General features: G+C 72.7%; 45 protein-coding genes (1 of these 45 running past the window's edge). 26 read left to right on the forward strand and 19 right to left on the reverse strand.

Annotated elements, in window-relative coordinates; translation table 11 throughout:
* Positions 1–49: 49 nt before the first annotated feature.
* Both greA and ABD54_RS02755 read right to left on the reverse strand, forming a co-directional pair.
* Entirely contained in the window at positions 50–550 is a 501-nt protein-coding gene (gene greA, locus ABD54_RS02750; protein WP_047867852.1) for a transcription elongation factor GreA, read from the reverse strand.
* A 137-nt stretch (positions 551–687) separates the two neighbouring features.
* Positions 688–1140: a DUF4307 domain-containing protein gene (locus ABD54_RS02755; protein ID WP_047867853.1), complete on the reverse strand. Its 453-nt coding sequence runs from the start codon at positions 1138–1140 to the stop codon at positions 688–690.
* Positions 1141–1295: 155 nt separating this feature from the next.
* Here ABD54_RS02755 and mca point away from each other — a divergent pair, with 155 nt between their 5' ends.
* From mca to ABD54_RS02770, 3 genes are all read left to right on the forward strand, one after another.
* Positions 1296–2174 carry a mycothiol conjugate amidase Mca gene (mca, locus tag ABD54_RS02760; RefSeq protein WP_047867854.1) on the forward strand — a complete coding sequence of 293 codons (879 nt, stop codon included), beginning with the start codon at positions 1296–1298 and terminating at the stop codon, positions 2172–2174.
* A gap of 5 nt (positions 2175–2179) precedes the next feature.
* Positions 2180–2440 (forward strand): hypothetical protein, encoded by a 261-nt coding sequence (locus ABD54_RS02765; RefSeq protein WP_047867855.1) that lies wholly within the window; start codon positions 2180–2182, stop codon positions 2438–2440.
* 259 nt (positions 2441–2699) lie between these two features.
* Entirely contained in the window at positions 2700–4733 is a 2034-nt protein-coding gene (locus tag ABD54_RS02770; protein WP_047867856.1) for a thioredoxin domain-containing protein, read from the forward strand.
* Positions 4734–4865: 132 nt separating this feature from the next.
* Here ABD54_RS02770 and ABD54_RS02775 read toward each other — a convergent pair whose 3' ends face one another.
* Positions 4866–6236, reverse strand: a complete 1371-nt coding sequence (locus ABD54_RS02775) for a serine/threonine-protein kinase (RefSeq protein WP_047867857.1) — start codon at positions 6234–6236, stop codon at positions 4866–4868.
* Between the two features lie 308 nt (positions 6237–6544).
* On the opposite strand from ABD54_RS02775, the gene ABD54_RS02780 reads away from it, so the two are divergent.
* From ABD54_RS02780 to ABD54_RS02790, 3 genes are all read left to right on the forward strand, one after another.
* A complete protein-coding gene (locus ABD54_RS02780; RefSeq protein WP_047867858.1) occupies positions 6545–7156 on the forward strand; it encodes an RNA polymerase sigma factor in 612 nt (203 codons plus the stop codon).
* A gap of 93 nt (positions 7157–7249) precedes the next feature.
* Complete coding sequence (locus ABD54_RS02785) at positions 7250–8011, forward strand: isoprenyl transferase (RefSeq protein WP_013151159.1); 762 nt, start codon at positions 7250–7252, stop codon at positions 8009–8011.
* 258 nt (positions 8012–8269) lie between these two features.
* Positions 8270–9616, forward strand: coding sequence for a PhoH family protein (locus ABD54_RS02790; RefSeq protein ID WP_047867859.1), 1347 nt, complete (start codon positions 8270–8272; stop codon positions 9614–9616).
* Between the two features lie 100 nt (positions 9617–9716).
* On the opposite strand, the gene ABD54_RS02795 is transcribed toward ABD54_RS02790, so the two are convergent.
* Positions 9717–13091: an SCO7613 C-terminal domain-containing membrane protein gene (locus tag ABD54_RS02795; RefSeq protein WP_047867860.1), complete on the reverse strand. Its 3375-nt coding sequence runs from the start codon at positions 13089–13091 to the stop codon at positions 9717–9719.
* A 413-nt stretch (positions 13092–13504) separates the two neighbouring features.
* On the opposite strand from ABD54_RS02795, the gene ABD54_RS02800 reads away from it, so the two are divergent.
* Positions 13505–14218, forward strand: a complete 714-nt coding sequence (locus tag ABD54_RS02800) for a transglycosylase SLT domain-containing protein (protein ID WP_047867861.1) — start codon at positions 13505–13507, stop codon at positions 14216–14218.
* 58 nt (positions 14219–14276) lie between these two features.
* A complete protein-coding gene (locus ABD54_RS02805; protein ID WP_200904030.1) occupies positions 14277–14912 on the forward strand; it encodes a transglycosylase SLT domain-containing protein in 636 nt (211 codons plus the stop codon).
* A 115-nt stretch (positions 14913–15027) separates the two neighbouring features.
* Here the strand turns inward: ABD54_RS02805 and ABD54_RS02810 are convergent, their stop codons facing one another.
* The 5 genes from ABD54_RS02810 to ABD54_RS02830 all read right to left on the reverse strand — a co-directional run bounded on the left by ABD54_RS02810 (position 15028) and on the right by ABD54_RS02830 (position 20392).
* On the reverse strand, positions 15028–17028 hold the full coding sequence (locus ABD54_RS02810; RefSeq protein WP_047867863.1) for a serine/threonine-protein kinase: 2001 nt from the start codon (positions 17026–17028) through the stop codon (positions 15028–15030).
* A 201-nt stretch (positions 17029–17229) separates the two neighbouring features.
* Positions 17230–18618, reverse strand: coding sequence for an aspartate ammonia-lyase (locus ABD54_RS02815; protein WP_047867864.1), 1389 nt, complete (start codon positions 18616–18618; stop codon positions 17230–17232).
* 158 nt (positions 18619–18776) lie between these two features.
* Positions 18777–19367, reverse strand: a complete 591-nt coding sequence (locus ABD54_RS02820) for a DUF1707 domain-containing protein (protein WP_047867865.1) — start codon at positions 19365–19367, stop codon at positions 18777–18779.
* A gap of 216 nt (positions 19368–19583) precedes the next feature.
* Positions 19584–20012 carry an RNHCP domain-containing protein gene (locus ABD54_RS02825; RefSeq protein WP_017566378.1) on the reverse strand — a complete coding sequence of 143 codons (429 nt, stop codon included), beginning with the start codon at positions 20010–20012 and terminating at the stop codon, positions 19584–19586.
* Complete coding sequence (locus ABD54_RS02830) at positions 20009–20392, reverse strand: RNHCP domain-containing protein (RefSeq protein ID WP_047867866.1); 384 nt, start codon at positions 20390–20392, stop codon at positions 20009–20011. Before ABD54_RS02830 ends, ABD54_RS02825 begins: the two co-directional genes overlap by 4 nt.
* 431 nt (positions 20393–20823) lie before the next feature.
* Here ABD54_RS02830 and ABD54_RS02835 point away from each other — a divergent pair, with 431 nt between their 5' ends.
* Both ABD54_RS02835 and ABD54_RS02840 read left to right on the forward strand, forming a co-directional pair.
* Complete coding sequence (locus ABD54_RS02835; protein WP_047867867.1) at positions 20824–21750, forward strand: ABC transporter ATP-binding protein; 927 nt, start codon at positions 20824–20826, stop codon at positions 21748–21750.
* Positions 21747–22574, forward strand: a complete 828-nt coding sequence (locus ABD54_RS02840) for an ABC transporter permease (protein ID WP_047867868.1) — start codon at positions 21747–21749, stop codon at positions 22572–22574. The genes ABD54_RS02835 and ABD54_RS02840 overlap by 4 nt, the downstream gene beginning before the upstream one ends.
* A 74-nt stretch (positions 22575–22648) precedes the next feature.
* Here the strand turns inward: ABD54_RS02840 and ABD54_RS02845 are convergent, their stop codons facing one another.
* A complete protein-coding gene (locus ABD54_RS02845) occupies positions 22649–24307 on the reverse strand; it encodes a hypothetical protein (protein WP_047867869.1) in 1659 nt (552 codons plus the stop codon).
* A gap of 186 nt (positions 24308–24493) precedes the next feature.
* Positions 24494–25534 carry a class II fructose-bisphosphatase gene (gene glpX / locus ABD54_RS02850; RefSeq protein WP_047867870.1) on the reverse strand — a complete coding sequence of 347 codons (1041 nt, stop codon included), beginning with the start codon at positions 25532–25534 and terminating at the stop codon, positions 24494–24496.
* A gap of 154 nt (positions 25535–25688) precedes the next feature.
* Between glpX and ABD54_RS02855 the strand changes: the two genes are divergently transcribed.
* Positions 25689–26288, forward strand: a complete 600-nt coding sequence (locus ABD54_RS02855; RefSeq protein ID WP_047867871.1) for a TetR/AcrR family transcriptional regulator — start codon at positions 25689–25691, stop codon at positions 26286–26288.
* 50 nt (positions 26289–26338) lie between these two features.
* Positions 26339–26893, forward strand: coding sequence for a DUF4245 domain-containing protein (locus tag ABD54_RS02860; protein ID WP_047867872.1), 555 nt, complete (start codon positions 26339–26341; stop codon positions 26891–26893).
* Between the two features lie 167 nt (positions 26894–27060).
* Here the strand turns inward: ABD54_RS02860 and ABD54_RS02865 are convergent, their stop codons facing one another.
* Positions 27061–28032, reverse strand: coding sequence for a 4-hydroxy-3-methylbut-2-enyl diphosphate reductase (locus ABD54_RS02865; protein WP_200904031.1), 972 nt, complete (start codon positions 28030–28032; stop codon positions 27061–27063).
* Between the two features lie 296 nt (positions 28033–28328).
* On the opposite strand from ABD54_RS02865, the gene ABD54_RS02870 reads away from it, so the two are divergent.
* The 4 genes from ABD54_RS02870 (at position 28329) to ABD54_RS02885 (ending at position 31416) form a co-directional block, all read left to right on the forward strand.
* Positions 28329–29147 (forward strand): hypothetical protein, encoded by an 819-nt coding sequence (locus ABD54_RS02870; protein ID WP_047867874.1) that lies wholly within the window; start codon positions 28329–28331, stop codon positions 29145–29147.
* A gap of 136 nt (positions 29148–29283) precedes the next feature.
* Entirely contained in the window at positions 29284–29796 is a 513-nt protein-coding gene (locus ABD54_RS02875) for a DUF3060 domain-containing protein (RefSeq protein ID WP_047867875.1), read from the forward strand.
* 117 nt (positions 29797–29913) lie between these two features.
* Positions 29914–31146 carry an exodeoxyribonuclease VII large subunit gene (gene xseA, locus ABD54_RS02880; protein WP_047867876.1) on the forward strand — a complete coding sequence of 411 codons (1233 nt, stop codon included), beginning with the start codon at positions 29914–29916 and terminating at the stop codon, positions 31144–31146.
* 3 nt (positions 31147–31149) lie between these two features.
* The gene (locus ABD54_RS02885; protein ID WP_047867877.1) at positions 31150–31416 is read left to right on the forward strand and encodes an exodeoxyribonuclease VII small subunit; all 267 of its coding nucleotides are present in this window, start codon (positions 31150–31152) and stop codon (positions 31414–31416) included.
* A 36-nt stretch (positions 31417–31452) separates the two neighbouring features.
* Here ABD54_RS02885 and ABD54_RS02890 read toward each other — a convergent pair whose 3' ends face one another.
* On the reverse strand, positions 31453–31992 hold the full coding sequence (locus tag ABD54_RS02890; RefSeq protein ID WP_047867878.1) for a DUF6542 domain-containing protein: 540 nt from the start codon (positions 31990–31992) through the stop codon (positions 31453–31455).
* A 35-nt stretch (positions 31993–32027) separates the two neighbouring features.
* Positions 32028–33452 carry a DNA recombination protein RmuC gene (gene rmuC / locus ABD54_RS02895; protein ID WP_047867879.1) on the reverse strand — a complete coding sequence of 475 codons (1425 nt, stop codon included), beginning with the start codon at positions 33450–33452 and terminating at the stop codon, positions 32028–32030.
* Between the two features lie 304 nt (positions 33453–33756).
* On the opposite strand from rmuC, the gene ABD54_RS02900 reads away from it, so the two are divergent.
* Positions 33757–34455 carry an alpha/beta fold hydrolase gene (locus tag ABD54_RS02900; RefSeq protein WP_047867880.1) on the forward strand — a complete coding sequence of 233 codons (699 nt, stop codon included), beginning with the start codon at positions 33757–33759 and terminating at the stop codon, positions 34453–34455.
* On the opposite strand, the gene ABD54_RS02905 is transcribed toward ABD54_RS02900, so the two are convergent.
* The gene (locus ABD54_RS02905; protein WP_047867881.1) at positions 34452–35432 is read right to left on the reverse strand and encodes an FkbM family methyltransferase; all 981 of its coding nucleotides are present in this window, start codon (positions 35430–35432) and stop codon (positions 34452–34454) included. The genes ABD54_RS02900 and ABD54_RS02905 overlap by 4 nt on opposite strands.
* A gap of 473 nt (positions 35433–35905) precedes the next feature.
* On the opposite strand from ABD54_RS02905, the gene ychF reads away from it, so the two are divergent.
* Complete coding sequence (ychF, locus tag ABD54_RS02910) at positions 35906–36991, forward strand: redox-regulated ATPase YchF (protein ID WP_047867882.1); 1086 nt, start codon at positions 35906–35908, stop codon at positions 36989–36991.
* A 349-nt stretch (positions 36992–37340) separates the two neighbouring features.
* Here the strand turns inward: ychF and ABD54_RS02915 are convergent, their stop codons facing one another.
* Positions 37341–37916, reverse strand: coding sequence for a 1-acyl-sn-glycerol-3-phosphate acyltransferase (locus tag ABD54_RS02915; protein ID WP_047867883.1), 576 nt, complete (start codon positions 37914–37916; stop codon positions 37341–37343).
* Between the two features lie 439 nt (positions 37917–38355).
* Between ABD54_RS02915 and ABD54_RS02920 the strand changes: the two genes are divergently transcribed.
* From ABD54_RS02920 to ABD54_RS02930, 3 genes are all read left to right on the forward strand, one after another.
* Entirely contained in the window at positions 38356–39303 is a 948-nt protein-coding gene (locus ABD54_RS02920; RefSeq protein ID WP_047867884.1) for a conjugal transfer protein, read from the forward strand.
* Between the two features lie 72 nt (positions 39304–39375).
* Positions 39376–39693: a hypothetical protein gene (locus ABD54_RS02925; RefSeq protein WP_017566349.1), complete on the forward strand. Its 318-nt coding sequence runs from the start codon at positions 39376–39378 to the stop codon at positions 39691–39693.
* Between the two features lie 18 nt (positions 39694–39711).
* Entirely contained in the window at positions 39712–44091 is a 4380-nt protein-coding gene (locus tag ABD54_RS02930; protein WP_047867885.1) for a TcpE family conjugal transfer membrane protein, read from the forward strand.
* A 134-nt stretch (positions 44092–44225) separates the two neighbouring features.
* On the opposite strand, the gene thpD is transcribed toward ABD54_RS02930, so the two are convergent.
* Positions 44226–45134: an ectoine hydroxylase gene (gene thpD / locus ABD54_RS02935; protein WP_047867886.1), complete on the reverse strand. Its 909-nt coding sequence runs from the start codon at positions 45132–45134 to the stop codon at positions 44226–44228.
* Between the two features lie 511 nt (positions 45135–45645).
* Here thpD and ABD54_RS02940 point away from each other — a divergent pair.
* The 4 genes from ABD54_RS02940 (at position 45646) to ABD54_RS02955 (ending at position 51913) form a co-directional block, all read left to right on the forward strand.
* Positions 45646–46308, forward strand: coding sequence for an HNH endonuclease family protein (locus ABD54_RS02940; protein ID WP_047867887.1), 663 nt, complete (start codon positions 45646–45648; stop codon positions 46306–46308).
* 378 nt (positions 46309–46686) lie between these two features.
* Positions 46687–49161 (forward strand): ATP-binding protein, encoded by a 2475-nt coding sequence (locus ABD54_RS02945; RefSeq protein ID WP_047867888.1) that lies wholly within the window; start codon positions 46687–46689, stop codon positions 49159–49161.
* Positions 49162–49435: 274 nt separating this feature from the next.
* The gene (locus tag ABD54_RS02950; protein WP_047867889.1) at positions 49436–50467 is read left to right on the forward strand and encodes a hypothetical protein; all 1032 of its coding nucleotides are present in this window, start codon (positions 49436–49438) and stop codon (positions 50465–50467) included.
* A 153-nt stretch (positions 50468–50620) separates the two neighbouring features.
* Positions 50621–51913 (forward strand): DUF6891 domain-containing protein, encoded by a 1293-nt coding sequence (locus ABD54_RS02955; RefSeq protein WP_047867890.1) that lies wholly within the window; start codon positions 50621–50623, stop codon positions 51911–51913.
* Between the two features lie 95 nt (positions 51914–52008).
* On the opposite strand, the gene ABD54_RS02960 is transcribed toward ABD54_RS02955, so the two are convergent.
* Together ABD54_RS02960 and ABD54_RS29320 are read right to left on the reverse strand one after the other, a co-directional pair.
* Entirely contained in the window at positions 52009–52512 is a 504-nt protein-coding gene (locus ABD54_RS02960) for a DUF3995 domain-containing protein (RefSeq protein ID WP_082166660.1), read from the reverse strand.
* A 101-nt stretch (positions 52513–52613) separates the two neighbouring features.
* The gene (locus ABD54_RS29320; RefSeq protein ID WP_082166656.1) at positions 52614–54584 is read right to left on the reverse strand and encodes a serine/threonine protein kinase; all 1971 of its coding nucleotides are present in this window, start codon (positions 54582–54584) and stop codon (positions 52614–52616) included.
* A gap of 825 nt (positions 54585–55409) precedes the next feature.
* On the opposite strand from ABD54_RS29320, the gene ABD54_RS02980 reads away from it, so the two are divergent.
* Positions 55410–57671, forward strand: partial view of a type IV secretion system protein gene (locus tag ABD54_RS02980; protein WP_082166657.1) — the 5' portion only. It continues 84 nt past the right edge of the window; only the first 2262 of its 2346 coding nucleotides appear in the window; its start codon is at positions 55410–55412; its stop codon lies beyond the right edge, outside the window.

A 57671-nucleotide genomic window follows, 5' to 3' on the forward strand; every position in this document is an offset into this window, starting at 1 on the left:
GATCACGGGGGCGGTGTCGGACACCGCCCCCGTGATCGCCGAACCGCCGCTACATGCCGGTGTAGGGCACGGCGTCGATGATCTCGACGCCCAGGCTCTTGCCGTTGGGCAGTGTGTAGCTGACGTTCTCCCCCACGCGCTTGCCGTTGATGGCGGAGCCCAGCGGTGACTTGGGCGAGTACACGTCGATGGGAGATCCGCTCTCCTCGCGGGAGGCGAGCAGGAAGGTGACCTCGTCGTCGTCCCCGTCGAACTTGACGGTGACGGTCATGCCGGGGCCGACCACGCCCTCGGTGTGGGGCGCCTCGCCGACCCGCGCGGTGCGCAGGATCTCGGTGAGCTGGAGGATGCGGGCCTCCATCTTGCCCTGTTCCTCCTTGGCGGCGTGGTAGCCGCCGTTCTCCTTGAGGTCGCCCTCTTCCCGGGCCGCCTCGATCTTCTCCGCGATCTCGATGCGCCCACTCCCCGACAGGTGGTCCAGCTCGGACTTGAGCCGGTCGTACGCCTCCTGGGTGAGCCAGGTGACGTTGTCATCGCGGGTCTGGGTCACGGGAACTCCTTGTGTACTAGTAGCAAAGGCCACCAGGCGGCCAGAGCTGAACTTACGAGAATATCACCGTGCGTCGTGGCACACGGGTTCCCACGGTTCGGCGGTGCCTCCGGAGCCGGGCTAAGGGGCTCGGTGGATCAGTCCTGCGAACCTTGTTCCCTGCACGAGGCCACTTCTACCGTGGCGGCCTGACGAACCGTCTCAACGGTCGTGGTGACCATCCGGTTCCCGGCCTCGGCCTCGGAACGCGTCTGGCCCACCTCGACGAGCTGTTCGTCCAGCGCCACGATCAGGCACTCGGCGCCGCTCCTGCTGTTCACCTCGTAACTGATGGTGGCCTCCTCGGGCGTGGGCGCCGAGAAGGTGATGACCTGGTGGTACACGCCGCCGCCCAGACCGCTGAAGTTCATCACGGAGTAGCCCCAGCCGACCGCGCACGTCACCGCGAAGAGGGTGGCGATGACGAAGAAGACCGGTCCGTTCCCGTGGCGCTTGCGCAGCGCGGGAGCGGTACTGGCCGAGGAGTCGGCCGCTGTGTCGGCCGTGGCTTCGGCGCTCTTCACGGCGTCTTCCTCCGGGGTCGGCTGCATCGGGAATCTCCGAACAAGGGGACGGTGTTGTCTAAGATATCCCCGACCTGACAGCCTCCCCACGCGCCCCGCGCGGAAGTCGTCCGAGCCCGTGTACCGGGGGAGCCGGACGGCCGCGCCCCCGCGTCCGTCCACCTAGTCAAGGAGACCCTTCGTTGTCCGAGCGCCTGCGGCTCATGGCCGTTCATGCCCACCCCGATGACGAGTCCAGCAAGGGCGCGGCCACCATGGCCCGCTACGTGGAGGAGGGCGTCGACGTGCTCGTTGTCACCATGACCGGTGGCGAGCGCGGCGACATCCTCAACCCCGCGATGGAGCGTCCCGACATCCGCGAGAACATCGCGCAGGTGCGCCGAGAGGAGATGGAGCGGGCCAGGGAGATCCTCGGCGTCCAGCAGGAGTTCGCCGGTTTCGTCGACTCCGGCCTGCCCGAGGGAGACCCGCTGCCGCCACTGCCCGAGGGCTGTTTCGCCACCCTCCCGGTGGAGGAGGGCGCCGCGCCCCTCGTGGAGTCCATCCGCAGGTTCCGGCCGCACGTCATCCTCACCTACGACGAGAACGGCGGTTACCCGCACCCCGACCACATCATGACCCACAAGGTGTCGATGCACGCCTTCGACACCGCGGGCGACCCCGACGCCTACCCGGACGCGGGCGACCCCTGGCAGCCGCTCAAGCTGTACTACTTCGTCTCCTTCCCGCCCGAGCGGTTCGAGGCCCTGGCCGACGTGCTGGCCGCGCGCGGCCTGGAGAACCCCTTCGAGGAGTGGATGAAGCGGATCGCGGACCGCGACCGCCCCCGCTGGGAGATCACCACGCGCGTGCACTGCAGCGAGTACTTCGACGTCGCCGACGAGGCGCTCAAGGCGCACGCCACCCAGGTGGACCCCGACGGGTTCTGGTTCGCCGTGCCCAACGAGGTCGTCGCGGAGGCCTGGCCGAGTGAGGACTACCACCTGGTGCGCTCGCTGGTGGACACCGAGGTCCCGGAGAAGGACCTCTTCGCGGGTGTCCGGGAAGCAGTGAGAGTATGAGTGGTATGAACACCCTTCTCGCGTCCGCGACGGTGCTGGCGGGCGACTTCCAGCTCGACAGGGACACCGTGACCCCCGGTGTGCTCGGCTTCCTCGTCATCTTCGTGATCGGCGTCGGGCTGTACTTCCTCATGCGCAGTCTCATGGGCAAGCTCCGCGCACTGCCCAAGGACGACGACTTCGGTGCGGGGACCGCGGCCTCCGACGACGGCGGGTCGGCCGACGCGGCGCGGGCCTCCACCGAGGAAACCGCCCCGCGGACCTGAGGAGACGCCCCCGCCCCGCCCCGGCGGGACGGCGTGTCCGGGCCCACCGCCCGGACCGGACGCCTCGGGGCGCTCCCGCGTCCGCCGGGCGGGCGCGGGACCTCCTCCCGGGCGGTGGCCCGCGTCCCGCTCCGGCGGGTGCGCGGCATTCCACCGCCCCGGGTGGCGGAGTTCACGGGCACCCGGCCGACCTCCGTGTCGCGGACCCCGCTCCGGCGGGTGCGCGACGCCCCTCGGCCCCGGATGGCAGAGTTGGGGCATGCCCAACCGCCTGAGCGACGCGACCAGTCCCTACCTGTTGCAGCACGCCGACAACCCCGTTGAGTGGTGGCCCTGGGGTGAGGAGGCGCTGGCCGAGGCGCGTCGGCGCGACGTGCCCCTCCTCGTCTCCGTCGGCTACGCCGCCTGCCACTGGTGCCACGTGATGGCCCACGAGTCCTTCGAGGACGAGGCGACCGCGGCCGTGATGAACAGCCTCTTCGTCAACGTCAAGGTGGACCGCGAGGAGCGCCCCGACGTCGACGCCGTCTACATGGAGGCGACCCAGGCCATGACCGGCCAGGGAGGCTGGCCCATGACCGTGTTCGCCACCCCCGACGGGGCCCCGTTCTACTGCGGCACCTACTTCCCGCGCGAGCACTTCCAGCGCCTGCTGCGGGGCGTGGTCGACGCCTGGCGGGACCAGCGCTCCGAACTGGTCGGCCAGGGCGCGCGCGTGGTGGAGGCGCTCAGCGGCCCGCGCACCCTGGCCGCCGCGCCGCCGCCCTCCGCGGACCGGCTCGACCTGGCCGTTCGCGCGCTGGTGCGCGACTACGACAGCGCTCACGGCGGTTTCGGCACCGCGCCCAAGTTCCCGCCGTCGATGCTGCTCTCCTTCCTCACCGCGCAGGACGAGCGCACCCGGCCCCTGCGGAGCGCGGACGAGTCCACACCCGCCTGGCTCATGGCCAGCGGCACCGCCCTTGCCATGGCGCAGGGCGGCATGTACGACCAGCTCGGCGGCGGTTTCGCCCGTTACTCGGTGGACCGCGAGTGGACCGTGCCGCACTTCGAGAAGATGCTGTACGACAACGCACTGCTGTTGCGCGCCTACGCCCGGATGGGCCGCCGCCCCTCGGGGCCGGGGGTCTCCGACGCCGCCACCCACGCCCTGCTGCGCCGGATCGCCGGGGAGACCGCCGACTGGATGCTGCGCGACCTGCGCACGCCCGAGGGCGGGTTCGCCTCCGCGCTGGACGCGGACAGCGAGGGCGAGGAGGGCACCTACTACGTGTGGACGCCCGCCCAGTTGAGGGAGGTCCTGGGCGAGGATGACGCCGCCTTCGCCGCCGAGGTGTTCGGCGTGACCGAGGAGGGCACCTTCGAGCGCGGCGCCTCCGTGCTCCAGTTGCCCGTCCCGCCCGCCGACGCCTGGCGCTACCAGCGGGTCCGCGGGGCCCTGCTGGCGGCCCGCGCCGAGCGGGTCGCCCCCGCCCGCGACGACAAGGTGGTGGCCGCCTGGAACGGTCTGGCGGTCGCCGCCCTTGCCGAGGCCGGGGTGCTGCTGGAGCGGCCCGACCTGGTGGAGGCCGCCCGCGGGACCGCGGACCTGCTGCTGCGCGTGCACCTGCGGGACGGGCGCCTGGCCCGCACCTCCAGGGACGGGCGCGCGGGCACCAGCGCCGGGGTGCTGGAGGACTACGCCGACGTCGCCGAGGGGCTGCTCGCGCTGCACGGTGTGACCGGTGAGGCGCGCTACGCGCACGAGGCCGGGCGCCTGCTGGACACCGTCATCGAGCGCTTCGGCGACGGCTCCGGCGGGTTCTACGACACCGCCGACGACGCCGAGCGCCTCTTCAACCGTCCCCAGGACCCCACCGACAACGTCACGCCGTCCGGTCGGTCGGCGGCCGCGTCCGCGCTGCTCACCTACGCCGCGCTGACGGGCTCCGAGCGCCACCGCACGGCCGCCGAGGAGGCGCTGTCACCGGTGGCGCTGCTGGCGGAGAAGGCCGCCCGGTTCGCCGGATGGGGCCTGGCCACCGGCGAGGCCCTCCTGACCGGGCCGCGCGCCGTCGCGGTGGTGGGCGACCCCGATGACCCCGGGACAGCGGAGCTGGTGCGCGCCGCCCTGGTCTGGGCGCCGCTGGGCACCGTGCTCTCGCGCGGCGACGGCCGCGACGACGGCGGGGTCCCGCTGCTGCGCGACCGCGCGCCGGTGGGCGGGCGACCGACCGCCTACGTGTGCGAGGGCTTCGTGTGCAAGCTACCGGTCACCTCGCCCGAGGACCTGCGGGAGCAGCTGCTGGCCTGACGGGTGCAGCCCGGGAACTGTCTTCTGAACCGGCCCTCAGACCGTGGGGGCTCGGTTCGGGCGTCCACGGGGTTCTGGAGGTGGAGGGCGACGGGTGGGACGGAGCCGAGCGGGGGCCCAGAAGAACACGCCCTAACCCAGGTGCGTACCGGCGATGATCCGGTCCACCAGGTCGGGCCGGTGACCCGGCTGGCGGATCTCCATGTACACGGTCGTGGGCTCGCCCGGCTCGTGCACGGCGGCACTGCTCAGCGACCCGTTGCCGTGGCACTCGGGCCAGTCCCACACCGTGCCCTCCCAGGCCCCGGTGTCCAGCGGCCGCTCCTCGGGAGGGTCTCCGCACGGCTCGGCTCCGGCGATCCCGCTCAGGTCGGCGGGGCCGCTCACCACGGCCGCGTACACACCGTATGCCGTCTCCCGGGTGGAGTCCCAGTCCTCGGCGTCGGTGGCCACCAGCAGCCCCGGGCCAGCGCCGGCCTCGGCCGCCGCTGGGAGTGCCTCCTGCGCGGTGTGGATCTCGTGGGCCCACACCGACGGCACCTCCAGGTAGACCCCCTGCGCGGCGTCGTGCACGGTGGTCAGGGACACCCCCGGCCTGCCCAGGGACCCCGACAGGCCGGCTCCCATCAGCACCATCGCCCCCGCCAGGGCCGCCGCCCGGCGCCAGGGCATGCGGAACCGCTGCCACCACGGCACGGCCGCCTTGGGCAGGTCGGGCGCCATACGGATGGTTCTGACCCGGTCGGTGAAGGTTTTGGCGTCCGCCGGGCGGCTTTCCCTGTCCACCGAAAGCGCCGACAGGATGAGCTCGTCGAGCGCGGGGGGCAGACCTGGCCGGATCTGGCCAGGGGCCACCTTCACCGGCGGGCGCGAGGGCGGGCGGCCGGTGATGAGCTCGTAGGCCACCGCGCCCAGCGAGTACACGTCAGACCGGACGTCCAGGTCACCGCCGGGAATGCTCTGCTCGGGGGACATGTAGCCGGGGGTCCCGGCCGCCGCGGTGAACCCCGACGCCTCGTCGATCGACTTGGCGAACCCCAGGTCCGCCACCAGCACCCGCTGCCCGACGGGCGACGACTGGAGCAGCACGTTCGACGGCTTGATGTCGCGGTGGATCGTGCCGTGGTTGTGCAGCACCGTGATGCCCTGGCCGATCTCGGTCAGCAGCCGCAAGGCCTCGTCCAGGGGCAACGTGCCCCGGTGGACGAGGTCGGCGACGCTGCCCTGGTCGGCGTAGGTCATCACCATGTAGGGCCGACCGTCGGGGAGCACGTCCACGTCGTGCACCGCCACCAGCCAGGTGGAGTCGGTCTGGCGCAGGATGCGCGCCTCCTCCAGGAAGCGGTGCTGGATGTCCATCTGGTGCGCCCAGTTCTCGGCGAGTACCTTGATGGCCACCGAGTAGTTCAGCAGGTCGTCCTGGGCCAGCCAGACCGTCGCGAAGGAACCCGACCCAAGGCGCCGGATGACGCGGTAGCGCCCGAAGGCCTCAGGTTGGCTCATCTCCGCCTCGGTCTGTCAGGGGTGAACACGCGGTCGTTGCCCACTAATACACCATCTGTACCTTCACATTGCCTCCCGCCGGTATGATCCCCTCTCCGGGTGGCGCCGATCCCCTCCGGCCGTGGACACTGGAGGGGCCCTAAGGGCTCCGCGCGGTGCGCGGCGGCGAGGGCGACGATTTTTCGCGAGTGCGGATCCGGACCGGGGCCGTAGACGTCCCAGTGACGTGTGACCCTCGAACGCAAGGGGCGCACCCGCGTCCGCAGCGGACGGCCGGATGTCTGCCGTCAGTCAGGGGGAGACCAGACATGCGCAGTAGTGACCACGCAGACCACGAGGAGAGCCCCGCGCCGCGGCGCCGGGTGGCGAGCAACGTCGACGAGGAGCTTGAGGACCTCGCGCGCCGGGCCAAGGCCGGGGACGCCGTGGCCCTGGACGACCTGCTCCGGCGGATCCAGCCCGAGGTGCTGCGCCGCTGCGCCCGCTTCCTGCCCTACCGCCAGGACGCCGAGGAGGCGTGCCAGGACGCGCTGCTGCGCGTGGCGCGCAAGATCGACAGCTTCAAGGGCGACTCCCTGTTCACCACGTGGCTGTACACCGTGGTGTCCAACTCCGCCCGGCAGACCTACCGCTCCATGAAGCGGCGCTCGGCGGAGTTCCCCACCGAGGCCGAGCGCATGCCCCACCAGAGCGACCCACGCACCACCAGCGTCATCGCCGGTTCCCGCATCGACCTGCTGGAGGCCCTGGACCAGTTGGAGAAGGACCGCCCCAACCTGGTGGCCCCCCTGGTCCTGCGCGACCTGTGCCAGATGGACTACAACGAGATCGCCTCCGAGCTCAACCTGGCCCTGGGCACCGTCAAGTCCCGCATCCACCAGGGGCGCAAGCACGTGCGCAAGTCCCTGGCCGTGACGTAGCCCCCTTCGGGCGAACTACGCTGGAGGCATCCCCGTCGGCACATCCTTTCCAGCGGTGTGCTGTTCCAGATCCAGCTCTGAGAGGTTTCGCCAATGGGGCTTCGTGACCCCCTGTACTGGCTCTACGAGCGGCGCCTGGAGCGTCGGCTGACCAGTCAGGAGATCCCCCGCCACGTCGGTGTCGCCATGGACGGCAACCGCCGCTGGGCCAAGGTGAGCGGGCTCGGCGCGGCCGAGCAGGGCCACCAGGCGGGCGCGAACAAGATCTTCGAACTGCTGCGCTGGTGCGACGAGGTCGGCGTGCAGGTGGTCACACTCTGGATGCTGTCCACCGACAACCTCAGCCGGGACGAGTCCGAGCTGGGCCCGCTGGTGCGCATCATCGAGCAGACCATCGCCCGGCTGCGCGAGGAGGGGTGGAACACGCGCCCCGTGGGGGCCCTCGACATCCTGCCCGCGTCCACCGCCCAGGCGCTCAAGGAGGCTGAGACGGCCACATCCGGTAACCCCGGGCTGGTTGTCAACGTCGCCGTCGGGTATGGAGGTAGACGTGAGATCGCTGATGCGGTTCGGTCCCTCCTCCAAGCGGAGGCGGCCAAGGGCACCGGTATCCAGGAGCTTGCCGAGCGCCTGGACATCGAGGACATCGCACGGCATCTCTACACGCGCGGTCAGCCCGACCCCGACCTGCTCATCCGCACGTCGGGGGAGCAGCGCCTGTCCGGCTTCATGCTGTGGCAGAGCGTGCACTCGGAGTTCTACTTCTGCGAGGTCTACTGGCCTGCCTTCCGCAGGGTGGACTTCCTGCGTGCACTGCGCTCGTACGGCGCGCGCAACCGCCGCTACGGATCCTGATCCCCCCAAGCCCCACCCCTTAACGCGGAGTTCACCGCGCGGAGGGAGAGGTCCCTTGGAAACGGGAGCACGGACGCGTAGCGTCGGAAGTAGCGGGTGGCGTTCGTCCACCCGTTCGGGAGGCCCCGTCTCATTGATCTCCTCCGCCATCGCGGAACGTCGACGAGGAGGGCCGGACCCGGCCCTCGCGGGCCAGGTCCCGGTCCTCCATGATCCCGTGACAGTAGGGCGCCCCAGCGGTGCCCAAGGGGAGAACGAGTGGCTAGTTCCTCGACCGATCGCCGTGACACCCAGTCCCCCGACCCCCGTACGGAGGTAGGCCAGGACGCACGCGTCTACGTGCTCGACACCAGTGTCCTGCTCGCCGACCCGGCCGCCCTGAGCCGGTTCGCCGAGCACGAGGTCGTCATCCCCGTGGTGGTGATCACCGAACTGGAGAGCAAGCGTCACCACCCCGAACTCGGGTACTTCGCTCGTCACGCGCTGCGACGCTTGGACGACCTCCGGGTCGCCCACGGCCGTCTGGACGTCCCGGTACCGGTGAACGACCTCGGCGGCACGCTGCGGGTGGAACTCAACCACAGCGATCCGCAGATCCTGCCGGCGGGTTTCCGGCTCGGCGACAACGACACCCGGATCCTCACGGTGGCCCGCAACCTCCAGGAGGAGGGCGGGGACGTCGTGCTGGTGAGCAAGGACCTCCCGATGCGGATCAAGGCGTCCTCCATCGGGCTGGCCGCCGACGAGTACCGGGCCGAACTGGCCATCGAGCACGGCTGGACGGGCATGGCCGAACTGGACGTGCCGGCGCACCAGATCGGCGAGCTGTTCACCAGCGGTGAGAGCGACATCGACGCGGCCCGCGACCTGCCCTGCCACACCGGACTGGTGCTGGTCTCCGAGCGGGGCAAGGCGCTCGGCCGGGTCCAGCCCGACAAGTCGGTGAGGCTGGTGCGCGGCGACCGCGACGTGTTCGGCCTGCACGGCCGCAGCGCGGAGCAGCGTGTCGCCCTGGACCTGCTCACCGACCCCGACGTGGGCATCGTCTCCCTGGGCGGGCGCGCGGGCACCGGCAAGTCGGCGCTGGCGCTGTGCGCGGGTCTGGAGGCCGTCCTGGAGCGGCGCCAGCACCGCAAGGTGATGGTGTTCCGGCCGCTGTACGCGGTCGGCGGCCAGGAGCTGGGCTACCTGCCCGGGACCGAGAACGACAAGATGACCCCGTGGGGCCAGGCGGTGCACGACACCCTGTCCGCGGTGACCAGCGAGGAGGTCATCGAGGAGATCGTGGACCGGGGGATGCTGGAGGTCCTCCCGCTCACCCACATCCGCGGCAGGTCGCTGCACGACGCGTTCGTGATCGTGGACGAGGCCCAGTCCCTGGAGCGCAACGTCCTGCTCACCGTGCTCTCCCGCCTCGGCCAGAACTCGCGGGTGGTGCTCACCCACGACATCGCCCAGCGCGACAACCTGCGCGTGGGCCGCCACGACGGCGTGGTCGCGGTGATCGAGAAGCTCAAGGGCCACCCCCTGTTCGCGCACGTCACCCTGACCCGGTCCGAGCGGTCGCCGATCGCCGCCCTGGTCACGGAGATGCTGGAGAACTGACGCGGTACCGCGGCGGGCCCGTCGGTGTGACGGGCCCGCCGCCCCCGCTGAGCCCCGGCGGGTTTCCGGCCCGCGCCCCACAGGCGCGCGGCCGGGTCTCTCAGCGCATCTCCGCCACCAGGCGGCCCAGGCGCCGCAGCCGTTCCAGGCTCGCCTCGTAGCGGGCGCCTATCACCAGCAGCAGCACACCCGCCACGGCGAACGGCACCCAGTTCGGCACCAGGCGGGTCAGGTCCCACAGCGGCGGCCCGAACGCCCGCAGCGAGGTCGCCACCAGCACCAGCCCGCCCGTCACCAGGGCCGCCTGGAGCCGTCCTCGCAGCCCCCACACGGTCACGGCGAGGCCCAGCACGAGCACGGCGGGCGCCCGCCACACCATGCCGTCCTCCGCCAGCACCAGCACGACGGTGGGCAGGAACAGCAGTGCCAGGCCGCCGCCGTGGGCGGCCCAGCTCGACGGCGGCACGGCCGCCCTGCGGCTCCACTCCCAGCCCACGGCCAGCGCCGCGAGGGCGGGCGGCACCGTGTACGCCTCGGGCACGGCCACGTCCCACGCCGAGAGCACCGTCCACAGCGCCGCCAGCATCAGCAGCGCGCCCACCGGCGCGAACCAGCGCCGCCCGGGCCGCGCCGCGGTCGCCAGCGCGACGACCCCGACCACCGCCAGCGCCAACGCGACCAGTTCCGGCCGCGCTCCCGCCGCCGCGGTGACACCCAGTGAGACCGCCGCCCACGCCCAGGCGGGGACCTCAGCCGCCGGTAGCAGCGGTCCGCGCAGGCGCGCCGCGCCCACGGCCACGGCGGTGACCATCGCGATCGGCGCCAGAGCCGCGTACTCCACCGGAGCCCCCAGCAGCAGGGGCAGCGCCAGCGCGAACCCGCCCGTCGCCGCCGTCGCCACCGCCGTGGCGCCGACCGCCGCGACGGCCGTCCGGGCCAGGGCCGCGACCACCGCGGCGACCACCGCGATCCCCATCAGGGCACCCGTGGTCGCGTGCGCCTGGACCAGCGCCCAGCCCGTGCCGAGCAGCAGGGTGAGGAGGGCGGTCAGCCCCGCCAGCCAGCCGAGCCGCCCGCTGCGGGTCAGCGCCGACCACAGAGCCAGGGCCGAACACACCGCGAACACCCACAGCAGGGCGCCCAGGAACGGCGCGCCCAGGACCAGGGGCAGCGCGACGAGCGAGGGCGGCGCGGCGAGGATCGCCGCGGCCGCCGTCCGCCCGCGGTCGAGCAGGGCGACCAGGGCCACCGCCGCCGCACCGGCCAGCAGCGTTCCGGCCGCCGTGCCGAAGGCCTCCGCCGGGGCCGCAGCGCCGTGCAGCCCCAGGACGGTGTGGGCCGGGTCGCCCAGCGCCCGTACGGGCGCCGTCCACGGCCCGTACGCGCCGGACAGCAGCGGCAGGCCGGGGCCGTGCCCGCGTCCGACCAGCAGCGGGGCGGACGCGAGCAGGAGCAGGCCGACCACGGTGAAGACCGGCGGGGAGCCGCCCCCGGCACCGTTCGCGGACGGGAGGGGGGTCCGTCCGAGCACCACCGCGTTCGCCCCGGCCAGCAGCGCGCAGGCGGCCAGAAGCCACCACGCCGGAGGCGGCACGGTGTCCGATATCACGAGGCCGAGTCCGAAGAAGGCACCGGTCAGCAGGGCCAGCGCCCACAGGAGCAGGCCCGTCGCGTGGAGCGCCGGGGGGCGGCCGGAGCGGTCGTACAGGAGCAGCGCGACCAAGGCGGTGGCTTCCACGAACACGAGGGCGGCCAGGGAGGTGTACTGGTCCGGAAGCGACCACAGGCCACCGGTGAGCAGGGTCAGGGTTCCGGTGAGAGCGGGCACCCAGGAGCCGGGCCGACGCGGGGCCAGGGCCGTGGCCAGGACCAGCGCGGCGCCGACCAGGAGGGCGCAAACCACCGCCGCCGCGTGCGGCGGGTCCAGCAGGTGCACGGCCGTCAGCAGCGTCGGAGGGGCGGTCAGGGCGGCGGCGGGCACCAGCGCCCGGCGGCGCAGCAGGAACACCGCGCCCAGGGAGAGCACGGCGCAGACGAGCACGGCGAGCAGAGGGGAGCCGCTGTCCGCGTGGGCCGTCGTCGGCAGACCCAGCACACTGGACACCGGTGCGGTAGCGGGGCCGCCGTTCCACGGGGGCAGGGGCGACCTGGGCAGCGCGGGCAGGTGCGCGGGTCCGGCGGCCAGCGGGGCCGCCCCCAGGACCAGCAGGGCGATGGCCGCGGGGACCCGGGAGGTTCCCCCGCTGTCTGCGCCGCCTGTCGCCGCCGGGCCGCCCGGGCCGCGGACCGGACCGGGAGCCGCCGGAACCCGGTGCGTCGGTTTCCGGGCCAGCAGCAGACCGGTCACGCCAGACAGCAGCAGGACGGCGGCCACGAACCACCAGGCTCCTACGCGGCCGGCGCCCGCGTAGGAGGCGGCGAGGGCGAAGGCCGTGTACAGCAGCGCCAGGACCGTGGTCAGCACCCACAGCACGGTCGCGCTGCCCCGGAGGGCGCGCACGGGGACGCCGGCGCGGGGCGGTCCGAACCAGAGCGCCAGGAGCAGGTCGGCGAGCCCGGTCGCGGCCACGACGGGCAGCGCCCAGGACCAGAGGCCGGGGGAGCCGGACGCCGCCACCAGCAGAACGGGCACCGGTTGCAGGAGCATGACGGCCAGGACGCGCGGCGTCCGCAGCGGCACGAGCAGCGGATAGGACGCCAGCAGCGCGCCGATGACGACCAGCGCGACCGCGGTGTAGCCGGAGCCGCTCCCGATCTGCTCCGACGCCAGCAGCCACAGCGCGAGGGCGTCGACGCACAGCAGCGCGGCGGCCAGGCAGCCGAAGGTCTCCGCGGTCGCCCTGAGACCGCGCCGGTGCAGCGGCAGGGCCAGGACGGCGAAGGCCGCCGTGGTGAGGCCGAGGACCCCGGCGCGGGCGCCGGTGCCCATGTCGCTCCACGTCCAGATGGCGAAGACCAGGGCCGCGATGCCGACGAGCACGCCGCCCAGTCCGAGGATGACGTTCTGCGCCGAGCGGCGGGTGACCTCAGCGGGCACCCGCCCTGCGGGAGCCCCTCCGGCCAGCCCGTGCGCCGACGCGTAGGGGACCTGCTCGTGCGCGTGGGCTCCCTGCTCTACGGGGGGCGCGAAACCGGGCGGGGTCGCCGGTGTCGGCGCGCGACCGGAAGCCCCACCCGGAACCCGCGGCGGCTCCCCGTCGGCGGTGCCGGGAACGGCCCCGGCCGGGGGCGCGCCTCGGCCCGACTCCTCGCGCAGCAGTGCCACGACGGCGGCGCGCTCCTCGCGCAGGTGCCGCTCACGGCTGTTGAGCAGCGCGAGTTCTGTGTCGATGTGCCACAGGCGCTGGGCGGTGGCGCCGACGAGCAGGAGCCCGCACCGCTGGCAGTTCCGGGGCGGCGCGGGGAGCGGGGCGCGGCAGTCCGGGCACCTGAGCCGTGGGCCCGCGGGGGACGGCGGGGATCCGTGGTGGTTCATGGCGCCATCTTGGCCCCGGCTGCCGCCCGCGCACATCCGTACGGGTACTCAGGAGCACCGCCCCCGGTGACCTCCGTCTCGCTCCGGGAGGCGCGGAGACCCCCGCCACAGCCCCGGGGGCTTGACCTCTTATTTACTCTGCGTATCGTCATGCAGGTCAAAGCGCCGCATCGCGGATGCATTCCGTGATGTGATCCAAGACATAGTAAATCTGGCGTTACTTCATCGTGACGATGATGCAGGCTGAACCCGCTGCACGAACATCCCCTCCCACGTGGGAACCCGCGCCGCGGTCGGTCGAACGGCTACCCCTTCCCTCGCGCGCAACACCCCGGGCCACGTGGTCAGCGGCGGCGAACTCTCACACACGCGGACCCCGTGGGGCGCGTGTGCGTCTACGCGAAAGGGCGATTTTGCTACTCAACCTCATCTCACTGCGACATGCGGGCGCCGTCGGCGCCGCGACCCTCGTCGCCGGCGGCACCTTCTCGGTCGCCGCGTTCGCCCAGAGCGACGCGGCCGATCCGGGCCGGCTCGCCTCCGCCGCGGTGGTCCCCGACCAGCAGTCGGCGGCGGGCGGCGACGGCGGGTCCGACCGGCCCGAGGACTTCTTCGCCGCGCAGTCCGAGCAGAGCGACCAGGAGCGCCAGACCCAGCGCGAGGAGAGCATGGACCAGGCCAGGGCGGCCGTCGACGAGGCCGTCCGCGCCGACAGCGGGACGGCCAGCGACATCGCCGAGCCCGAGCCCGAGGAGGAGCCTGAGGCCGAATCCTCGGGCGGTTCCGACTCCTCCGGCGGTGGATCCGCCGGGTCGGCCCCCTCCGGCGATCCCAAGGACATCGCGCTCGAGATGGTCCTGGACGAGGGCTGGGCCGCCAGCGAGTTCCACGACTGCCTGGAGCCCCTGTGGCAGAAGGAGAGCAACTGGAACCACACGGCGGAGAACCCCGGTTCGGGCGCCTACGGCATCCCGCAGTCGCTGCCGGGCGACAAGATGGCCTCCCACGGCTCCGACTGGCGGACCAATCCGGCCACGCAGATCGCCTGGGGCGTCGACTACATCAAGGACCGCTACGGAAACCCCTGCGGCGCTTGGTCCCACTCCCAGGCCAACAACTGGTATTAATAGGGCTTTCCCTGCCAATAACCCCCTCTTGGAAAAGGCAATAGTGCTAATCAACCGAATGTCGCTGCGTAGTACGGCGGCGGTCGGTGCGGCGACCCTCGTCGCGGGTGCGACCTTCGCCGTCACCGCGTTCGCGGATGACGAGATCGATCCGGACACTGTGGCCAGCGCCGCCATTCCGGAGGCCGAGGAACCCGCCGCCGACACCGAAGCCGGGGAGGAGCCGTTCTTCTCCGAGCAGTTGTCCCAGGAAGAACTCCAGGCCCTGCGCAGCCAGGCTCAGGAGCAGCGTGACGCGGCCCTCGCCGAAGGGGTCCTGGCGGCCCAGGTCGAGGGAAGCGACATCGAGGAGGAGGAAGAAGAGGAAGAGGAGGAGACTCCCGTCTTCACCGGCGACCCCAAGGGCATCGCCCTGCAGATGGTCACCGACCAGGGCTGGGCCGCCAGCGAGTTCCACGACTGCCTGGAGCCCCTGTGGCAGAAGGAGAGCAACTGGAACCCCAGCGCGCAGAACCCCAGCTCGGGCGCCTACGGCATCCCCCAGTCCCTGCCGGGCGACAAGATGGCCACCCACGGCGACGACTGGCAGACCAACCCGGCCACGCAGATCGCCTGGGGCATCGACTACATCAAGGGCCGCTACGGCACTCCCTGTGAGGCCTGGGCCCACTCCCAGTCCGTCGGCTGGTACTGATCCGCGGGGGCGCCCCCTGCCGGCGGGCGCCGCCTCCGGCGCACACGTGAGATGCGGGGGCCGTTCCCCTCCGGAAACGGCCCCCGTCGCGTCGGACTCGCCGCGGTCGGCGGGCTCACAGCAGCGGGTCGAACGACTCCATGACGTCTTCGGGCAGGTCGTCGTAGTAGTCGGCGTCCTCGCGCGGAACGTTCACGCTCACCAGGTAGAACACCCGGTCGCCCTCGTGCTCGGTGCTGACCGCGTAGGCCCAGAAGCGCCGTTCCTGACTCGCCCAGGTCTCGTTGACGAAGTCCGACTCCACCAGGGCGACGTCCCAGGCCTCCCCGAAGTCGCCGTCGTCGAACTCCTCCAGCTCCAGCTGCGTGTAGCCGGTGGTGACGTCACCCTCGACCTGCGTCCCGCCGTTGGTGTCCTCCAGGTACTCGGCGCTCGTCCCGGTGAACTCCTGCTCGGTCCAGCCGGTCACCCACACCTGGTGGTCGCCGCCCGGCGCGACGAACACCGCCAACGTGTTCTCGATCCCGCCGTCGTCCACCTGCCATCCGGCCGGGTGGTCCACGTGGAACCACTGCGACCGGAAGGTCTCCAGCTCGTCGTAGGACGGCGGCTCCCCGTCCTCGTCCCCGCTCCCGGTCGTGCCGCCCTCGCCCCGGTCCTCACCGCCGCTGCCGGCACCGCCCTCGTCCCCGCCGACGGAGGTGGAGGGCTCCGCCGGGGGCCTCGCACCCTCGGACGCCGACAGCGTCTCGGAGGCGCCGCCCCCGGCCTCGGCTCCTGCGAACAGGGTGGCGCCGACCACGGCCGTACCGCCGATCAGCGCCAGGAACACCACCGCGGCGCCCGCACCGACGAGGAGCCTGGTGTTCCCCGGGCCCGGACGCGCGCCGCCGTGTCCGCCCGAGTGGAGCGCGGTACCCGGACCCCCGGGGCCGCCCGGGCCGCTGCCCGTACCACCGTGGCCGCCTACCGCGGAGTGCGGCGGCGGGTGCTGGTGGGTCGTGCGGCGCCCGTGCGTGAAGGCCGTCGCGGGCGCCACCGGGTAGGCCGGTCCGCCCCGCGGCGGGCGCGGCCCCGTCACCGGGCTCTGCGGCGGCGGGGTCCGCGTGTGGGGGTAACCGCCCAGCGGCCCCGTGCCGGGGCGGCCGCCGATCGGTGCCCGGTGTGGGCTCCGCTGAGCGCTGACCCAGGGGGCCGCGTGCGGACCGCTGCCGAAGGCCGGGGCGCCGCCTCCGGACGCCCCCGCGGCTCCCGCCGCGCCGAAACCGCGGCTGTCGTCACCGCCCGTGATCGGCCCGCCGCGCCCGCGCAGCAGCGCCAGCGCCCCGTCCACGTCCAGTCTGCGGTCCGGGTCGCGCTCCAGCAGGCCTGAGATGAGCGGCTCCAGCCGTCCGGCGCGCGTCATCGGCGGCAGCGGCGCGGACATCACCGCAGCGATCGCCGCGGTGATGCTGTCGCGGCGGAACGGGGAGGCGCCCTCGACCGCCGCGAACAGGGTCACGCCGATGCTCCACAGGTCGCCCCGGTGCTCGGCCGGGCCGCCCGCCAACCGCTCGGGCGGCATGTACTCGGGTGAGCCGATCAGCGCGCCGGTGCGGGTGATGCTCGGCCCGCCCTCCACCGTCGCGATGCCGAAGTCGGTGAGGATCACCCGGCCGTCCAGGGACGTCATGATGTTGCCGGGCTTGATGTCGCGGTGCAGGACCCCGGCCGCGTTCGCGGCCCGCACGGCGCGCAGCAGCGACTCGGCGATCTCCGCGACCTCGTCCGGGGGCAGGGCGCCCCGCTCGTCGAGCCGCTCCTGGAGGGAGCCGCCCTCGACCAGCTCCATGACCACCCACGGGTTGCCGTCGTACTCGAAGACGTCGTGGATGGTGATCACCGTGGGGTGGCTGATCCGCGCGGCGGAGCGCGCCTCGCGCCGGACCCGGCCGTGGGCGTCCGAGCGCTCGGCGTCGGTGAAGTGGTCGGGAAGCAGCACCTGCTTGATCGCCACGTCGCGGTCCAGCGTCTGGTCGAAGGCCTGCCAGACCACCCCCATACCGCCGCGGCCGAGTTCACGGTGCAGGACGTAGCGGTCCGCGACGACGCGTTCACTGTCGCTGTTGCTCGGCATGTACTGCCCTCTCGAAGGCGGGCTTCCAAGGTGCTCGTTCAAGAATGTCGGACGCCTCCCGCGCCCGGAAGGTTCCTGGCCCGGCCCTTCACGGCCGGGTGAGACACGACCGTTCCCCGTGCGCACCGTGCGCCCCGCCCGGCCCGGCACGCGGAAGGGGCACCCCGAACGCGGGGCGCCCCTCGGCGGAACGGGTCCGGACTACTGGGAGTTGGTCATCCGCAGTACGTCGAGGGCCTCGTCCAGCTGCGCCTCCGTGAGCTTGCCGTCCCGGACGTAGCCGCGCTCGATGACCACCTCGCGGATGGTCTTCTTCTCCTTCAGCGACTGCTTGGCGACCTTGGAGGCCTCCTCGTAGCCGATGTAGCGGTTGAGCGGGGTCACGATCGACGGCGAGGACTCGGCGTAGACGCGGCACTGCTCGGCGTCGGCCTCGATGCCGGACACGCAGCGGTCCGCGAACACGCGCGAGACGTTGGAGAGCAGGCGGATGGACTCCAGCACGTTGCGGGCGATCATCGGCAGTTGCACGTTCAGCTCGAAGTTGCCGCTCGCGCCGCCGAAGGCCACCGCGGCGTCGTTGCCGACGACCTGCGAGGTCACCTGGAGCACGGCCTCGCACAGGACCGGGTTGACCTTGCCCGGCATGATCGAGGAGCCGGGCTGGAGGTCGGGCAGGAGGATCTCGCCCAGACCCGTGGTCGGGCCCGAGCCCATCCAGCGGATGTCGTTGGCGATCTTGGCGAAGCCGACCGCGATGGTCCGCAGTTGGCCGGACAGCTCGACCAGGCCGTCGCGGGCGCCCTGCGCCTCGAAGTGGTCGCGGGCCTCGGTCAGCGGCAGGCCGGTGTGCTCGGCGATCTCGGCGATGACCCGGGCGGAGAAGCCCTCGGGGGTGTTGATGCCGGTGCCCACGGCGGTGCCGCCCAGCGGCAGCTCGGCCACGCGCGGCAGGACGGCCTCCAGGCGCTCCACACCGTAGCGCGCCTGGGCTGCGTACCCGGCGAACTCCTGGCCCAGGGTGACCGGGGTGGCGTCCATGAGGTGGGTGCGGCCGCTCTTGACCACGGAGGCGAACTCGGCGGCCTTGGCGCCGAGCGCCTCCTCCAGGTGCCGCAGCGCCGGGACCAGGTCGTTCCGGACGGCGGAGGTGGCGGCGATGTGGATGGAGGAGGGGAACACGTCGTTTGAGGACTGCGACGCGTTGACGTGGTCGTTGGGGTGCACGGGGGCCCCGAGGCGCTCGGTGGCCAGCGTCGCCACGACCTCGTTGGTGTTCATGTTGCTGGAGGTGCCCGAGCCGGTCTGGAACACGTCGATCGGGAACTCGTCGTTCCACCTGCCCTCGGCGACCTCCAGGGCGGCCTCCCGGATCGCCTTGCCCAAGTCGTCGCTGATGACGCCCAGCTCGGCGTTGACCTTGGCCGCGGCGGCCTTGATCTGGCCGAGGGCGGCGATGTGCGCGCCCTCCAGGCCCTGGCCGGAGATCGGGAAGTTCTCGACGGCACGCTGCGTCTGGGCCCTCCACTTGGCCTCGGCCGGAACCCTGACCTCACCCATCGAGTCGTGCTCGATACGGAACTCGCTCATTGCAACCCAACTCTCCCTGGGAAAACCTGTGAGCCCCAGATTGCCAGACGCACCGGAGCACACCGCCACCTCACCCGGGGTTGACGGTGTTGCGCGCGTCATGTTGACACCGCCGCCGTCCTCCGAGAGCGGTCGGCGGTCCTCGCAGGTCGGCGCGGTCAGGCTCCGATGCCGCGTCGGCGATCGCGGCGGCGCCGGCCCAGGAGGCGGCGCCTCCTCGGGGCGCGCACGCGCACCACGCCGAACAGGGAGAACCCGTCGATCTCCAGCACCGGGGGGTGGGACAGCTCGGAGCGGCGCGCTGTGGTGGTGCGCCTGCCCAGGAACGACCAGCCGGTCAGCCGCACCTCGACGCCCTCGGGGACGTCGATCTCCACGCGGCCCAGGACGGCTGTCACGGTCATGCGGTGGTGGTTGTGCATCAGGAGCGCCTCGCGCATGTCCACCTCGACCCTGCCGACCAGCGCCACGGCCAGCTCGTCGGGATAGGCCACCCAGCGGCCCCTGCGCTCCGCCCTGCCGAACAGGCCGAGGACGGGCTGGCGGTCCAGGCGGATGGGCTGCTGCTCGGCGGGGAGCAGGTCGGCGGTGATCCTGGGCAGTTCGCCCAGGGTCCGGGCCTCGTGCGCGAGGGAGGAGCGCTCCTCGAACTCCTCCAGGTCCAGACGGCCGTCGGCGGCGGCCTCGCGCAGGACCCGCAGGACCCGTTCACGGTCGGTGTCGGAGGCGCGGAGCCGCTCGGGGGACACTTCCTCACTCACACCGCCCAGACTAGGCGAAACCCCGGGCAGGCCGCCCGTCCGGTGAGTACCGCGCGTCGGCGCGTGCGGGGGCGCTCCGCGTCCTCCCGCCCGGGGCCACGGGCGGATTCCGGCAGGGGGCGCCGCGTCCCGACCCGGTCGGAGGGCGCGGTGGACCCGACCCGGGCGGGGCGGAAAGCCCCCAGGCACTCGCCCCGCCCGCCGTCACAGGTCCATCAGCGCCCGCCTGGCGACCGCGTCGGAGGCTGCGGCCAGCGGCCGGACCGCCACCCTGACGAGTGCGCGGGCGTTGTCGTCGCCCGCCACGCGGTTGGAGCCGAGCTCACCGCACCGCGCGCAGCGGTGGACGATCATCCACTCCCCGTCCGGACGCGCCGCCATGCTCAGCGCGTCCATCGCGCCCCGGCAGCCGGACGCGCGGTCGCCGGGGATCCTCAGGTCCACGTGCAGGCTGGTAAGGCAGTGCGGGCAGTGGTTGCGGTGGGCCGTCCCCGGCGCGCGGGCCGGGATCTCCAGACGGCACCGCACACAGCGGAACGAACCCGCGCCGCCCGCCTCGCCGTGGGCGTGCAGCACGGTCTTGGGGCGCTGGGGACGCCTGGTGACACGGGTGTTGCGTCGGCCCACGCTCACACCTCCCCGAACAGGTCGAGCGGGAAGGGCGGTTCGGCCAGCGGCCGGACCGCGATCCGCATGAGGACGAGGGGGTTGTCGTCCGGTGAGACGGCGCTCTCCGACATCTCGTCGCACACGCCGCAGCGGTGGATGAGCGTCCAGGGGCCGCCGCGCGGTACCGCGACCGAGATCGGGGCCATGCGCCCGCCGCAGTCGGAGGCGCCGCCCCCGGCCCGGTCCTGGACGTGGCGTGAGCTCAGGCAACTCGGGCAGTGGTCGCGCGGTCCCCCGCCGGGGCCGAGGCGTGACACGGACAGGCCGCAGCGCACGCAGGCGAAGGAACCGGTGCGCGTGACGGATCGGCGGCCGGAACGGCCGGAGGAATCGGTGGTGGACACCCGGAGGCACTCCTTGCTGGAAAAGTGTGGTGGACAGCAGGGAGCAGGCCGAGCGCTTCTCGACGGAAAGGGTCGCGGCCGCCTCAGGTACCCGGGGCCCGGGTACGGCGGTGGCACGCGTGACTGTCAGGCGCGCTCGGCGCGTTCCGGGGCATACTCACCCTTCTCCGTCCGGAGTCGTCCTCCGGGTTCTCGTTGCCTACGGGTCCGGAGGACGATCGTAGGCGGGGGCCCCGACCGGCACAACGGGTTTTCCGCCGGTCGGACCGCTCCGCGGGGCCCGCGCTGCCCGCCGCGCCGCGGTCGCGCACGGTGCGGCGGGAGTGTTTCCACAGCCGGAGAAACCCGCTGGAAATTCCTTGCCCCCGCTGTCTACGGTTGTGTTCATGACCACACCTGTCCCCGGTCGCCGTCCGTCCGGGAGCGCGACCATGGACGCCGGTGAGACACCGCCCGTCCCCGCCCTGCGACTCCGCGGGGTCGTCAAACGCTTCGGTTCGCTCACCGCCGTCGACGGGCTCGACCTGGAGGTCCCGCAGGGCGTCGTCCTGGGCCTGCTCGGGCCCAACGGCGCGGGCAAGTCGACCACCATGAAGATGCTCACCGCCCAGTCCCTCGCCGACGAGGGCGAGATCCGCATCCTCGGCCACGCCGTCCCCGACGAGTCCAAGTGGGCCCGAGCCCGCATGGGCGTCGTACCCCAGCACGACAACCTCGACGAGGAGCTCACCGTCGAGCAGAACCTGCGGATGTTCTCCTACCTGTACCGGGTGCCGCGCCGCCGACGCCGCGAGGCCATCGCCAGGACCATGCGGCTGGCCCAGCTCGCCGACCGGGGCGCGACCCTCGTCGACGACCTGTCCGGGGGCATGCGCCGCCGCCTGCTCATAGTCCGCGCCCTGCTGCACCGGCCCGAACTCGTCCTCATGGACGAGCCCACCGTGGGCCTGGATCCGCAGGTGCGCCAGGACCTGTGGAGCGTCATCTCCGCGCTGCGCGCCGAGGGCGTGACCGTGCTGATGTCCACGCACTACATCGAGGAGGCCGAACGCCTCTCCGACGAGGTGGCGCTCATGGCCGCGGGCAGGATCGTCGAGCGCGGCGCCCCCGCCGCCCTCGTCGCCCGGTACGCGGGGACCACCGTGGAGGAGTACACCCCGGGTGAGGAGGGCGTCGACGGACTCGAACGCCTCGTCCACGGCCACGGCTTCACCACCCGGCGCACCGGCACCACCGTGTCGGTACTGCGCGCTGAGGAGCTGCCCGACTCACTGCGCGACCGGCTGAGCGCGCCGCTGCGCCGGGTGAGCACCCTGGAGGACGTCTTCGTAGCCCTGACCGGGGAGAGTGTGGAGTGACGGACCAGTCGCGGCGAACCCGGGAGGACGCCCGGCCCGAGATCCACGCCCGCCCCGGCCGGTTGGAGGCCGACGCCGTGATGGGCGTCGTCGCCCGCGAGTGGATCCTGTACGGCCAGTCCTGGCGGGCGACCACCTTCGCGGCGGTGGTCGAGCCCACCCTCTACCTGCTCTGCTTCGGCTTCGGCATGGGCGCCCTCATCGGCACCCTCGCCGGGTACAGCTACATCGACTTCCTCGGCACGGGCATCGTGGCGGTGTCGGTGCTGTTCCAGTCGATGATGCCCGGGGTCATCAACACCTTCATCAAGCGCCGCTTCCTGCACACCTACGAGGGCATCCTGGCCGCCCCCGTGGACGTGCGCGAACTCGTCACCGGCGAGGCGCTGTGGCTGGCGATGCGCTCGGGCGTGTACGGGTGCGTCCCGCTGCTCGTCGCGGTCGGGTTCGGGCTGCGCCCCGGCCCCGGCATGCTTCTCGTGCCGCTCATCGCCTTCCTGTCCGGTTTCGCCTTCGCCCTCTTCGGGATCTGGATCTCCGCCCTGATCAACTCGGTGCGGTCCATGGACTACGTGTTCAGCGGCCTGTTCACCCCGCTGTTCCTGGTGGCGGGTACGTTCTTCCCGCTCACCGAGCTGCCCGACTGGGTGCAGAACGCGGCCATGGTCAACCCGCTGTACCACTCGGTCGAACTCATCCGCGGGGTGGTCTTCGGCGGTATCGGGGCCGGACCGGCGCTGTTCCACCTCGGAGTGCTGCTGGTGTTCGTGGTTCTCATGTGGTTCCTGGCGTGCGCCCGGATGAGACGCCGCGTGGTCGGCTGAGGCCCTCGCACGCGCGGACGGCGCGGGGAGAGCAGCCTCCCCCCGCGCCGTCCGCGCAACGTCACCCCGTGCGGCTACTCGCCGCCGCTGGGCGACCAGCGCAGCTCCGCGCTGCTGCGCTGCCCCTCCTCGGTGACGCTCAGCGCCAGGCCCACGGCGCCCCACTGGCCGGGGGCCTCGACCTCGCTCTCGGTCAGCACCTGGCGCAGGTCCATGTACCCGGCCATCACCGCCGAGTCCATCTCCTGCATGGTCTGCTGGAAGACCGGATCGTCGCCCAAGCGCCCGGTGGCGCTGCTGCCCTGGGACACCACCACGGCGTCGCCGTCGGTGCTCACGCCCGGCGGGGTGCTGTAGGAGTCGACGACCGCGCTCTCGACGAAGTCGCTCAGGATCTGCTCGTCACCGCCCACCGCGCGGTACTGGAAGGACGCCTCCCCGCCGCCGTAGGCGGACCCGAAGAAGCCCTCCAGGTTCATGTCGGTGACACCGAACGCGGTCGAGGAGCCCAGAAGCTGGGTGAACCCCTCCGGCAGCGGGGCGCCCATCGAGTTGAACTGGCGCTCCATCTCCTGCATCTGGCCGCTGCTCGTCATGAACGGGATCGAGTCGCTCTCGTAGGCGTCGGTCAGCGCCCTGTCCAGGCCGCTGGCGCCCAGGGCCATGACCGTGCTCTCGGGCAGAGACTCCATCGCCGCCACGCTCGCCCCCGGCGTCTCGGCCAGCCACGCCAGGTCGGTGCCGTCCACCGTGAGGTCGAAGACGTCCGTGCGCGCCTCCAGGTACTCGCCGTCCACCCGCAGGGACGCGGTCATCCGGCCGCTCAGCTCACCGGTCTCGGCGGCCAGGTCGGCCTCGAACTCCCGGGCGAACTCCTCGACCTCCATCAGGCTCGCGAGGTCCGCCCACCCCGCGGCCAGACTGCCGCTGGGCACGTCGTCCATGTCACCGGAGAAGGTGTCGGCGCCGGCCAGGGGGCCGTGCTCGTCCACCTGCGCGTGCAGGTCCGCCAGCGCGGCGTCGGAGGTGGTGAGGAGCGCGAAGTCGTCGATCACCTCGAAGTAGAGGTCGTCGTACTCGCCGCTGAGCCGCTCCAGGCTCTCCTGGGCGAGTCGCTCGTCCTCCACCCCGAGCGCGAACGCCCCGGCCACACCGGCGCCCTCGCCCAGTTCGGCCTCACCGCTGGCGGGCCACACCGCGAAGCCAACCCGCTGGCCGATCCACTCCTCGACCTCGGACTGCCGCGCCTCGGGGAAGGCGGCCACGAAACCCTCGGCGACCAGCCCCGTCATGTCGCCGTCGGGCTCGTCCATCTCGGCGGTGACCTCGTCGGGGAGCCGCTCCACGAACCGCAGCAGCTCCATGGCCTGGGAGCCGTCGATGGACAGGTCGACCTTGCCGAACGCGAGCGCGCTGCCCGGGAGCACGTCCTCGGGCTGTGGGCCGCCGAAGCTGACCAGCGAGACGGTGGCCCACACCGTGCCGCCCATGAGGAGGAGCGCGGTGCCCGCGGCGGCCGGGATCAGCCAGCGCCTGTTGCGGCCGCCGCCGGAGGGCGGAACCTGTCCGCCGGAGTACTGGCCACCTGGGAAGGGGCCCGCGGGCGGCGGGCCGCCGGGCGCACCGCCGCCGAAGCCCGCGGGGGGACGGCCGGGAGCCTGGGGCGGAGGGTAGCCCTGCCCGGGCTGCTGGTGCTGCCACTGGGGCTGCTGTGGGGGATCGGGGTAGGACATCAAACCTCCGGCGGGGAATTCTCGGCGCGTGCACCGTGCGACCAACGCCGGGTCTGATGCCGCGTCGACCCGGTGTGGTTCGCGTCCCGCGCCTTTTTCGGTCGGCCGGTGGGGAAGGGGCCCGGTGTCCCGCACCGGCCGGGACGGGACACAGGGGCGGAGCTCTTCCGGTGGGGCGTGACGGCCCTAGACCGACTCGGGCTCCTCTCCCCGGTAGGGGGCCGAGGTCAGGTCGACACCGCTGTAGGAGGCCAGTTTGCCCAGGCGGTGCTCACTGAGCACCTGGCGGACGGTGCCGCTGCGGCCGCGCATGACCAGGGAGTCGGTGACGACCCGCGCGGACTCGTAGCGGACGCCGCCGACCAGCTCCCCGTCGGTGATGCCGGTCGCGGCGAAGAACACGTCGTCGGACGAGACCAGGTCGTCGGTGCGCAGCACGCGGTCCAGGTCGTGCCCGGCGTCGAGCGCCTTGCGGCGCTCCTCCTCGTCCTTGGGCCACAGGCGGCCCTGGATGACACCGCCCAGGCACTTCATCGCGCACGCGGTGATGATGCCCTCGGGGGTGCCGCCGATGCCCAGCAGCAGGTCCACGCCGGTCCCCGCGCGGGCCGCCATGATCGCTCCGGCCACGTCCCCGTCGCTGATGAACTTGATCCGGGCGCCCGCGTCGCGCACGTCCTGCACGATCTGCTTGTGGCGGGGGCGGTCCAGGATGACGACGGTCACGTCCTGCGGCGACTTGCCCTTGGCCCGGGCCACGGCCCGGACGTTGTCGGCCACGGGAGCGGCGACGTCCACCACGTCGGCGGCCTCGGGGCCCGTGGCGAGCTTCTCCATGTAGAACACCGCGGAGGGGTCGAACATGGTGTTGCGCGGGCTCATCGCGATCACCGACACGGCGTTGGGCATGCCCATGGCGGTCAGGGTGGTGCCGTCGATCGGGTCGACCGCCACGTCCCAGTCCTGGCCGCCGCCGTCGCCGACCCGCTCGCCGTTGTAGAGCATCGGGGCGTTGTCCTTCTCGCCCTCCCCGATCACCACGGTGCCGTTCATGGACACGGTGCTGATCATGTGCCGCATGCCGCGCACCGCAGCGCCGTCCGCCCCGATCTTGTCGCCCTTGCCCACCCAGCGGGCCGCGGCGAGCGCCGCGGTCTCGGTGACGCGCACCAGCTCCAGCGCGAGGTTGCGATCCGGGGCCTTGTGCGGGCTGCTGGACTGCGACATGGACACACCTTCCGTCGGGAGAACAGGTCGGGGGCAGGTCTTAGGGTAGTCACCCGAAGTGACACCCGCGGGGTCACGGGTACCCCTCGGGGTGGTCCCGGGCGGACGGGGACGGACTACTCTGGCGTGACCCGGACTGGAGTGAGGCGTGACAGTGGACAAGACGGACAAGCCCGCGAGGGTCTCCCCGCGCGGCGCGGCCACCCGCGGCGCCCTGCTCAAGGCGGCCTCCCAGGTCTTTCGCACGGTGGGCTTCGCCAAGGCCGGAGTGAGCGAGGTCGTCGCCGTGGCCGGGGCCAGCGTCGGCAGCCTGTACCACCACTTCAGCGGCAAGGCCGACCTCTACCTCGCCCTGTACGAGGAGTTCCAGCAGCGCCAGCAGGACCGCACCCACCAGGCGGTCGTGCGGGCCCGCTCCGAGGGGGAGAAGGACCCCACGCGGCTGATGAACATCGCGGCCCGCGCCTACCTGCTCGGGTGCATCGAGGAGAGGGAGACCACACGGCTGTTCTTCAGCGGAGACGGCCCTCCCGGCTTCGACTACCAGCTCCGGGCCCGGCTCACCCAGTGGACCGACCGCAACGTGGCGCTGTTCCGCAAGGCCGACGAGCCCGTGGACGAGGCCCTGCTCATCGTCGTGAGCGGCGCGATGCTGCTGGCGGTGGCCGAGGTGGTCCAGCGCGAGGACGCCGAGGCCCGCCGGCTCGCCGACGACATCACCGGCCTGCTCACCCAGCTCGAACCCCGGCGCTAAGCACACCCCGGGTCGGCGGTGCCCCGGACCTGCGGCAAGCTGGAGACGTCATGAGTGAGTACAGCCGGTCCAGCGCGACCTTCAAGAACTACGCCATCTCCCTCGGGATCATCGTCGGCATCGTCCTGATCATGGCGTTCGTGGTCTCCACGCGCTCGGGCGAGAGCATTCCGTCGGTGGAGTACCGGCCGGACGCCGACGTACTGCGCGACGCGGCGGACTACCCGGTGACGGTGCCCTCCGCCGACCTGGAACAGGAGGGGTGGACGCCCACCAGCTCAACGGTGGACGTGTCCGGACCGGTCCAGTGGAGCGTGGGCTTCGCCACTGCCGAGGACAGCCACGCCATGTTGACCCAGAGTGACGCCGACCCCGCCGCCGTCCTCGCGGAGAGGGCCCCGGGCGCCGAGCAGGTCGGTACGGTCCAGGTCGACGGTCGCGAGTGGGAGCACCACGAGTCCCGGGACGAGAACGCCCTGGTCCTGCGCCAGGAGGGCGTGACCCTGGTCGTGTCCGGCCCCGCCGGCACGGACGAGCTGGCCCGCTTGGCGGAGGGCCTGGAGACCGACGCCGACGGCGGCGAGGCGTCCGCGGACGGCGCCTGAGCGGGGAAGGCGGGTTCCGGCCGCCGCCCTGCGGAGCCGACCGGGCCCCGGGGAGTGCCCGCGGGTGCGCCGGGGCGCCCCCCGCACGGCGAGGCGCCCGGTCGCAGAATCGACCGGGCGCCTCGCGTACCGGCTGTGCGCGCCCCCGGCGCACGGGAGCCCGCGCGCTACTCGGCGCGCAGGTCGCGGCGCAGTTCCTTGGGCAGCGAGAAGGTCAGCGTCTCGTCGGCGGTGGTCACCGGGGTGACCGTGCCGTAGCCGTGCCCGGCCAGCTTGTCGAGCAGCTCGCGCACCAGGATGTCCGGCACTGAGGCGCCGCTGGTCACGCCGACCGTGGTCACGCCCTCCAGCCAGGAGTCGTCCATCAGCGAGGCGTTGTCGATCAGGTGGGCGGCGTCGGCGCCCGCGTCCAGGGCCACCTCCACCAGGCGGACCGAGTTCGATGAGTTGTCGGAGCCGACCACGATGACCAGCTCGCACTCGGGCGCCATCGCCTTGACCGCGTCCTGGCGGTTGGAGGTGGCGTAGCAGATGTCGTCGCTGGGCGGGTCGAGCAGGTTCGGGAACCGCTCGCGCAGGGCGTCCACCGTCTGCGTGGTCTCGTCCACCGACAGGGTCGTCTGGGAGAGCCACGACACGTTGTCCGGGTTGCGCACCTGGACCTTGTGCACCTCGTCCGGGCTCTCGACGATCTGGATGTGCTCGGGAGCCTCACCGCTGGTGCCCTCGACCTCCTCGTGGCCGATGTGGCCGATGAGGATGATGTCCCGGTCCTCGGACGCGAAGCGCTTGGCCTCCTTGTGGACCTTGGTGACGAGCGGGCAGGTGGCGTCGATCGTCTTGAGGCTGCGCCTGTGCGCCTCCTCGTGCACCGCCGGGGAGACGCCGTGCGCGGAGAAGACCACGATGGCCCCCTCCGGCACCTCCTCGGTCTCCTCGACGAAGATCGCGCCGCGCTCCTCCAGCGTGCGCACCACGTGGGTGTTGTGCACGATCTGCTTGCGCACGTAGATCGGCGCGCCGTACTGCTCCAGGGCCTTCTCGACGGTGATGACAGCGCGGTCGACACCGGCGCAGTAGCCCCGGGGGTTGGCGAGGAGCACACGGCGTTGGTTCGTGGCAGTCGTCATCGCAGTCATGTGTTACATCCTAGGTGGCTTGGGCGGCGTGCGACCCGGGTGTGGGAGAGGGCACTGAACAGGCCGCTTCGACGCGCGACCGGTGCCAAGGTGACGGTATCGCAACGGGGCGCATCCGGTTGCGCCTCGAAGTGGCGAAATCGTTCACTTCTCCCCTGCTCATGGTGTTCATCCCTCCTCTATCCTGGTTCACCATCACACGCATTACAGGCGGTTCGCCCTCACCTCGGCCCTGCCGGTCGGCTGTTCGCGCGCCGCTCACCCCACTCGCCGAGACCACCAGGAGCCCCCGTCCTATGTCGAACCCGACGCTCGCCACGAAGCTGGTCGCCCTGGTCAAGGGCATCTTCGGGCGCAAGGAAACGGCGGCCGCGCCCGAGCCCGCGGCCGAGGAGCCGACCGGGACCCCCCAGTCCCCCGCCCCCGAGACCGCGGAGTCCGGGGACGTGGCCGCGCGCGGCACGGACCAGGCCGCGCCGAAGACCGCCGAGCCCGCCGAGCCCGCCGAGGCGAAGAGGGCCGAGGCGGCCGAGCCCGCCGCGGAGCGGGAGCCCGCGAAGGCGGAGGCCGAGGAGCCCGAGACCGCAGCTCCGGAGAAGGCCGCCCAGGACGGGCCCGCCGAGCAGGAGGAGCCCGCGGCGAAGAGGAAGTCGGCCGCGAAGAAGAAGCCCGCCGCCGAGAAGAAGCCCGTGAAGGCCACCGCCGCCCCCGAGGCCCCGGCGGCCGATGAGCCCGCCGAGCCCGCCGAGCCGGTCGTGGCCGAGCAGGCCGGAAGCGGCCGGGAGGAGCGGACCGAGCCCGCCACCCCCGCCACCGCGGACGTCCCCGAGGAGGGCAACGCCATCGCTGAGGAGATCGCCGCAGCCGAGGCGCACACCAAGGTCAGCAGCGACGAGATCCTCGAACGGGTGCGCAAGGGGGCCGCCCCGTCCCTGGAGGACCTCGCCGTGCCCACCTACGACGAGCTCACCCTGCCCTCGGTCCGCGCCCGCCTGCGCAAGCTCACCATCGAGCAGGTCCGCGACCTGCGCGCCTACGAGGTCGCCCACCAGGGCCGCCCCGAGTTCATCAAGATGTACGACAACCGCATCGCCAAGCTGGAGGCCGAGGCCTGACACGCGCGGACCGCCGGGGCGGGAGCGTCGCCGACCCCGCTGACGGCCGCGTCCGCGGGGCACGGGAACCGCGGGGCGGCACGGGACGTCATAGGAAGCGACCACACCGGCGCCTCCCGTCCGAAGGGACACCAACATGCGTTCCGCCGCCCCCGCCGCCGCGCTCCTCGCGGCCACCGCGTTCTGGCTGACCGGATGTTCGGTCGGCATTCCCGGGACCGACCAGGAGGTCTCCGTGGACCCCGACGGCGTGTCCGTCGGCGGTGAGGACGGAGAGGTCTCCGTGGACTCCAACGGCGACGTCTCCGTCGGCAACCGGGACGGCGACGTCACCCTCGACGAGGGCGGCGGCATCTCCGTGGACAGCGAGACCGGCGACCTCACCATCGCCACGGTCGAGGGCAGCGTCACCGAGGAGTGCGACGGCCAGAACGTCAACGTGACCGCCAGCGGCGCCGAGGTCGTCCTCAACGGCCAGTGCGGCGAGGTCTCCATCCTGGGCAACGGGCTGACAGTGCACATCGGCGGCGCCGACTCCATTCGCGTGACCGGCGCGGACAACACCGTCCACCACGCCGAGGGCGATCCCTCCGTCACCGACATCGGCCTCGACAACAGCGTCTCCGTCGGCGGCGACGCGACCGCCTGACCGCGTTCCCGCGCATCCGGCGTCCACCCGGTTCCGCCGTACCGGGCCCGGACACGCGGCCCCGCGCCTGGCGGGCCTGCCCCGAACTGTCCGCGCCCTGGCCTAGGCTCGGTCGGCATGGGCATGGACAGTTCCGCCGAGGCGCCGCAACCGGTACGCGCCGTCCTCAACGCCGTCGGCCAGTGGATCGGCCGCCTGGGCCGCATCTGGGTCGAGGGCCAGATCGCCGAGCTGAACCGGCGCGGCCGCATGGCCTACATCACGCTGCGCGACCCCGTCGCCAACGTGTCGGTGCGCGTGGTCTGCCAGACCTCGGTCCTGGACGCGCAGAGCCCGCCCCCCGAACCCGGTGCGCGCGTGGTCGTGCACGCCAAGCCCGACTTCTACGAGGTCCGCGGCACTTTCTCGCTGCGCGCCCTGGAGATCCGCCACGTCGGCCTGGGCGAGCTGCTGGCCCGGCTCGAACAGCTGCGCCGCACCCTGACCGCTGAGGGGCTCTTCGACGCCGCGCGCAAGCGCCCCCTGCCCTTCCTGCCCAACACGGTCGGGCTCATCTGCGGACGCGACTCCGCCGCCGAGCGCGACGTGCTGGAGAACGGGCGCCGCCGCTGGCCCGCCGTGCGCTTCGAGGTGCGCCCGGTCGCCGTCCAGGGGGACCGGGCCGTGCGCGAGGTGATGGAGGCGCTCAAGGACCTGGACTCGCACCCCGACGTCGACGTCATCGTCATCGCCCGGGGCGGCGGTTCCCTGGAGGACCTGCTGCCCTTCTCCGACGAGTCCCTCGTGCGCGCCGTCGCCTCCGCGGGCACCCCCGTGGTGAGCGCGATCGGTCACGAACAGGACGCCCCCCTGCTCGACCACGTCGCCGACGTGCGCGCCTCCACCCCCACCGACGCGGCCAAGAGGACGGTGCCCGACGTCGGTGAGCAGTTGGAGATCGTCCGCCAGCTCCGCGACCGGGGCCGCCGGGTGCTCCGGGGCGGGGTGGAGCGCGAGCTCGCCTGGCTGGAGGGCATGCGCTCGCGTCCGGTGCTCGCCAGCCCGGTGCGCGAGGTCGAACGGCTCGCCGAGCAGGTCGCGGACCTGCGCGACCGGGCCCGCCGGAGCCTGACCGCGTCCCTGGACCGGTCCGCCGACGGCCTCGGCCACACCCGGGCGCGCCTGCACGCCCTGTCCCCGGCGACCACGCTCGCGCGCGGTTACGCGATCGTGCAGCGCGAGGACGGGTCGGTGGTGCGTTCGGCCCGGGAACCGGACGCGGGGGAGGCCCTGCGCGTACGGTTCGCCGAGGACAGCCTGACCGCGACCGTGGAGTCAGTCCACACCGAAGACACCTCCGAGGAGGGGTAGGAGATGGCAGCCAAGGGCGCCAAGACCCGCGAAGAGGGCACCGCCGAGCCCGAGCTCAGCTACGAGGAGAGCCGGGAGGAGCTCAACAACGTCGTCCGGCGGCTGGAGTCGGGCGGACTCAGCCTGAAGGAGTCGCTGGCCCTGTGGGAGCGCGGCGAGGAACTGGCCCGCGTGTGCGAGCAGTGGCTGGAGGGTGCCCGCGCCAAGCTGGCCGCCGCCATGGACGAGCGCCGGGGGGACGAGCCGGGGGACGGCGACACGCCCTTCTGAGGCCCGGGGCCGCGCCCGTCGGCCCGCGTCCCGCGGCTACCTGCGGCCGTTGAGCTGGTCTCCCAGGTCGCGGATGTTGCCGGGCAGGCCCCGGAACACCCCGATCACCAGGACCAGCGCCGTGCCCAGGAACAGCCAGGGGGCGACCTCGGCCAGCCGTGAGGCCATCCCCAGGAGCAGTACCCGGGCGAACCCCTCGCTGCCCAGGGCCAGCACGCTCTCCGCGGCGACCACGGCGACGAAGAAGGCGATGGGCGGGCTGACCGACAGCGACAGCAGGTCGCTGGGCCGGACCAGGAGGGCGCCGAGCACGCAGGCGAGGGTGAAGGCCACGCCCGGGGCCGCGGGCGTGCCCGCCCAGTGCGCGATCATGGTCCCGGCGAAGCTGAACGCGACGACGGCCAGCACGCCGCCGCGTCCGGTCAGGCGGGGCGGGGTCCCCGGGGAGTTCTCCTTCGGCCTCGGCACCGGACGCTCCCTCTTCCTGGCATGCGGCACGTCCCTGACGCGGCCGTCGGGCCGCACGAAGTGCGGTGCGCGCCCGTGTTCGGGGCCGTCCGCCTTCCGCGGGGGCATAGCCGTCCGCCTCCCCAGTGTGTTGCTCACGGTGTTCAGTGTGTCACTTCTCGTGAATGTTCGGTGTCTTTTCCATGGATCGTGTCGTCCTTCCGGCTACTTGTCCCATCCGCGACGAACACGTCATCCTCTCCGTTGGACACCGACTCGGCCCACCGCGGTTCCGGGGTTCGGCGACCGGTTTCCGTTCCGTTCCCCTGCCCGTCCGGTCCCTGACCACTCCGCTCCGCCGGGGCCGGTCCGGCGCCGCCCGGGTCCGACAGCTCGGGCGCCACCACCGCGCGCGGACGCTCCTCCACGCCCACGGGACGGTCCAGCCCGCCGTCCACCAGCCCCAGCTCGCCGAACCGGCGGGCCGTCACCAGCACCCGGCTCTCCAGAGAGCCCACAGTCTGGTTGTAGGCGCTGACGGTGCGGGTCAGGGCCCGGCCCAGCCCCTCCACGTGCCCGCCGAGCGTGCCCAGCCGCTCGTGCAGCTGCTTGCCCAGGTCGAACACCGCCCGCGCGTTCTCGCTCAGCGCCTCCTGCTGCCAGGCGTACTGCGCCGTCCGCAGCAGCGAGATCAGTGTCGTCGGCGTCGCGATGTGCACCCGCCGCCCCATCGCGTACTCCAGCAGCTCCGGGTCGTACTCCAGGGCCGGGGCCAGGAACGCCTCCCCGGGGATGAACAGCACCACGAACTCCGGTGCCGGGGTGAACGACGACCAGTACGCCTTGGCCGCGAGCTGGTCCACGTGCGTGCGCAGGTGCCTGGCGTGCACGCGCAGGTGCCGCGCGGCCTCCTCCGAGCCTGCCTCCACGGCGTCCAGGTAGGCCGCCAGCGGGACCTTGGAGTCCACCACGATGTTCTTGCCGCCCGCCAGGCGCACCACCATGTCCGGGCGCCGAGACCCGTCGCGCGTGGCGGCCTGCTCCTCGAAGTCGCAGTGCGAGCCCATCCCGGCCAGTTCCGCCACCCTGCGAAGCTGGAGTTCGCCCCACCGGCCGCGTGCCTCGGGCCGCCGCAGCGCAGTCACCAGCGACTGCGTCTGATCGCGCAGCCGCTCCGAGCCCTCGCGCACGTACTCGACCTGCTTGGCCAGCTCCGCGTGGGCCGCGGCGCGCCCCGCGTCGGCCTCCCTCAGTTGGCGCTCCACCCGGTCCAGGGTCCGCGTGAGCGGCTCGACCATGCGCTCCACCGCGCGGCGCCGCTCGTCCAGGTCGCCCCCGGCCTCCGCGCTGACCGCGCGCAGCCGCCCCTCCGCCAGTTCCATGAAGCGCTGGTTGGTCTGGTCCAGGGCCTGCGCGGACAGGGCGCGGAACCGGTCTGCCAGCCGCTCCTCCACGTAGGCCGCCCTCTCCTGGGCCGCGCGGGCGTCGGCCCGCGTCTCGGCCTCCCGGCCGCGGGCCAGGACCCAGCCCACGGCGGTGCCGACCGCCAGACCGATCAGGAGCATGAGTACGAGTGCGAGGCCGTTCATGGCCGTCTATGGTGTCAGGCCGCGCCGTCGCGCGGCTCCCCGCCACGCAGTACACCGGTGAGCAGAACCGCCAAGTCCGGCATGTCCGCCCGCCCCGGGGCCCGTCGGGTCCGGTGCTGGAACGCGGGCCCGGTCGGTGCGCGCCGCCGCTGGGGAGCGCGGGGCCGCGCACGAGGCCGCTTCCGGACACCTGCTTCCCTCGCGCAAAAGTTTTCGAGAACCTGAGGTCTCCGTCCGGGGCCGGACCACCTCTCACCGGTCCCCGCACCTGGCAGCCCCCCACTTCCCCAGGAGGCCCGCTCCCATGAGACTGGAGACCTACACCCGCGGCACCGGAGACCTCACCGTGCTCCTCGTCCACGGATCCATGGCCACCCACGAGACCTGGCACGCCGTCGAGGAGGCGCTGGTCGAGCGGGGCCGCCGCGTGGTCAGCGTCGACATGCGCGGCCACGGCGACAGCCCGCGCGGCTCCTACTCCGTGCCAGCGCTCGGCGACGACCTCGCGGACTCCCTGCCCGCCGGAGCGGACCTGGCCATCGGCCACTCCACGGGCGCGGTGGCGCTCTCCCTGGCGGTGGAGAGGCTGCGCCCGGCCCGCGCGGTGTACGTGGACCCGGCCTTCCGCCTGCCCCCGATGCACGCCGACGCGGGCGAGCGCGCGCGCCGCGTCTTCGTCACCGCCGACGCCGCACGCGTGCGCCAGAGCAACCCCAGGTGGACCGATGACGACGTCGAGAGGGAGGTCAGGGGCTTCGCCGCCTTCGACCCGGAGTTCTTCGACTTCGTGGCGCAGGAGATCGCCGGGCGCGACTTCCTCCCCGGTGAACCGGTCGTGCCCTCCCTCGTCCTGCGCGCGGGCGACAGCGTCACCGTCACGCCCCGGACCGAGGAGGAGCTGACCGGGCGCGGCTTCACCGTCCGGGTCGTGGAGGGCGCCGGGCACTGCGTCCACCGCGACGACCTGCCCGGGTTCCTCGCCGCGCTGGAGGGCTGGCTCTAGGGGCCCGGGTTCCCGCGGGAACCCGGACGGCAGGACTCCAGCGCCCCGCGCCAGCCGTCGACCGAGGGCCAGAACTCCTCCGGCACCGGCTCCGGCGTGAACAGCCACATCCGCTCCCACGCGGGGGAGGCCCGGCCCGAGATCTCCGGGCGCGGCTCGTAGGGAGGCGGCCCGCTCACCGGGTACCAGGTGTACTCCAGCGGGTCGAGCAGCGCCATGAGCCGCTCCTCCACACCCCGGTCGGGCCGTACCTTCACCAGCATCCAAGGCCGGTACCGGCGCAGCACCTCCAGCCCTCCGGCGACCACGTCCGGCTCCGTGCCGACCGTGTCGATCTTGATCACGGTCGGGAAGGCCGACGCGTCCTCGTTCCACCGCGCCAGGGTGGTCACCTCCACGGTGATGTGCGACAGGTCGGCGCGCGCCGAGCGCACGAGCGTGTTGCACATGTCGTTGTGCCGGGCACGCCGCAGGTGTGCGGTGCCGGTGTGGTTGCTCAGCGCCAGTTCCACCACGGTGAAGCCCAGGTCCGCCGACGAGGAGACCACCCGGGCCGCCGCGGCGATCTCCGGGGTGGGCTCGAACGCGAACACCGGCCGGCGCGTGCGCGCGGCGGCCAGCAGCGAGTACACCCCCACCCCGGAGCCCACGTCGACCACCGCTCCGGGGCGGGTGTGGTCGAGCATCGCCATGAAGCAGGCCAGGCTGTCGGGCTCGTGCCGGGCCAGCCCGAAGGCGGCCAGCCGCCGCGGAACGGTGAGGTCGCCGGGCAGCCGCAGGGTGAGGCCGTCCGGGCCGATGCGCCGCGTGTCCGAGTCCAGGCGGGGCAGGGAGAAGGCCACCTCGCGGGTCCACGGGGGCACTCGGTCCGGGTCCAGTCCGCCCAGCCGTCTGGGCAGCCGGACGCGGATCTTGCGGGTCGCGAAGCGCACGAGCGGGTAGCGGCGCACGAGCGCCCTCAGTTGGTCGGTGACCACGGTTGTCTCCCCCCAGGAAAGGTGCTGCGACGGCGGCGCCGGTGCACGGCGTCGGCCGTGTGCCCGGGCGCCTTCGTCCGACGCGGTCCGGAGCCGGTCCCTCCCACCGGCCGCCGCACCGCGAGCCCGCCGCGTGAGCGGCGGTGTGTCGGTCCAGGTCCGGGAGGCTGAGCCGTGCGTGCGACGGATGGCCCGCGCACCGGACGGCCGCCGCCCCGGTCCCCGGCAGCGTCCGTCGAACCTACTGTGAGTAGCGTCTCCCGTGCACCGCGTTTCGGCGATCGGCCCTGTTTTCCCGCTCCGGCACCGCGCGCGGCCCCGCGTCCCGCCTTCCGCCCCGCCGTCCGGAGCGGGGCCCGGCCCCGTCCACCGGCGCGGTCCGGCAGCGGGGAGGTCCGGGGCCGCGGGCGGGGGAGCCGGGGCCCGGACGCGGCGGGACCGCCCACCCGCGGGTCCGCATAGACTCTGACCTTGTGAGTCTGTCTATCGGGATCGTCGGCCTGCCCAACGTCGGCAAGTCCACCCTCTTCAACGCGCTGACCAAGAACGACGCCCTGGCCGCGAACTACCCGTTCGCGACCATCGAGCCCAACGTCGGGGTCGTGGGCGTTCCCGACTCCCGGCTCGGCGAGCTGGCCGAGATCTTCGATTCGGCGAAGGTCATCCCGGCGACGGTGGACTTCGTCGACATCGCGGGCATCGTGCGCGGCGCCTCCACCGGCGAGGGCCTGGGAAACAAGTTCCTGGCCAACATCCGCGAGAGCGACGCCATCTGCCAGGTGATCCGGGCCTTCGACGACCCCGACGTCACGCACGTCGACGGCGACGTCGAGCCCTCTCGCGACATCGAGACCATCAACACCGAGCTGATCCTGGCCGACCTCCAGACCCTGGAGAAGGCGCTTCCCCGCCTGGAGAAGGACGCCAAGCGCAACGCCAAGGACAAGGGCGCCCAGGAGCTGCTCCAGGCCGCCCGCGACGCTCAGGCGGTCCTCGACGGGGGCACCTCGCTGTCCGCGGCCCAGGGCGTGGACCTGGACCGGCTGCGCGAGCTGAGCCTGCTCACGGTCAAGCCGTTCATCTACGTGTTCAACCTCGACACCGACGAGCTGGCGGACGGAGCCCTGCGCACCAAGCTCCAGGAGCTCGTCGCTCCGGCCGAGGCGATCTTCCTGGATGCCAAGATCGAGGCGGAGCTGGCCGAGCTGGAGGAGGACGAGGCGCAGGAGCTGCTGGAGTCCATGGGCCAGACCGAGTCGGGTCTGGCACAGCTCGCCCGGGTCGGCTTCGCCACCCTGGGCCTGCAGACTTACCTGACCGCCGGGCCCAAGGAGGCCCGGGCCTGGACGATCCGCAAGGGCGCCACCGCCCCCGAGGCCGCCGGTGTCATCCACACCGACTTCCAGCGCGGTTTCATCAAGGCCGAGGTGGTCTCCTTCGAGGACCTGGTCGCCGCGGGCGACATGCAGACCGCCCGCGCGGCGGGCAAGGTCCGTATGGAGGGCAAGGAGTACGTGATGGCAGACGGAGACGTCGTGGAGTTCCGCTTCAACGTCTGACCGAGCCGTACGCCCGTGAACAGGGGCCGCGGACCCGCGCCGAACCTCAGGCGCCTGAGTCCGCGGCCCCTGTCGTGTGCCCCGGGTCCGGAATCCCTCCGGCCCCGTCCGCACACGAGTGGTGCGACACGCGGTGCCACTCATCGAAGGAGTCGGAATGTCGGTCACCGCGAGCGAAGCACGTAGACCCCTCTTCCCCTCGGCCACGAGGGTCGACGACGACCATGGCGCCGTCGAGACCGTGTCCAGACGCGGATCGCGAGGTCGTCGTCTCCCCCACGCCCCCACTACTGAGGGTCGACGGTTTCCGTCTCTTGGCGAGAGGCCGGTCGGCCGGCTCGGACGGGGGTCAGTCGGCGCAGCCCTCCTCGCGCAGGCGCGGTTCGACGCGCCGCTCCGGGCTGTGTCCGGCCTTGTCGGCGTAGAAGGCGCGGATGCGGCCCATGTCCTCCGCGACGTCGCCGGTCAGTTCGAAGGTCGGGCCGAGCCCGGTGGTCCTCGTGGTGCGGTCGACGAAACCGAGCGTCACCGGCATCCCCGTCTCGCGGGCGATGCGGTAGAAGCCGGACTTCCAATGCGTGTGCGCCCCGCGGGTGCCGTCGGGGGTGATGACCAGACCGAAGGTCTCGCCGGACCGCACGCGCCTGACGGCGTCGTCGACGACCCGGCCGGGATTCGCGCGATCGACGGGGATGCCACCGAGCGCGCGCATGATCGGGCCGCGCCAGCCCGTGAACAGGCTCTGCTTCCCCAGCCAGTGCAGCTCCAGGCCCAGGCGCCAGGAGATGGCGAGCATGAGCACGAAGTCCCAGTTGGAGGTGTGTGGGGCACCGATCAGCACGGTGGGGCGGTCGGGCTTGGGCTCGGTGGCCAGCTTCCACCGGCTGAGGGACCAGAACCCCCGGGCTGCGAGGTGTCGGAGCATGCCGCCAATCTAAGGCACGCCCCCGTGCGCACACGGTGGATCCGTGCTTGGGACCGGATCGGCCCGGAGCCGGGGGCTCTCCGCCGGGGCGGCGGCCGCTCCGCCGGGCGCGGGAGGAGATCCCGGTTACATCCCGTCAACGGTTTTCCGGTCCGCGGGGACACATCTTGCTGCCTTCGAGGGAACTAATCCCTTTCCGGTCCGACCATAATTGCGGCGAAGTGTGTGGCTGCGACAGGAGTTAGTGCAACTCTTGCCGTATTGTGCCCCTTTTGAGAAGTTAAGCCCATGTGTGCAATGTGCGGTTGGCGGGGAAACGCGGAGTCACCAAGGACGCTCCCAACCCGCACAATGCCTCACTATAGGGATGGGGTAGACAAGGGCATGGCGGAGACGCCGTCCGAAGCGGGCGGCACGGACCTGTGTGCAGGAGGCGGGGATGGCGAAGGCGTCGCGGCGCGGTGCCGCCGCGGGTGAGCCGGACGACGGCGGTGCGGGACTCGACTCCCCCCGCGCCCGACGGCCCCGGGCCGGAGCCGGAGGGCGCTGGTGGGTCGGCGTGGGCCGCGCCGTCCTGTGGGCCTTCATCATCGTCGTCGTCTTCAACGGCGTCTGGTTCCCGCTGCGCGGCGGGTTCGCCCTTCCCGAGACCTCCGAGGAGCCCGAGCAGAGCGATGCCACTTATCCGGAGACCGCCGCCGCGGCCTTCGGTATGCGGTTCGCCGAGGCCTACCTCGACACGGCCGACCCCGAGGCGCGCCTGTCCGACCTGGCGGCCTTCGTCCCCGACGGGGAGGCCGCCGCCCTGGACGTCCCCGCCGACAGCCTCACCGGCGGCAACCTCACGGTGGTCGCCGTGCACGTGGAGGACGACCACAACGGCGTCGTCGTCGTGCGGGCCGACGTCAACGATCGGCCCATGCGCCTGGACGTGCCGGTCTACGCCGACGGGGAGGCCCTGGTGGTCTCGGGCAACCCGGCGCTGCTGGCTGCGCCGACCCGGGCCAGCCTGCCCGAGGGGTCGGCCTTCGAGACCGACCCGGAGGCCGAGGAGCAGCTCGGGGAGGTGCTGTCCGGCTTCTTCGAGGCCTACGCGGGGGAGCCGGCGCACCTGGAACGCTATGTGGAACCGGGTGTCACCATCGCCCCGCTTCCTGAGAACAGCCTGGAATTTGGTGAACTGTCCGATATCACGGTGCCAACGCGGGCCTCGACCGGGAATGATGACGTACGACAGGTAGCGGCCACCGTCCGGTGGAACGTCCCGGCCTCCGACGGGGCCGACACCGGGCAGATCACGCAGAACTACCTGGTCACCGTCGTGGACTCGGGCAGCGAGTGGCACGTGCGTGACATCCAGGGCGCCCCGCGCTCGTTCGGCGGATGACGGGGCCTGTAGGCAAGGAGAAGAGAAGGACCATGCGCACACCAGAAACGACACCGGGGGGCGGCGCCTGACATGCTCCCCCTGCTGTCCTCCACACCGGACGTGCTCCACGCCGCCGGAGGTGCCGACCTGCTCTTCCTCGCGGCGCAGACCACCGAGAACGCCCCCGACACCGGTGGCCTCGCCGACTTCCTGAGGGGCTTCTTCGGACCCCTCTTCCTCGTCATCGTCTCCATCGTGGCGGTGTTCTTCCTGTTCACTAGGGAGATCACGAGGTTCGCGCAGTTCATCATCCTGGCCATCTTCATCGGGATCGTGTTCTACGTCCCCGGCATCATCGAGGTCATCGCCGTGGCGCTCGCCCGAGCGATGGGCGTATCGACCGAGTAGGCGAGGGAGGCCGGAAACGTGGACCTTCCCACGTACACCAACATCTGGCGTATCGAGAAGCGGCTCTACAAGCTCTACGATTTCCGGCTGCCCATGCCGCTCCCGGTGGGCACCTTCGGGGTCGCCCTGGGCGTGTTCGCGCTCTGGGTGGTCCTGCTCAGCCTCGTCAACGCGCCCTTCGTGTTCGGCAACGGCTGGCACCTGGTGCTGTGGGTGGTCCCGCCCGGTGTGATCACCGTGCTGGCCACCCGGCCGGTGATCGAGGGCAAGCGCCTCACCGAGCTGCTCCTCTCCCAGGCGCGCTTCCTGGCCGAAGCGCGGGTGTACAACCGCCTGGCCCCCGAGTACGAGCCCGCCGAGGTCCGAGTGACCGTGCGGGTGTGGCACCGCGACCCCGCGGCCGGTCCGCTCCCGTCGGCGGCGCGGCGCCGCGCCGAACCCGAGCCGGAGACGGCCGGGGCCGGGATCGCGGAGGCCGCCGACACCGCGGTGCGCCCCTCCCGCTCCGACGCACCGCCGCTGCTCGGCGTACGCGGTCCCGCCGACGGTGTTCCGGCCTCCGGGGCCGAGGAGGAGGCCCCCGCCCGGGGCGGCTCCGGGAAGCCGGACCGGGGACGGGAGAGGGTTCCCGCCGAGGCTCCGCGCGTCCGGTCCCGAGGCGACGAGGAGACCGGGAGGCGGGTTCCGGTCAGGGCGAAGGCCGCCCCCACCCGCATGGATACAGTGTCCGCCGGGGCCGAGAGCGCCCCGGCCGAGCCGAAGGCCGTACCCGTCCGGGCCGAGAACGCTCCGGCCCCGGAGCGCGAGGCTGCGGCGGAAAAGGCCCCGGCAGCTCCCGAACGCGCCCCCGTGGCCGTCGCCGCCCGCCCCGAACCCGAGGAGCGGCGCGCCCCGTCGCGGCCGCGCGAGGAGCAGACCGAGGCGTCCGCCGCCTCCGGAGGCGGCGGCGCGGAGCCCGACGGGCCCCGGCGCGGATTCGGCCGCCGCGTGCTCAACTACTTCGGCTTCGCCCTGGGGTCCGGAGCAGGGGAGCCCCGGGAGGAGGAGCCCCGCGGGCCCGAGACGGACGCCGGGGCGGACCCCGAAGACGGCTTCGTGCGGGAGAGGATCTACGAGACCGAGGGCGAGGAGCAGCGCGACAGCGACGCGTGGTTCGCCCGCCTGCGCGCCTCCTCCGGCGAGACCCCCGTCGGTCTGACCTCCAAGAGCGCCTACAGCGTCGGCGACACCGCGGCCATCGGCCGGGGAGAGCTGGCCGACGCGGTGCAGGAGCGGCGCGCCTCCGGCTCCGACGAGGAGGAGACCGCCGCCGCCCGGCGCCTGCGCGGCCGTACGCAGGGCCTCAGGGTCGCCAAGGACCTGGAGGAGCAGCGCCGCACCGAGCGCGTGCGCGAGCGCGGCCCGAGGGAGCTGCCGACCTCCCGCGCCCGGGGCCGGGCACTCCCCGGCACCGGCGAGGAGGCGGAGCGCCCCCGCCGCGCGGGGCGCCCCCACGCCGCCCCGTGGGAACTGGAGAAGAAGGCCGAACCCGCGGCCGACTACGGTGACCTTTCGGACTACGCCGCCCGTTACGCGGCGGCCACCGGCCGCCCTCCGGCCGAGGCCGGTTCCCTGCCCTGGCTGCCGCCCTCCTCCGCGGCGCCGCGGGAGGAGCCCGGCGCGACCGCGGACGTGGACGCGCCGGCCCGCACCGACCGGCGGGAGGGTGCGGTCGGCGCCGAGGACGCCGCGAGCGGGGACGGTGCGCCCGAGACCACGGACACGGAAGCGGCGGCGGACACCGCTCCTCCGGCGGCGTGTGCGGCACGGCACACGGCGGAGGACCTGCCCGGAGCCCCGGTAGAGGCCGCTCCCGGCACGGGTACGCGGGACACCGGGACCGCCGGGCACGCGGTCCCCTCCGAACCCGAAGGCCCCTCGGCGGCCTCCCGCCGGGGCGCCACCGGGTCGGAGGACGCCGGGCGCCTGCCCGTCACGGCAGACGAGGAGACCGTCGCGCTGCGCAGCCTCGCCGGACACGGGGACGACGCTGAGCCCGAGGACGTCGTCGGGCACCGGTCCACCACGGGGCCCGAGGACGCCACGGAGCGCGCGAACACCGCCGGGCCCGGGGACGTCACCGGGCCCGGGAGCCCCGCCGGGGCCGGGGAGTCCGTCGGGCACCGGTCCGCCACAGGGCGCGGCGACACCGTTCCTCCCGAGGGAACCCCCGGCGCGCGGGTCGCCCCGGACAGCGGTGTGCCCGAGGCCCCCGCGGCCGAGCGCTCCCCCCACAAACCCGCCCTGGAACTCGACCACGGCACCGGCGAGCAGGACGCCATACCCGGGAAGCCGAGCGAGGAGTCCCGGGACCGCGGTCCCGAGTGGAACGAGCACATGTCCGTGCTCGACGACCACCTCATCACCGCCGACACCCCGGCGCCGCCGCGCCCGAAGTTCGCCGACGCCCTTCCCGCCCAGGACCGCGACGCCAAGGACCCCTCACGGTGGTTCGAGGACGGCAGGAAGCGCCACCCCGACCAGCCCAAGGTCGGCGACCGGGGCAACCCCCTCATCCCCGCCGACGAGTTGCGCGAGGAGAACGCCGCCCCGGAGGCCGCCGACGACGCCGCCGGGACCGCCGCCGCCGACGAGGCGGTACGGGACGCCGAACCGGCCGGGCGCACCCCCGCCGACGAGCCCAAGCCGCCCACCCAGCTCGACCACGGAACCGGCGAACTCGTCAGCTTCGTCGAGGTCCGGGACGACCACGGGCGCGGGGACGGCAACGTCCGCGTCGACCCGGGCGCCGACCAGGTCCGCCGACGCACCGCCTCCGACCTGGAGAGGGCCGAGACCGAGGCCCTGGCCCGCCGCCGACGGAACGCGCGCGGGGAGGTCCGCGGCCCCGGTGAGGCACGGGAGCAGGACGGCGCACCGACCCGTGCGGCCTCCGGTTCCGCCGTAGCCGACCGGGATGACGCGTCCTTCCGCGCCCGCTGGAGCATGCGCGCCACCGGCGCCGCCGTCGGGGACGCGGACACCGACGCGAAGCCCGACTCGGCCGCCGACCCCCGGAGCGCCGGGACCGCCCGCACCGGTTCCGAGGCGCCGGAGCAGCGCACCGGCGCCGCCCGCGACCCGAGGGCCAACCCCAGCATGGCCGACGCCCTCACACAGGAGCGGACCTCCTCCGAGGAGGGACGGACCTTCCCGCCGACCGGTCCGGGAGCCGAGGACACCGGGCGGACCGAGGACGAGGCCGTCCCGGGCCCCCCCGCCCCGTCCGCCGGTCAGGAGCACCCCGCCGAGGAGCCGCAGGAGTCGGAGGACCCGTACGACGGCGTCTTCCACCGGGTGGCGCAGAACGCGCGCAGGCTCGGCCAGCTCTTCGGCCAGCCCGCGCCCGGAGAGGAGCCCGACCCGTCCGTGCGCGAGCCCGGGACCGCCCTGGAACTCGACCACGGCACCGGCGAGCAGGAGCGCCTGGGCGACACCCCCGCAGGCGTCCCCGCCCACCGGACCGAGGAGCCCGAGCCCCGGCGGCGCTCCGAGGAGCCCGCCGCCAGCGACTCCGGAGGCACCCGGGGCTGGCGGCGCCTGGCCAAGGTCGTCACCGGCGGTACGGCCCCCGTGCGCTCCGACCTGCCGCCCAGCGACATCGAGCGCCTGCGAACCCCGCTGGACGGCCCGCGCAGTCTCGTCGTGCTGGGCTGCACCGGCGGCGCCGGGCAGACCGTCACCGCGCTGATGATCGGCCACACCCTGGCCGCGCACCGCGACGACCTCGTCGTCGCCGTCGACGTCAACCCCGGCCCCAACGGCCTCTCCCGCCGCGTCGGCGCGCAGACCCCCGAGACCCTCACCGGGCTGCTCGCCAACGCCGAGGCGATCCAGGACTACTCCCGGATGAGCGGCTACACCAGCCGGACCGCGACCGGCCTGGAGGTCGTGCAGACCCTGGACGACCCCTACGTGCAGACCCTGGACGACCGCGACTACGGCCAACTGGCCTCGCTGCTCGGCGGGTTCTACGGCGTCACCCTGCTGGACCCGGCGGCCACGGGCGTGGCGCGGGCCCTGCCGGTCGCCGACGGGCTGGTGCTGGTCGCCCCGGCCAACGCCGACGCCGAGCGCGCGGTCTCCATGACCTTCGACTGGCTGGACGGCAACGGCTACGGCGCCCTGCGCGCCAGGTCCGTGCTCGTGGTCAACGGGGTCAGCAAGCGCAGCCTCCAGGACGTGGACGCTGCCGAGCGGGTGGCCCGCGGCCGGTGCCGCGCCATCGTCCGTATCCCCTGGGACGACCACCTCGGCTCGTCCTACACCAGGATCGACGTGGGCGCACTGCGCCCCGCCACCAAGCGCGCCCACGGCGCACTGGGCGGTGTTCTGGTCAACTCCCTCACCCAGCAGTAGCGCCGAAGGCGCGCCGCCCGGCTCCGGGGCCTCCCGGTACGGGAGAACCCCCGTGCGTGTCGGGCTCGGGGCCCGCCCCGCACGGGGGCTCTGGATCACGCCTTCCGGGCGGGCGCGCGTTCCGCTCGCGGCGGTCAGCGGCCCACTGGGGCGAACTCGCGCGCGGAGAGGAACTCCGGGCGCGGGGCGGAGGCGCTGAAAGGTCTTTCGCAGGCGTTCTCGACGCTGTTGAAGACGATGAAGACGTTGGACCGGGGGTAGGGCGTGATGTTGCCGCCCGAGCCGTGCATGCAGTTGGAGTCGAACACGGTCACCCCGCCGGCCGGGCCGGTCAGCACGTCGATGCCGTGCTGGTCGGCGAGGTAGGACAGGGAGCTCTTGTCCGGGGTGCCCACGTGCTGGCTCTTGAGCGAGGCGCGGTAGTGGTCGTCCGGGGTCTCGCCCACACAGGAGACGAACGTCCTGTGCGATCCCGGCATGATCATCAGTGCGCCGTTGTGCGCGTAGTTGTCGGTCAGGGCGACCGAGAAGCTGACCGCCCGCATCCTCGGCATGCCGTCCTCGGCGTGCCAGGTCTCGAAGTCGGAGTGCCAGTAGAACGAGCCGCCGCCGAAGCCCGGTTTGTAGTTGACGCGGCTCTGGTGCACGTACACGTCCGAGCCCAGGATCTGGCGGGCGCGGTCGACCAGGCGCGGGTCGTTCACCAGGTCGGCGAAGACCTTGCTGACCTTGTGCACCTCGAACACCGAGCGCACCTCGTCGGAGGAGGGCTCGACGACCAAGCGTTCGTCGCCGCGCAGTCCTGGGTCGGAGCTCAGCCGCTCCAGTTCGGCGCTGTAGGCCCCGACCTCGTCGGGGGTGATGAGGGAGTCGATCTGGGTGTAGCCGCGCTCACCGTAGGCGCACAGCTCGTCATGGGAGAAGGGGCCCTCGTCGGTCCCCCAGACGGCGGGGTCCCTGCGGTAGAGCAGGGCGGGTTCGGTGCTCTTGCGTGTGGGGTATTCGTCCGCGGTGCTGGTCGGAAGGTCCATCTGCAGAGTCATGGTCGATCCCCTGGCGGGGCTCATCCTCTCCGATGTCGACGGTTTCTCCTACGACATGCGAACTTAACAAAGGGCAGGCAAGCCTACTTACGGCTTCTTTATGTGCGGTGTTTAGTGTCCTTTTTGTCGGGTAGGACAGTTATACTCTATGGGGGAAATCGTGAGGGCCGCCGGTTTCCCTTTCTGCTCTTATCCTTGCCGCGGGGGCGGGTCCGGTCGTTCACCTGCATGGCATCACTCTGAGTGAAATTTTATGAACTGAGAGTGAGTCTTCCCAGGTCGTCCGGCTTTGCCCTTCGCCTCCGGGATTGCTTGTGAAAGAACACACTTTTGTTGTGTGCTAGATCACACAAATAAGGTTCAGGGGCTGGTGCAGAACCCCGGGAGAAGTGCCGGGACGTCATCCCCGATTCCGGCGGAATTTCCCCTGGGGGTACTGGTGGGAGAGGAGCGTTTGCCGCACAGTGGTGGGGTCCGTGCTTTCCTCCCACCCGCTCACAGAGGAGAAAACGTGCCCTCCCCCCGTCCCCGTGCGCTTCCCCGCGCGCTCGCGGCCCTCAGCGCCGCGGTCCTCGCCGTCGTCACGGGCTGGTCGGCCCCGGCCGCCGCCGACCACGTCCTGCCCCCGGGCATCCCCAGCACCTCCACCGCCCAGAGCCAGCTCGACTCCCTCACCGTCCGGACCAAGGGCCCCCAGACCGGCTACGACCGCGGCCTCTTCCCGCACTGGAGCGTCGTCGACAGCCCCTGCACCGCCCGCCAGTACGTGCTCGTCCGCGACGGCCACGACGTGGTGACCGACTCCGACTGCCAGCCGACATCCGGCCGCTGGTACAGCACCTTCGACGACGTGTGGTGGGACGGCGACGTCTCCCAGATCAGCGTCGACCACATGGTCCCGCTCAGCGAGGCATGGAAGACCGGCGCGGCCGACTGGACCACCGAGCGGCGCCGCGACTTCGCCAACGACGTCGACTCCCCCCAGCTCTGGGCGGTCACCGTCAGCAGCAACAGCGCCAAGGGCGACAAGGACCCCTCCCAGTGGATGCCGGACAACACCGCGATCCACTGCGACTACGTCAAGGCGTGGATCAACGTGAAGCACCGCTACGACCTCACCGTCACCTCCGCGGAGAGGTCCGCCGTCCAGGACACCATCGACACCGCCTGCTAGGGCTCTCGGGTCAGCGGGCGGTCGTCCGGGCCGACCCGCGAGACGGTTCGCGCGGGTCGGCCCGGTCGGCCTTCCGAGCGGAACCGGCGTTGCGAGGGGCAGCCCGGTGGTCGCGAGCCCGAAACGATCCGGGGAACACGACCCAGCCGCCACCTGGTGGGACGCGTGCCGACGGGCACGTCTCCGCCACCGCCGCAGGTCGGGCCCGTCTCCCCCCGGGGGGCGGGCCCGACGCCGCCCTCCGGGGTTCTGGCGCGCCGTAACCCCGTCCGCTTCTCCCGTTCCGGGGCGATACTCCACTATGAAGGGGGCGAGGGCGGCGGGTCCGGGTAGGAACGACGGAACCCCGCCACGCGACGCGACCAGAAGGGCGAAGAGATGACCGGCACCAGGGGGACCCGTGGCGCGACCCGCCTCGCGGTCCGCTACTTCGACGACCGCGTGCTGTTCAGCGACAGCGAGGCCTGGGCCTACTTCCGCCTGCCCACGGTCTCCTACGAGTTCACCACGCCCGAGGAGCGCCAGGCACTGGCCACCAACGTCACCATCGCCCTCGCCGCCATCCGCATGAACGACGCCGAGGTCCACCTGCGCGTCGCCCACCGCACCTATCCGGCCGCGGAGTGGGCCACCCGGCTCGACGCCACCTCAGACTCCGGCCCCGGCTGGTACGACTACCTCGACGAGACGTACCGGCACGTGTGGGCCAAGGACTTCTGGACCAAGGAGGTCTACCTCGGCGTCCGCCTCGGCCAGCGCAACGTCGGCGCCGGGCTCGGCCTGTTCTCCCAGCTCTTCGGCGCCTACCAGCGCACCGAACAGGTCCTGGGCATCAACGACGACGCCGTGGACGACCGCGAGATCGCCCGCTGGACCGACCAGGCCGAGCGGCTCGGCCGCGCCCTGGCCGCCAGCTCGCTGCACGCCCGCCACGCCACCTCCGACGAGATCGCCTGGCTCATCCGGCACGCCGTCAGCGGCACCGCCGAGGAGATCCGCCCCTCGGCGGCCGGACGGCGCACCTGGGGCCGCGGCGAGATCGAGGCGCTGGTCGACGGCGTCGTGCACAACGGCCGCTCCTCGCTGCGCCTCGAACAGCCCGCGGGGTCCACCCACGTCGCGTTCCTGTCCTTCGCCCGCTTCCCGGACCTGATGCCCTTCCCCGACGGCGAGCCCTGGATGCACCACGCCGACGCGCTCCCCTTCCCGGTGGAGATGTCCCTGCGGATGAAGCTCATCCCGCCCGCCAAGGCATCCAAGGACGTCGGCCGCAAGCTCGCCCACGCCCGCGACATGGACGCCCACATCCGCGAGGCCGGGGTGGAGGCGCCCATCGCGCTCGCCGAGCAGATCGACGCCGCCCGCATGCTGGAGCACGGCATCACCAAGGAGCGCCTGCCCTTCGTCTACGGCTGGCACCGCCTCATGGTGTCCGCGCCCACCGAGCGCCTCCTCGGCCAGCACGTCGAGGCGGTCATCGAGCACTACCGCGACATCGGCATCGACGTCATCAACTCCACCGGCGACCAGTTCTCGCTGTTCAACGAGTCCCTGCCCGGCGACCGCATCCGCCTCAACGCCTACGCCCAGCGCCAGCCGCTGCGCACCATCGCGGGCGGGATGCCCACCGCCACAGTGGACGTCGGCGACCGCGTCGACCACTCCGGCGGCGGCTGGGTGGGCCCCTACGTCGGCGAGACCATCGGCCGCGCCCGCTCGATCGTCCACTTCGACCCCATGGTCGCCGCGGCCCGCAACCGCCCCACCGCCATCGCCATCACCGGCGAGCCCGGCGGCGGCAAGACCACCCTCGCCCTCCTGCTCATCTACCAGCTCGCCCTGCGCGGGGTCACCGTCGCCGCAATCGACCCCAAGGGCGACGCCGAGTCCCTCGTCGAACTCCTGCAAAGACGCGGCCGCAAGGCCCGCATGATGTCCCTGGGGTCGGCCCAGCCGGGCCTGCTCGACCCCTTCGCCTTCGGCGACGACCTGTCCGCCAAGAAGACCATGGCCACCGAGACCCTGCGCCTGCTCCTGCCCCGCATGAGCGAGGAACGCGAGTCCGCCATGATCCAGGCCGTGGCCGCTGTCGCCAACCAGCCCCAGCCCTCCCTGGCCAAGGTCGTGGACCACCTGGTCTCCTCGCCCGGCGCGGCCTCGCGCAACCTGGGGGCCGTCCTGCAGTCCATGTCGGAGATGCGGTTGGCCAGCCTGTGCTTCGACCCCCAGGGCGAGGCGCGGATCGACACCGAGGGCTGGACCACCGTTTTCACCCTGGGCGGGCTCACCCTGCCCGACTCCGGCGTGGGCCGCGACGACTACTCCTACGAGCAGCGCCTGTCCGTCGCCCTGCTCTACCTGGTCTCCCAGTTCGCGCGCCGCCTGATGAACGGCCTGGACCGGCGCCTGCCCAAGGCGATCTTCCTGGACGAGGCATGGGCCGTCACCTCCACGCCCGAGGGCGCCAAGCTCGTCCCCGAGGTCTCGCGCATGGGCCGCTCCCGCAACACCGCGCTCATCCTCGTCTCGCAGAACGCGGGCGACCTCCTCAACGAGCAGGTCACCAACTGCCTGTCCTCGGTGTTCGCCTTCCGCTCCAGCGAGCGCTTCGAGGTGGAGAGCGTCATGTCCCTGCTGGGCGTGGAGACCAACGAGGACCACCTCGCCGTGCTGCGCAACCTCGGCAACGGCGAGTGCCTGTTCCGGGACCTTGACGGCAGGGTCGGACGGATCGGCGTGGACCTGGTCTCGGAGAACCTGCTGCGCTGGCTGGACACCAACCCCACCCGCCAGCGCCCTGGCGAGGAGGAGGGAGACCTGGTGCCGGCGGGCGGACGCGACGAGCAGCTCTAGGCGGTCATCCCAAACTGTTGCGGGTGTGAAGCAGGAGCCCTCTCCTCCCGGTGATCCCCGCTGCTGGAGGCGCTGTGGGACGCGGACAGCGCCTCTGGACGCGAGGTCACGGGGGAGGAGGCCGGCGGCCGGGCCTCTCCGGTCACGGCAGTGCGCGGCGCCCGGTTCGGGGCGCTCCCGGGTGGGAATCTCCTACCCTGTCGGGTTCCGTCCCGGGTGCCCGACCTCACCAGCCCCGGCATTCCGACCCCCCACCGCTCACGAGGGACCGCCCATGCGTGAGGACGCCATCCGGCCGCGACCCGTCATCGACCCCGCCCCGCCCGCTCTCCGGCGCCGGGAGGCCCTTCCGGGGGTGCAGCCCCCGGGACCCCCGCCCAGAGGCGGCGGGCCCGCCGAGGCCCGCCCGCCGCGGCTGTCCGACAGCGGTGTCCACCTGCTCGGCGTCGGGTTCACCACGACCCTGGCGCTGGTCACCGCGGGCTGGTACCTGGGCATGGTGATCGCCAGCGTCAGCCTCGTCGCCTACGTCGCCGCCCTGGCCTTCCGCCGCGACGCCCACCCCGCCGTGCGGGCCGCGGGCGCCGCCGCGGGAGCGGGCACACTGGTCGCCGCACCGGCCTGGCTGATGGACGTGGTGCCGCAGGACCCCTCCCCGGGCATCCCCTGGGTGGTCTTCGGGGTGCTCGTCGCCGTAGTCACCGCCGACACCCTCACCTCGCGGGTGCGCCGGACCGACCGGGAGCGGCACCCGGAGCGGGTGGTGCTGCCCGACGACGTCAGCGAGGGCGACCACGCCCTGCTGGTGGAGGTGCAGCGCACGATCGACCTGGTGCGCGGGGCCCGGGTCGAACTCGGCGGGGACTCCCTGGACACCGACCGGGCGCTGACCGTCCTGCGCGAACAGGAGTGGCGCATCGCCTCGCTCCTGGCCCGGCAGCGCGAACTGCGCCGCTCCCACCAGCGCCGCTGGCAGCGGGCGGTCTCACCCCGCGTCAGGGAGGCGCTCAAACCCCAGCGAGAGCACCTGCACGCCGTCGAGGAGGCGGTGCGCGCCCGGGTCGCCCAGATCACCGAGTACGGACGCCTGGTCGAGCAGGCCGTCGCCGCCCACCGGGAGTGGGAGCAGTGCCAGGAGGCGGTGGACTCGACCGCTGAGTACACAGAGCACCTGGCCGCGGCGGGCTTCCTGGGCACACGGGCCGCGGACGTCGCCGAGCTCGCAGCAACCGCCGCCCTCGCCCGGCAGGTCCGCGACGAGCGCGTCGGCCGCCTGGCCGGACACGACCTGGTCGCCCACGGGTGAGCCCCCGAGGGCACCGCGTCCGGGGACGCGCGGCCGTGGGCGGCGGCCGCCGGGCAGAGGTTGTGACCTGCGTCGCGGTAGTTGTCCGGATGCGGACAGTGGTGACTTCGGCAATCGTCCCCAAACACCTCCCGCTTCTGACACATTGGGCGAATGAGTGAAGTCAGGGAGAGCGTCCACCCCCTCACCTCCGCCAAGGAGACGGTGGCGGTCGGGGTCGCCTCGGGCCGGGACGGGTTCGTCGAACTCCTCCGGGACGCCCGCCGGAGCCTGCTCGACACGCTGGAGGACGGCGACCCCGGCGGGCGGGAGGTCCGCCAGGCCTCCGCCCAGCTCCACGACCACGTGGACCGGGCCCTGGCCGAGCACGTCCAGCGCCAGCGCCGCTGGCCCGCCCGCACCGACGGAGAGCGCCTCACACGCGCCTTCCGCTCCCTGGACGAGTCCGGCGTCATCGCCCGCGAGGAGTTCACCTGCTGCGAGCGCTGCGCCAGGACCGCCCTGGAGGGTGAACTCGCCGCCCGCAACTCCCGGCCCGCCGACACCCCCGCACGCGGGTACGCGTTCTACCACGACCAGGACGCCGCGCACGCGGTCGCGGGGTCCTCGCTCACCATCGGCTTCGGGGCCAGCCACCCGATCCGCCGCGCGGCCGTCGGCGAGGAGGTCGCCGAGGCCCTGCGCGCCCACGGGCTCACTGTCGAGTGGGACGGCGACCCCGACCGCAAGCTCCACGTCGGCATGGACTGGAACCGCCGCCGCTTCGGCCGCGGGGCCGCCTTTCCCGGACCCGCCGTGGACGGCGAGCCCATGGTCCACGTGTCCTTCAACAACCCGGGGCCCTACGAGGTCCCCGAGTGGGTCTCCCACTACCAGGGCCGTGTGAGCGTCCGCGAACTGTCCCGGATGGTCCTGCCCTGGCTGCCGCGCTTCTTCGTCGCCACGCTGAGCAGCGACCGGGGCCACACCATCGCCCTCGAACGCGACTTCGACCTCCTGCGTGTCCGGCACGGGCCGGCCTTGTCCCGCGAACGCGTGGAGGAGCCCCTCAGCCGCTGGGTGGTGGGGGCCGTCTGGCCGCGCGAGGAGGCCCGCTCCGCCCACACCGGGCTGCTGGAGGTCCACTACGCGGACGCCGCCGAGGAGGGCCTCGGCTTCATGGACTACGCCGAACCCCTGGAGACGGCCGCCGCGCGCCTGGTCGTCCACCGCCTCACCCCGATCAAGGGCACGTTCGCTGTCTTCAGCGCTCCCGGCGGCGCCGTCGTGCAGATGGTTTGGGAGAGCGGCCCCCGGCTGTGGATGGAGACCCCCTCGCCCTCCGAGGCGGTGTCTCGGGGCCGCCACGTCACCCTCTCCGAGGCGGAGGAGACGGTGCGCGTCCTAGCGGAGGAGGGGCGCGTCGCCCTGGGGGACCTGGGAGAGCTGAAGGTCACCCACTGGTGAGCGGTCCGGAAGCGGCGCAGGGGCCGGTCGGCCCCACGCCCGCGACCGGTCCCCGCGGTGGTCCTCGGCGCTGACCGGTGTCCCGCGGCGCGCTCTCAGGAGCCGCCGCTGGCGGCTGCGCGCGTTCGCGCGAACCCCAGCGCGGCCAGACCGAAGACGAGTCCGCCGACCAGGAACCAGGGGTTCCACAGCAGCAGCGTCCACATCCGCTGTTCCGGGCTGACGGTGATCTCCCTGCCCGCGGTGTCGGCCAGCAGCATCACCTCGACGGTGACGGCGCGCAGCAGCAGCACGGCGCAGACGCACCAACCCAGGGTCCTGACCACCCCTCCCGTCGGGCCGGTGGGTCGCGGTCTCGAGAGGAGCCAGCCCAGTGCGCCGCCGACGAGGCACAGCAGCCCCACACCCCACGGGCCCACCGCCACGAACCACCTTGGGCGTTCCGCGGACACGGGGCCCGCCGAGACGCCCAGACCCCAGTCGCCGCCCAGCGCCCAGTAGAGGTGGAGCACGGCGAAGGCGACCGCCCAGGCGCACGCGACGCGCCCCCACAGCCCCGACACCGCCCCGTCCCCCCGGTCCCGCGGTTTCTCGTGCATAGCGAGCAGCATGCCACCGCCTCCGCGCCCCGGCGCCCACGGCGCCGTGGGAAACGGCGCGCCCGGCCCCCGGGGCCTGCGCGAAGGCTCCAGGGGCGATGTCAGCGGAAGCCCGCCCCGAACCCGAAGTGGGCCCGCGCCCGCGCCGGAATCAGCAGCAGGCCCGCGACCGCCAGGTTCACCAGCAGCACCAGAACGTAGACCGGCAGCTGTTCGGGGGCGTAGACCACCACCGTGAACATGTTGAGCACCAGGACCACCGCCGCCACCATCTGCAGGAGCACGACGCCCCCGTAGACCAGCCGCGACCGGGTCATCAGGGCGGGCGCCGCGACCGTCGACAGCAGACCCCAGACGTAGAGCTGGGCCACGGAGGCCCCGTTCACCTCGGCCCCGCTGGTGGACTCCACGGTGAACAGCATCGCGAGGACCAGCAGGTAGAGCCCGTTGAGGACCAGCATCACGGCCGCGGTGACCACGGTCGCGGGCATGCCCCTCCGGGGGCGCTCCCACGGCATCCGGGCACCGGTGGCCGGGCCGCCGTGCCCGGGGAACATCCCCGGGTGCCCCGGGCCGCCGACCGGCTGGCCGGGCAGCGGGCCCCGCCCCGTCGGAGTGCCCGCGGAGGGGAAGGGGAGGGAGAACTGGTCGGTCGCCCCGGGGGGCGGGGCGAACTGCGGCCCGGGCTGGTGGCCGGTCGCGTGCGGCGCCTGCGGGTAGGCCCCCGGACCCGTGCCGGGGCCGTGCGCGGCCGTGCCGCCGACGAGGTTCGGACCGGTGCGCCCGCCCGGGAAACCGGGGCCGTTGGGACCGGAGGGGGACGCGGGGTTGTGGTGCCCGCCCGCGAACCCGGGCCCGTTGGTGCCGCCCGGGCTGTGGGGTCCGCTCGGGAACGCCGGGGCGCCCGGTCCGCCCTGAGGTCCGCCGGGTCCGTTGGGGCCGCCCGCGAACCCGGGCCCGTTGGGTCCGCCCGGGGCCGCGTGCCACGGCGGGTGGGGGCCGGAGCCGGGAGCGCCCCGGCCAGGGCTTCCCTGACCGGCGGCGGGGGACGGCGGTCGATAACCCCCCGAAGGACCGGTGGGCACGGCGCCGCCGGACCCGCTCCGGGCCTCGCTCCCCGGAGCCTTCCACGACCCGCTGTCCGCGCCCTGGGGGCCGGTGGGGGGAACGGGTCGGCCCCCGCCGTCGGGGGAGTCCTGCGCCCGGGCGCCGACGCCGCCGTCCTCCTGCGCCTGTCTCTCCCGCTCCAGGAGGGCCAGCGCCTCGGCGGGGCTGGGCCGCGCCGACGCGTCCCTGGCCAACAGCGCCGCTATCAGCGCCCGCAGCGGCGCGCTCGCGGGGCTGTGCTCCACGTCGTCCAACGACAGCCGCGGGGGCATCGGTGCGGTCAGCACCGCGCTGATGATCCCTGTGACGCTCTCCCGTTTGAAGGGCGAGCGGCCCTCCAGGAGCGCGTACAGGGTGACGCCCAGGCTCCACAGGTCTGACGCGGGCAGCGCGCGCTTGCCCTCGAACCGCTCCGGCGCCATGTACTCGGGCGAACCGATGTACACGCCGGTCTGGGTGAGGGCGGCGCCGCCGTCGACGTTCGCGATCCCGAAGTCGGTCAGCACGGTCCGGTCGTCGTCGGTGAGCATGATGTTGGCGGGCTTGACGTCGCGGTGGGTGACCCCGCCCGCGTGCACCGCCTTCAGGCCCCCGAGCAGTGACCTGGCGGCCTCCTCGACCCGCTCCACCGGCATCGGACCGTGGTGGTCCAGTCGGTACTGGAGGGACTTGCCGCTGAGCAGCTCCATCACGATCCACGGGCTGTCCTCGTGTTCGAGGACGTCGTGGACCGTCACCACCGCCGTGTCGCTGATCCGCGCGGTGGCCTGGGCCTCGCGCAGGGTGCGGGCGTGCGCCTCGGCGCGGGCCTCGCGGTCCATGCCCTGGGGGAGGAGGACCTCCTTGATGGCCACGTCGCGCTGGAGTGAGGGATCCCAGGCGCGCCACACGGTGCCCATCCCGCCGGCGCCGAGCCTCTCCCGCAGCTCGTAGCGGCCGACGGAGGAGTTGCCGGAGCCGGACATAGGCGCGCATCCCTTCGGGGGGCGGGAGAGGGGTGACGATGCGCAGGACAATCTATCCGAGAAAAGCCCTACAGCAGCACTTTGTGACACTCGTCCATGTTTCCTGAACCATTCTCCCCCGATTGCCGGCAGTTCCCCACGCCTTGGTGTGGGGGTGGCCGGTAGCGGTCACCTGCGCGGCGGGCGTGCCGCGCAGGGGAGGCGGCGGGCCCCCGTCCGACGCCCGCTGCCCGGGGGCCTCGCGGAACCGGGCCCTCCCCCCCAGCCGGGCGGGTCCAACGCGGTGGCCGACAGGGGGACGAGGGACTGTGCAGGCCGGGAGGGACTGTTGAGGCGGAAGGGAACAGGGCGATGCCGTTGTGGACCTAGGTCAGGTTTCGGTCCTGCGGCAATGCGGGCTCGGGGTTCCACCGAAGGCGGTTCTGGCATCGGGTATCAGTCCGTTTGATGGTCTGATGTCCGCTTTTTGTGATGAAACTAGATGTGACGCCCCTCATAGTGTGGAGGCGGCTAGGAAATTGTGGCCTTGTGGTTTCCGGGTGTTTCGGAAGACCGTTCGCGCCCACTACCTGCGTAAACGTTGACAGAGGTGGTCTTTGTCCTCCAAGGTCTGGCCGCATCGGGGGAGAGAAGGGGAAAACCCGACGCGTTGCGACCGTTCCCCGACCCGGTGATGACGCACCATAGAGGATGGGGTAGAGACATGCGGGGGCCTTGCGTTCGCGCACGACCGCGTGCGGTGTGCACGTGTGCACGGGCGCGTCGACGGGGCCCCGGTGTCTGCGAACATCGCCTTCGGCCGAACCACGACGCAGGAGCCAGCAGATGACGCATCAGCACGTCCGACGGCGGGGATGGCGACGCCTCCTGATGACGTTCCTCATGCTGACCGGTCTCGTCGTACTGCCCCTCAGCGGGGCGCAGGCGAACCCGTTGTGCCCGGGCGAGCCCGCGCCGCTGCCGGAGTCGGCGGGAAGCGGTTCCGACGGCCTGCTCGTGCCCCCAAGGTCTCAGTCAGCTGTTGAAGGCGCTCCTGACGGACTCCCTCCCGATGCCAGCATGTACGGCCAGTACGGCACGGCCGGACAGCAGTGGCACATGATCACGGAGTCCTGCGTCGACGGGATCAGCAACGGCGCGCAGGCGACCCTGGCCAACACGGCCTGGGACCTGTCCAAGACCATCAACCAGTCGACGATCACGGTGTACCAGGCCGCGACCTCCGACGGTCTCCTCGCCAGTTTCAACGAACTCGTCGAGAACGTGGTCGTCACGCTGCGGGAGGGGATCTGGCGCCCGCTGATCCCCACCGTCGTCATCCTCGGCGCCCTGTGGTTGGGCTGGTACGGGCTCATCCGGAAGAGGATGACGCTCACGATCGAGTCGAGTATCTGGATGATCGGGGCGACGGCCCTGGGGTTGTGGATCCTCGTCAACCCGGCCCAGATCATGGGTATGGCCAGCGGCCTGGTGAACTCCGGCAGCCAGCTGGTGACCAGTACGGTCGGGCAGATCCCCTATGGGGGAGGGTCGGGGACCTGCCCACCTGGTGCAGAACCTCCGGAGCGTGCGGACTGGGAATCGGAAGCTGACTTCCAGGTCAGACGTAACGCGGACATGCTTTGGTCGAGTTTGGTATGTCAGCCTTGGGTTTCAGGGCAATTCGGAAACGGTGACGTCGCAGAGGATGCGTCGATCGATCATGCGATGAACCTGATCGCTGCTCAAGGGATCAGTCGGATCGAGCAGCAGCAGATTCGCGATGGGGAAGTTGAAGCAAACGCCCTGCTGGAGGAGAAGCAGGATTCTTATGAAGCCATCGCAGCTGACATTCAGTCCACCTATCCCAGCGTCTACCCCCTCTTCTCGGGTGATGACCAGGGAAGTCGCCTGGGAGTGGCCACACTCGCACTTTTCGCCTCGGTCTTCGCAGGGGGCTTGATCCTCGCGGGGTCCGTGGCGCTCATCGTGTTGAAAATCGCCTTCCTGCTGCTCTTCCTCCTCGCACCCATATTCCTGCTCATCGGAATCCACCCGGGCTACGGACGCATGGTCCTGCTGCGCTGGGTCGAGCTGATGATCGGCTTCCTACTCAAACAGATCTTCGTCGTACTCCTGATCTCGCTCCTGGTCATGTGCTACGGCATGGTCATGTCCGCCAGCCTCGGCTGGGGCCTGCAGATGATCCTGCTGGCGCTCTTCACCGTGGCCCTCTTCGTCTACCGCAAGCCCTTCGCGTACCTGTTCTCCTCGGTCAACGCGAACACCTTCACCTCGCGCATCGTCAGTGACGCCGCGCAGAGCCAGGCGCTCAGCAGGAGCGCGGTGGTGCTGCCTCCGGTCGCCAACCTCAAGGCGCAGGCCTGGGGGCTGCGCCGGGGACCGCAGATCGCCGGAGCGGCGGCCGGAGTACCCGCGGGCGGGGGAGCAGTCCCGAACGGCGGTGTGGACACGGGGGTCGGCGACGAGGTCCCGGCCGACGGCGGTCCGGTCCGCGCGGACGGGGCGCGGGCACGCGGCACCGCCGGGTACGGCAGAGTCCGTGACAACGCGGCCCCGCCCCTCAACGTCACCAGGAGCGCCCCGGTCGGCGGCGGTGGCGGCACCCGGACCGCCGGGCCCGCGCGCAGCGGTGACCAGGCGCCGAGCCTCTCCGGTGGCAGCGCGGCCTCCGGTGCCATCCCACCCCGGCCCAGCGGCGGCTACACCGGTACCGGCGACAGCGGCTGGGCCTCCGTGTTCGGCACCGGTTCGGGGGGCCGCGGCGGTTCCGAGCGCCGGGACGGCGGTGGAGGCGGCGGTTCGGTGTTCGGCGGTGGCGCGCCTGCCGCCGGAAGCGGACGTGCCGCGAGTTCCGAGCGGCCCGAACCCAGCACCGGACAGGGCATCCTCGGCGGTCGCGCGGACACCCCGGCCAGGGGCAACCCGAACGCCCGGGCTTCCCGCTGGGGCTCAGCGAGGGAGCGGCGCGAACGCCCCGCCCCCCAGCGTCCCGCCCGTCCCGCACCCTCCGGCGAGAGCCGGGGCCGGGGGGACGGTGACGGCGGCTGGCTCACCGGTTCCGGCAAGCGCAGGGACGACGCCCCC

This window comes from Nocardiopsis sp. RV163, from assembly GCF_001029525.1.
Lineage (GTDB): Bacteria > Actinomycetota > Actinomycetes > Streptosporangiales > Streptosporangiaceae > Nocardiopsis > Nocardiopsis dassonvillei.

Bases quoted from the DNA above. Each gene is read 5' to 3' on its own strand.
- ABD54_RS02755 (WP_047867853.1), bottom strand. From the start codon at position 1,140: ATGCAGCCGACCCCGGAGGAAGACGCCGTGAAGAGCGCCGAAGCCACG.
- ABD54_RS02765 (WP_047867855.1), top strand. From the start codon at position 2,180: ATGAACACCCTTCTCGCGTCCGCGACGGTGCTGGCGGGCGACTTCCAG.
- ABD54_RS02770 (WP_047867856.1), top strand. From the start codon at position 2,700: ATGCCCAACCGCCTGAGCGACGCGACCAGTCCCTACCTGTTGCAGCAC.
- ABD54_RS02775 (WP_047867857.1), bottom strand. From the start codon at position 6,236: ATGAGCCAACCTGAGGCCTTCGGGCGCTACCGCGTCATCCGGCGCCTT.
- ABD54_RS02780 (WP_047867858.1), top strand. From the start codon at position 6,545: ATGCGCAGTAGTGACCACGCAGACCACGAGGAGAGCCCCGCGCCGCGG.
- ABD54_RS02785 (WP_013151159.1), top strand. From the start codon at position 7,250: ATGGGGCTTCGTGACCCCCTGTACTGGCTCTACGAGCGGCGCCTGGAG.
- ABD54_RS02795 (WP_047867860.1), bottom strand. From the start codon at position 13,091: ATGAACCACCACGGATCCCCGCCGTCCCCCGCGGGCCCACGGCTCAGG.
- ABD54_RS02805 (WP_200904030.1), top strand. From the start codon at position 14,277: ATGTCGCTGCGTAGTACGGCGGCGGTCGGTGCGGCGACCCTCGTCGCG.
- ABD54_RS02810 (WP_047867863.1), bottom strand. From the start codon at position 17,028: ATGCCGAGCAACAGCGACAGTGAACGCGTCGTCGCGGACCGCTACGTC.
- ABD54_RS02815 (WP_047867864.1), bottom strand. From the start codon at position 18,618: ATGAGCGAGTTCCGTATCGAGCACGACTCGATGGGTGAGGTCAGGGTT.
- ABD54_RS02835 (WP_047867867.1), top strand. From the start codon at position 20,824: ATGGACGCCGGTGAGACACCGCCCGTCCCCGCCCTGCGACTCCGCGGG.
- ABD54_RS02845 (WP_047867869.1), bottom strand. From the start codon at position 24,307: ATGTCCTACCCCGATCCCCCACAGCAGCCCCAGTGGCAGCACCAGCAG.
- glpX (WP_047867870.1), bottom strand. From the start codon at position 25,534: ATGTCGCAGTCCAGCAGCCCGCACAAGGCCCCGGATCGCAACCTCGCG.
- ABD54_RS02860 (WP_047867872.1), top strand. From the start codon at position 26,339: ATGAGTGAGTACAGCCGGTCCAGCGCGACCTTCAAGAACTACGCCATC.
- ABD54_RS02865 (WP_200904031.1), bottom strand. From the start codon at position 28,032: ATGACTGCGATGACGACTGCCACGAACCAACGCCGTGTGCTCCTCGCC.
- ABD54_RS02870 (WP_047867874.1), top strand. From the start codon at position 28,329: ATGTCGAACCCGACGCTCGCCACGAAGCTGGTCGCCCTGGTCAAGGGC.
- ABD54_RS02875 (WP_047867875.1), top strand. From the start codon at position 29,284: ATGCGTTCCGCCGCCCCCGCCGCCGCGCTCCTCGCGGCCACCGCGTTC.
- xseA (WP_047867876.1), top strand. From the start codon at position 29,914: ATGGGCATGGACAGTTCCGCCGAGGCGCCGCAACCGGTACGCGCCGTC.
- ABD54_RS02885 (WP_047867877.1), top strand. From the start codon at position 31,150: ATGGCAGCCAAGGGCGCCAAGACCCGCGAAGAGGGCACCGCCGAGCCC.
- ABD54_RS02890 (WP_047867878.1), bottom strand. From the start codon at position 31,992: ATGCCCCCGCGGAAGGCGGACGGCCCCGAACACGGGCGCGCACCGCAC.
- rmuC (WP_047867879.1), bottom strand. From the start codon at position 33,452: ATGAACGGCCTCGCACTCGTACTCATGCTCCTGATCGGTCTGGCGGTC.
- ABD54_RS02900 (WP_047867880.1), top strand. From the start codon at position 33,757: ATGAGACTGGAGACCTACACCCGCGGCACCGGAGACCTCACCGTGCTC.
- ABD54_RS02915 (WP_047867883.1), bottom strand. From the start codon at position 37,916: ATGCTCCGACACCTCGCAGCCCGGGGGTTCTGGTCCCTCAGCCGGTGG.
- ABD54_RS02920 (WP_047867884.1), top strand. From the start codon at position 38,356: ATGGCGAAGGCGTCGCGGCGCGGTGCCGCCGCGGGTGAGCCGGACGAC.
- ABD54_RS02925 (WP_017566349.1), top strand. From the start codon at position 39,376: ATGCTCCCCCTGCTGTCCTCCACACCGGACGTGCTCCACGCCGCCGGA.
- thpD (WP_047867886.1), bottom strand. From the start codon at position 45,134: ATGACTCTGCAGATGGACCTTCCGACCAGCACCGCGGACGAATACCCC.
- ABD54_RS02945 (WP_047867888.1), top strand. From the start codon at position 46,687: ATGACCGGCACCAGGGGGACCCGTGGCGCGACCCGCCTCGCGGTCCGC.
- ABD54_RS02950 (WP_047867889.1), top strand. From the start codon at position 49,436: ATGCGTGAGGACGCCATCCGGCCGCGACCCGTCATCGACCCCGCCCCG.
- ABD54_RS02955 (WP_047867890.1), top strand. From the start codon at position 50,621: ATGAGTGAAGTCAGGGAGAGCGTCCACCCCCTCACCTCCGCCAAGGAG.
- ABD54_RS02960 (WP_082166660.1), bottom strand. From the start codon at position 52,512: ATGCACGAGAAACCGCGGGACCGGGGGGACGGGGCGGTGTCGGGGCTG.
- ABD54_RS29320 (WP_082166656.1), bottom strand. From the start codon at position 54,584: ATGTCCGGCTCCGGCAACTCCTCCGTCGGCCGCTACGAGCTGCGGGAG.